This window comes from Gramella sp. KN1008, assembly GCF_004332155.1.
Taxonomy (GTDB): Bacteria; Bacteroidota; Bacteroidia; order Flavobacteriales; family Flavobacteriaceae; genus Christiangramia.
This window is the reverse complement of record NZ_SJDV01000014.1, coordinates 1-40776: the sequence shown is the minus strand read 5'-3', so window position 1 is coordinate 40776 and position 40776 is coordinate 1. Positions and strand designations below refer to the sequence as shown.

38 protein-coding genes are annotated in these 40776 nt (G+C 38.4%); 14 read left to right on the top strand and 24 right to left on the bottom strand.

Features of this window, described 5'->3' with window-relative positions; genetic code table 11:
- The 5 genes from EZJ28_RS16130 to rplT all read left to right on the top strand — a co-directional run.
- The coding region (locus EZJ28_RS16130; protein ID WP_207388478.1) for a hypothetical protein at positions 1 to 296 on the top strand (296 nt) is incomplete at its 5' end.
- A 156-nt stretch (positions 297 to 452) separates the two neighbouring features.
- On the top strand, positions 453 to 2405 hold the full coding sequence (gene thrS / locus EZJ28_RS15580; protein WP_131399574.1) for a threonine--tRNA ligase: 1953 nt from the start codon (positions 453 to 455) through the stop codon (positions 2403 to 2405).
- 21 nt (positions 2406 to 2426) lie between these two features.
- Complete coding sequence (gene infC, locus EZJ28_RS15575; RefSeq protein WP_347562612.1) at positions 2427 to 2975, top strand: translation initiation factor IF-3; 549 nt, start codon at positions 2427 to 2429, stop codon at positions 2973 to 2975.
- Positions 2976 to 3048: 73 nt separating this feature from the next.
- Positions 3049 to 3246, top strand: a complete 198-nt coding sequence (gene rpmI / locus EZJ28_RS15570; RefSeq protein WP_011708523.1) for a 50S ribosomal protein L35 — start codon at positions 3049 to 3051, stop codon at positions 3244 to 3246.
- Positions 3247 to 3376: 130 nt separating this feature from the next.
- A complete protein-coding gene (gene rplT / locus EZJ28_RS15565; protein ID WP_131399570.1) occupies positions 3377 to 3721 on the top strand; it encodes a 50S ribosomal protein L20 in 345 nt (114 codons plus the stop codon).
- 53 nt (positions 3722 to 3774) lie between these two features.
- Here rplT and EZJ28_RS15560 read toward each other — a convergent pair whose 3' ends face one another.
- The 6 genes from EZJ28_RS15560 to tgt form a co-directional block, all read right to left on the bottom strand.
- The gene (locus tag EZJ28_RS15560) at positions 3775 to 4197 is read right to left on the bottom strand and encodes a secondary thiamine-phosphate synthase enzyme YjbQ (protein WP_131399568.1); all 423 of its coding nucleotides are present in this window, start codon (positions 4195 to 4197) and stop codon (positions 3775 to 3777) included.
- Between the two features lie 20 nt (positions 4198 to 4217).
- A complete protein-coding gene (locus EZJ28_RS15555; RefSeq protein WP_242670144.1) occupies positions 4218 to 5402 on the bottom strand; it encodes an asparagine synthetase B in 1185 nt (394 codons plus the stop codon).
- A gap of 139 nt (positions 5403 to 5541) precedes the next feature.
- A complete protein-coding gene (gene dnaB, locus EZJ28_RS15550; protein WP_131399566.1) occupies positions 5542 to 7098 on the bottom strand; it encodes a replicative DNA helicase in 1557 nt (518 codons plus the stop codon).
- 169 nt (positions 7099 to 7267) lie between these two features.
- On the bottom strand, positions 7268 to 8221 hold the full coding sequence (locus EZJ28_RS15545; RefSeq protein ID WP_131399564.1) for an acetyl-CoA carboxylase carboxyltransferase subunit alpha: 954 nt from the start codon (positions 8219 to 8221) through the stop codon (positions 7268 to 7270).
- Positions 8222 to 8306: 85 nt separating this feature from the next.
- Positions 8307 to 9383, bottom strand: a complete 1077-nt coding sequence (locus EZJ28_RS15540; protein WP_131399562.1) for an LptF/LptG family permease — start codon at positions 9381 to 9383, stop codon at positions 8307 to 8309.
- A 9-nt stretch (positions 9384 to 9392) separates the two neighbouring features.
- Complete coding sequence (tgt, locus tag EZJ28_RS15535; RefSeq protein WP_131399560.1) at positions 9393 to 10523, bottom strand: tRNA guanosine(34) transglycosylase Tgt; 1131 nt, start codon at positions 10521 to 10523, stop codon at positions 9393 to 9395.
- A gap of 169 nt (positions 10524 to 10692) precedes the next feature.
- On the opposite strand from tgt, the gene EZJ28_RS15530 reads away from it, so the two are divergent.
- The 3 genes from EZJ28_RS15530 (at position 10693) to EZJ28_RS15520 (ending at position 13256) form a co-directional block, all read left to right on the top strand.
- Complete coding sequence (locus EZJ28_RS15530; RefSeq protein WP_131399558.1) at positions 10693 to 11538, top strand: transketolase; 846 nt, start codon at positions 10693 to 10695, stop codon at positions 11536 to 11538.
- Between the two features lie 37 nt (positions 11539 to 11575).
- Positions 11576 to 12529 carry a transketolase family protein gene (locus tag EZJ28_RS15525; RefSeq protein WP_131399556.1) on the top strand — a complete coding sequence of 318 codons (954 nt, stop codon included), beginning with the start codon at positions 11576 to 11578 and terminating at the stop codon, positions 12527 to 12529.
- Positions 12530 to 12653: 124 nt separating this feature from the next.
- Complete coding sequence (locus tag EZJ28_RS15520; RefSeq protein ID WP_131399554.1) at positions 12654 to 13256, top strand: outer membrane beta-barrel protein; 603 nt, start codon at positions 12654 to 12656, stop codon at positions 13254 to 13256.
- A gap of 57 nt (positions 13257 to 13313) precedes the next feature.
- Here EZJ28_RS15520 and recQ read toward each other — a convergent pair whose 3' ends face one another.
- Positions 13314 to 15509 (bottom strand): DNA helicase RecQ, encoded by a 2196-nt coding sequence (gene recQ, locus EZJ28_RS15515; protein ID WP_131399552.1) that lies wholly within the window; start codon positions 15507 to 15509, stop codon positions 13314 to 13316.
- 85 nt (positions 15510 to 15594) lie between these two features.
- Here recQ and EZJ28_RS15510 point away from each other — a divergent pair, with 85 nt between their 5' ends.
- The 5 genes from EZJ28_RS15510 to EZJ28_RS15490 are packed head-to-tail and all read left to right on the top strand — an operon-like array spanning position 15595 to position 20414.
- Positions 15595 to 16560, top strand: coding sequence for an SIS domain-containing protein (locus tag EZJ28_RS15510; RefSeq protein WP_131399550.1), 966 nt, complete (start codon positions 15595 to 15597; stop codon positions 16558 to 16560).
- Positions 16560 to 17393 (top strand): twin-arginine translocase subunit TatC, encoded by an 834-nt coding sequence (tatC, locus tag EZJ28_RS15505; protein WP_131399548.1) that lies wholly within the window; start codon positions 16560 to 16562, stop codon positions 17391 to 17393. Before EZJ28_RS15510 ends, tatC begins: the two co-directional genes overlap by 1 nt.
- A 3-nt stretch (positions 17394 to 17396) precedes the next feature.
- Positions 17397 to 17747 (top strand): carboxymuconolactone decarboxylase family protein, encoded by a 351-nt coding sequence (locus tag EZJ28_RS15500; RefSeq protein ID WP_131399546.1) that lies wholly within the window; start codon positions 17397 to 17399, stop codon positions 17745 to 17747.
- Positions 17748 to 17790: 43 nt separating this feature from the next.
- On the top strand, positions 17791 to 18531 hold the full coding sequence (gene lptB / locus EZJ28_RS15495; protein WP_131399544.1) for an LPS export ABC transporter ATP-binding protein: 741 nt from the start codon (positions 17791 to 17793) through the stop codon (positions 18529 to 18531).
- Between the two features lie 35 nt (positions 18532 to 18566).
- Positions 18567 to 20414 (top strand): hypothetical protein, encoded by a 1848-nt coding sequence (locus tag EZJ28_RS15490; RefSeq protein WP_131399542.1) that lies wholly within the window; start codon positions 18567 to 18569, stop codon positions 20412 to 20414.
- On the opposite strand, the gene EZJ28_RS15485 is transcribed toward EZJ28_RS15490, so the two are convergent.
- Positions 20411 to 21157, bottom strand: a complete 747-nt coding sequence (locus EZJ28_RS15485; RefSeq protein ID WP_131399540.1) for a phosphatidylcholine/phosphatidylserine synthase — start codon at positions 21155 to 21157, stop codon at positions 20411 to 20413. The two genes, EZJ28_RS15490 and EZJ28_RS15485, sit on opposite strands and share 4 nt — an antisense overlap.
- Positions 21158 to 21334: 177 nt before the next feature.
- On the opposite strand from EZJ28_RS15485, the gene lnt reads away from it, so the two are divergent.
- Positions 21335 to 22930 (top strand): apolipoprotein N-acyltransferase, encoded by a 1596-nt coding sequence (gene lnt / locus EZJ28_RS15480; RefSeq protein WP_131399539.1) that lies wholly within the window; start codon positions 21335 to 21337, stop codon positions 22928 to 22930.
- Between the two features lie 301 nt (positions 22931 to 23231).
- Here the strand turns inward: lnt and EZJ28_RS15475 are convergent, their stop codons facing one another.
- The 16 genes from EZJ28_RS15475 to EZJ28_RS15400 all read right to left on the bottom strand — a co-directional run bounded on the left by EZJ28_RS15475 (position 23232) and on the right by EZJ28_RS15400 (position 40711).
- Positions 23232 to 24626: a sugar transferase gene (locus EZJ28_RS15475; RefSeq protein ID WP_131399537.1), complete on the bottom strand. Its 1395-nt coding sequence runs from the start codon at positions 24624 to 24626 to the stop codon at positions 23232 to 23234.
- A gap of 41 nt (positions 24627 to 24667) precedes the next feature.
- Positions 24668 to 25678: a glycosyltransferase family 4 protein gene (locus EZJ28_RS15470; RefSeq protein WP_131399535.1), complete on the bottom strand. Its 1011-nt coding sequence runs from the start codon at positions 25676 to 25678 to the stop codon at positions 24668 to 24670.
- Entirely contained in the window at positions 25675 to 26691 is a 1017-nt protein-coding gene (locus EZJ28_RS15465; RefSeq protein ID WP_131399533.1) for a glycosyltransferase family 4 protein, read from the bottom strand. Before EZJ28_RS15465 ends, EZJ28_RS15470 begins: the two co-directional genes overlap by 4 nt.
- A complete protein-coding gene (locus EZJ28_RS15460) occupies positions 26648 to 28015 on the bottom strand; it encodes an O-antigen ligase (RefSeq protein WP_131399531.1) in 1368 nt (455 codons plus the stop codon). Before EZJ28_RS15460 ends, EZJ28_RS15465 begins: the two co-directional genes overlap by 44 nt.
- A 3-nt stretch (positions 28016 to 28018) precedes the next feature.
- Positions 28019 to 29074: a glycosyltransferase gene (locus EZJ28_RS15455; RefSeq protein ID WP_131399529.1), complete on the bottom strand. Its 1056-nt coding sequence runs from the start codon at positions 29072 to 29074 to the stop codon at positions 28019 to 28021.
- Positions 29071 to 30186, bottom strand: a complete 1116-nt coding sequence (locus tag EZJ28_RS15450) for a glycosyltransferase family 4 protein (protein WP_131399527.1) — start codon at positions 30184 to 30186, stop codon at positions 29071 to 29073. Before EZJ28_RS15450 ends, EZJ28_RS15455 begins: the two co-directional genes overlap by 4 nt.
- Positions 30183 to 30992, bottom strand: coding sequence for a bifunctional 2-polyprenyl-6-hydroxyphenol methylase/3-demethylubiquinol 3-O-methyltransferase UbiG (locus tag EZJ28_RS15445; protein ID WP_131399525.1), 810 nt, complete (start codon positions 30990 to 30992; stop codon positions 30183 to 30185). Before EZJ28_RS15445 ends, EZJ28_RS15450 begins: the two co-directional genes overlap by 4 nt.
- Positions 30985 to 31866 carry a hypothetical protein gene (locus EZJ28_RS15440; RefSeq protein ID WP_131399523.1) on the bottom strand — a complete coding sequence of 294 codons (882 nt, stop codon included), beginning with the start codon at positions 31864 to 31866 and terminating at the stop codon, positions 30985 to 30987. Before EZJ28_RS15440 ends, EZJ28_RS15445 begins: the two co-directional genes overlap by 8 nt.
- 109 nt (positions 31867 to 31975) lie before the next feature.
- Positions 31976 to 32989, bottom strand: coding sequence for a glycosyltransferase family 2 protein (locus tag EZJ28_RS15435; RefSeq protein WP_131399521.1), 1014 nt, complete (start codon positions 32987 to 32989; stop codon positions 31976 to 31978).
- Positions 32986 to 34530: a glycosyltransferase family 2 protein gene (locus tag EZJ28_RS15430; RefSeq protein ID WP_131399519.1), complete on the bottom strand. Its 1545-nt coding sequence runs from the start codon at positions 34528 to 34530 to the stop codon at positions 32986 to 32988. The genes EZJ28_RS15435 and EZJ28_RS15430 overlap by 4 nt, the downstream gene beginning before the upstream one ends.
- A gap of 60 nt (positions 34531 to 34590) precedes the next feature.
- Positions 34591 to 35733 (bottom strand): glycosyltransferase family 4 protein, encoded by a 1143-nt coding sequence (locus tag EZJ28_RS15425; protein ID WP_131399517.1) that lies wholly within the window; start codon positions 35731 to 35733, stop codon positions 34591 to 34593.
- 19 nt (positions 35734 to 35752) lie between these two features.
- A complete protein-coding gene (locus tag EZJ28_RS15420) occupies positions 35753 to 37162 on the bottom strand; it encodes a UDP-glycosyltransferase (protein WP_131399515.1) in 1410 nt (469 codons plus the stop codon).
- A 6-nt stretch (positions 37163 to 37168) separates the two neighbouring features.
- Positions 37169 to 38308, bottom strand: a complete 1140-nt coding sequence (gene neuC / locus EZJ28_RS15415; RefSeq protein ID WP_131399513.1) for a UDP-N-acetylglucosamine 2-epimerase — start codon at positions 38306 to 38308, stop codon at positions 37169 to 37171.
- Positions 38309 to 39373: an N-acetylneuraminate synthase family protein gene (locus tag EZJ28_RS15410; protein ID WP_131399511.1), complete on the bottom strand. Its 1065-nt coding sequence runs from the start codon at positions 39371 to 39373 to the stop codon at positions 38309 to 38311.
- A gap of 27 nt (positions 39374 to 39400) precedes the next feature.
- Entirely contained in the window at positions 39401 to 40078 is a 678-nt protein-coding gene (locus EZJ28_RS15405) for an acylneuraminate cytidylyltransferase family protein (protein ID WP_347562611.1), read from the bottom strand.
- Positions 40079 to 40090: 12 nt separating this feature from the next.
- The gene (locus EZJ28_RS15400) at positions 40091 to 40711 is read right to left on the bottom strand and encodes a methyltransferase domain-containing protein (protein WP_131399509.1); all 621 of its coding nucleotides are present in this window, start codon (positions 40709 to 40711) and stop codon (positions 40091 to 40093) included.
- Positions 40712 to 40776 lie beyond the last annotated feature (65 nt).

The following is a 40776-nucleotide window of genomic DNA, read 5'->3' as shown; positions in this document are numbered from 1 at the left end:
CAACAACAAAACCCTTACCTGCTCCACAACCCCTTCCAAATGAACATCACTTCGTTTCCAAAGCGGGTGCAAATATAAAACGACTATCCTTTCCAATCCAAATAATTTTAAAGAAAAAATTTAAAATTATTCCTAAGCCATTTTCAGCCTTAAGCCCTATTCCCATTACTGTCAGTGAACATCCGCTCCCTGCGAAAGCGGCTGCAAATATACACTCATTCTTTCCTTACCAACAAACTTTTTCTAAAGTATTTTTGGAATATTTCTCACCCTTCAACCTAAACTTCTATATCTGAGTAATTTCGGTATCAAAAAAAATAAGAACCCCTCAATATCATCACAGAAAAACCATCTTTTTCCACCCAACGAATAATATCACTGCCTATATCTATATATGTATTGCGCAACCAATTTCAACATCTTATCTTTGTGCCCTTAAAAATCAATATAAAATGATCAAGATTAGCCTACCCGATGGTAGTATTAAGGAGTTTAAAAAAGGAACTACTCCAATGGAGGTGGCAAAGAGCATAAGTGAAGGCCTTGCCCGGAATGTGATTTCAGCTAAGTTTAATGACACTACGGTTGAAACGACAACACCATTAAATACCGACGGAGATCTTGTTCTATTTACATGGAGAGATGACGAGGGAAAAAAGGCTTTCTGGCATTCTACCTCACATGTTATGGCCCAGGCTATCCAGGATCTTTATCCGGGAGCCAAACTCACCATAGGTCCGGCTATTGAAAGAGGGTTCTATTATGATATAGATTTCGGCGATCAAAAGATCTCTGAGTCTGATTTTAAAAAGATCGAAGACAGAATGCTGGAAATAGCGCGAGGCAAACATGATTTCCAGATGAGAGAGGTTTCAAAACAGGAGGCTCTTGATTTTTATAAGAACGAAGAAAATCCATTCAAAGTTGAACTCATCGAGAATCTTGAAGACGGCGATATAACCTTCTGCGACCACGATACCTTTACCGATCTCTGTCGTGGAGGACATATTCCGAACACCGGGATCATCAAAGCAGTTAAATTGATGAACGTTGCCGGAGCATACTGGCGTGGAGATGAAAATAATCCACAGCTTACAAGAGTGTATGGTATTTCATTTCCTAAACAGAAAGAACTTAAAGAATATCTCGAGTTACTTGAAGAGGCCAAGAAGAGAGACCATAGAAAATTAGGTAAAGAACTAGAACTTTTCACTTTCTCACAAAAAGTTGGTCAGGGACTCCCATTGTGGCTTCCAAAAGGCGCAGCTTTAAGGGAACGTCTTGAAAATTTCCTAAAGAAGGCCCAGAAGAAAGCCGGATACGAAATGGTTGTGAGTCCACATATAGGTAGTAAAGAATTATATGTTACTTCCGGGCATTATGCCAAATACGGTGAAGACAGTTTTCAGCCTATCAGTACACCCAATGAGGGTGAGGAATTCATGTTGAAACCCATGAACTGTCCACACCACTGTGAAATGTACAATTCATCATCATGGAGTTATCGTGACCTCCCGAAGAGATTTGCAGAATTCGGTACAGTTTACAGATACGAACAAAGCGGGGAACTTCATGGCCTGACAAGAGTTCGTGGGTTCACCCAGGATGATGCACATATATTCTGTACACCAGAACAACTGGACCAGGAATTCAAAAATGTGATCGACCTTACCTTATATGTATTCCGTTCACTCGGATTTGAAGATTTTGTAACCCAGGTTTCTTTAAGGGATCCTGAGAACAAGGATAAATATATAGGTTCTGACGAGGTATGGGAAAAAGCAGAACAGGCGATTATCAATGCTGCCGAAGAAAAAGGCCTGAACTATGTGATTGAAACAGGAGAAGCGGCTTTCTATGGACCTAAACTGGATTTCATGGTAAAAGATGCGCTGGGGAGAAGCTGGCAGCTTGGAACCATTCAGGTGGATTATAATCTACCGGAAAGATTTGACCTTACCTATAAAGGAAGTGACAATGAGTCACATCGCCCGGTAATGATCCATCGTGCACCATTTGGAAGCATGGAAAGGTTTGTAGCCATCCTTTTGGAGCATACAGGTGGCAACTTTCCGCTGTGGCTAATGCCTGAACAGGCTATTATTCTCTCACTCAGTGAGAAATATGAAAAATACTCCCAAAAAGTTTTAAGTTTACTTGAAAATCACGAAATTCGCGCCCTTGTAGACAATAGAAACGAAACTATTGGTAAGAAAATAAGGGAAGCAGAAGTGAATAAATACCCTTATATGCTGATAGTTGGAGAACAGGAAGCTGAGGATGGTACGGTTTCTGTACGAAGACATGGCGAAGGAGATTTAGGCACAATGAAGATTGAAGAATTCGCAAATTTGATAAATACAGAAATCAATAGTACCTTAAAGCCTTTCAAAACTGAAGTTTAATTAAAATTTTGAGCCATAGCAATACGAAGAAGAAAACCCAACAAATTCGGTAGACAAAAAGAAGAACAACACCGAATTAACGAGAAAATCAAAGCAGACGAAGTACGTTTGGTTGGTGACAACGTTGAAATGGATGTATATCCTACAAAGAAAGCACTTTCCATTGCACAGGAAATGGGGCTTGACCTGGTAGAGATTTCTCCAAATGCCAAACCACCGGTGGTGAAGGCCATGGATTACAAAAAGTTTCTTTATGAACAGAAGAAACGTGAGAAAGCCATGAAAGCTAAAGCCAGTAAGGTAGTTGTAAAGGAGATTCGTTTTGGCCCTAATACAGACGATCACGACTACGAGTTCAAAAAGCGAAATGCTGAGAAATTCTTGAAAGATGGAGCAAAGCTTAAAGCTTTTGTATTCTTTAAAGGTAGATCTATAGTATTCAAGGACAAAGGAGAAATCCTTCTTTTAAGACTGGCACAGGATCTTGAAGAATACGGAAAGGTAGAGCAAATGCCGAAATTGGAAGGAAAACGTATGACTATGTTCATGGCTCCTAAGAAAACGAAATAAGAACCTCTCAAGAAAAATTTGAGGTTTTAGATATTTAAGAGAATAAGAGAGTTAATTATAAAAAAGGACAGCAATGCCTAAGATGAAAACGAAATCCAGCGCCAAGAAGCGTTTTAAGCTAACCGGAACTGGTAAAATCAAAAGAAAGCACGCGTTTAAGAGTCACATCTTAACAAAGAAGTCTAAGAAACGTAAGCTAGCCTTAACTCACAGTACTTTGGTACATGATGCAGATAAGGACAATGTAAAACTTCAATTACGTTTAAAGTAAACTGAAGTTTTCGGTTTAATTAATTTTTTAACCATGGAGTCGGGCAACACTTCGATTGTGCTCATTGAGACAGTTGGAAGTTCAAGTTAAAAGTGTCGTTTAGACCGCCTGCTACAAAAAAATGTAAAATATGCCAAGATCAGTAAATTCAGTAGCCAAAAGGGCACGTAGAAAAAAAGTTTTAAAGCAAGCAAAAGGTTATTTCGGACGTCGTAAGAATGTTTGGACCGTTGCTAAAAATGCGGTTGAAAAAGCTATGCTTTACGCATACAGAGACCGTAAAGCCAAGAAACGCAATTTCCGTTCACTTTGGATTATGCGTATAAACGCTGCTGCCAGAGAAAATGGAATGTCTTATTCACAATTTATGGGGAAACTCAAAGCCAGCGATATAGGGCTTAACCGTAAGGTTCTTGCAGACCTGGCGATGAACAACCCAGAAGCTTTTAAAGCGATTGTTGAAAAAGTAAAATAAAACGATTACACTCTCTTATATAAGAATCCCGCCAGTTTGGCGGGATTTTTTTATTAATGCCCATAGGCCGTTAGAACCAGATTTCGCGCTCCTCCGTGATTGCGATGTTCACATAAATAGACGCCCTGCCAGGTTCCAAGGTTCAACCTGCCACCCGTAAGCGGAATCTGGACTGAAGTACCGGTAAGGGAAGATTTGATATGGGCAGGCATATCGTCCGGCCCTTCGGCGGTATGCTTATAATAAGACTGGCCTTCAGGTACCATTTTATTAAAATGACTTTCAAAGTCTTCCAGCACCGTAGGATCTGCATTTTCATTTATTGCCAGACCCGCTGAAGTATGCTTTATAAAAACCTGTAAAAAACCCGTTTCAATACTCCTTATTTCGGAAAACTGATTAAGAATCTCATCAGTAATAAGATGAAAACCACGTTCTCTGGCCTTTAATTTTATTTCCTTCTGAAATATCTTCATATCAAGACAAAATCAATTTATTAAGTCTTCTGTTCTTTCTTTTTAGCAGCCGGAAACAGAACATTATTAAGAATAAGCCTGTAACCTGGTGAGTTAGGATGTAACTCCAGTTCTGTCTTTGGGTCCCCTACCCGGTGCTGATAATCTTCCGGATCATGCCCTCCATAAAATGTAAAAAAGCCTTTGCCTTTAATTCCGTGTATATACCGGGCCTCTCCATTCAATTTGCTTTCGCCCATAATAAGCACTCCTGGCTTGACCGTGGAAGGATCATAACTGGTAGTCTGCCCCATAAATCCTTTGACCAGACGGGTATGATTCTGGGTAAGCATTGTTGGCACCACATCCCATTTTGCTGAATAATCCATTAAAGTGAAATAATCACTTTCTTTCGGAATTTGCCTTTTCGCGGTCATATCTATACTGGAAAACTCATAGACCATAGGACTTCTTTCCAGTTCAAAATCGGTAAAAGCAAAAGTCTTATTGAAGTCAATTTTCGATTGATAGCCCGGTTCACTTGGATCACCATCGAACATGGCTTCGGCAATATCAACCCCTTCAGCCGCGAGTGCAATATCAAAACTATCAGTTGCACTGCACATTGCGAACATGAATCCACCGCCCACCACATAATCCCTGATCTTCAGAGCGACTGCAAGCTTTTCTTCCGAAACCTTGGAATACCCCAATTCCGCTGCCAAATCTTCAGCTTGCTTTTTCTCTTCAATATACCAGGGAGCAGTGCGAAAGGTTCGGTAAAATTTGCCATACTGGCCTGTAAAATCCTCATGATGCAAATGCAGCCAATCATAGAGCACCAATGCATCATTCAGTACTTCCCTGTCGTAAATAGTTTTATAGGGTATCTCAGCATATGTAAGAGCCATTGTAACCGCATCATCCCAGGGTTTGTTTCCCTGAGGACTATAAACTGCAATTTTAGGTGCTTTTTCCAGGGCCACAGATTCCATATTTTTAGAAGGACTACTGATCTCTTCCAAAATACTCTGAGCCAAATTATCACTTATAAGCTCAAAATCCACCCCCCTAATCTGGCACTCTTTTCTAAGCCTTTCAGAGTCAGAAATAAGGAAAGAACCACCCCGGTAATTAAGGAGCCAGTTCACATTCAACTGGTTCTCTAAAGAATAGTAAACTATTCCATATGCCTTTAGATGATTGCTTTGCGATTCGGCATCCATAGGGATAAGAATTTTAGAAGCAAAGGAGGAAATGCTTAAAAGCAGAAAAAAAGAAAGCAGCAAAGTCTTCTTAAATACCTTGCTGCCTATAATATTATTAGATATAGTTTTCTCCCTAGCCGAATTCAGCTTGTTTTCATTAGAACGGAACGTCATTATCATCATCATCAAAATCACTGTTCATTGAACTTCCAAAAGCCTCATCGGCACTTGGATTTGGTAAATTGTAATTCCCAAAGTCATTATCCCCTTCAGAACTATTCATACTGGAAGGAATTTCTGATGGGAAACTAAAGTCTTCTAAATTATCAAATTTACCGAGTTCTCCAATGAATTTAAGCCTGATATTTTCAAGACCACCATTACGGTGCTTGGCCACAATGAATTCTGCCTGTCCCTGTGTAGGTGTTCTTTCTTCATCGTCCCACTCCTCGATTTTGTAATATTCAGGACGATAAATGAATGATACAATATCGGCATCCTGCTCGATCGCTCCAGATTCCCTAAGGTCTGATAGTAACGGACGCTTACTTCCTCCCCTGGTCTCCACCGCACGGGAAAGCTGTGAAAGCGCGATTACCGGCACATTCAATTCCTTGGCAAGAGCCTTTAAGTTACGTGAGATCGTAGATATCTCCTGCTCCCTGTTACCACCTTTCTGACTTCCTCCTGCCGTCATCAACTGCAGATAATCGATCACGATCATTCTGATGCCATGTTGAGAAGCAAGTCGGCGTGCTTTCGCTCTAAGGTCAAAAATTGAAAGCGATGGCGTATCATCTATAAAAAGAGGTGCTTTCTCAAGATCTTTAACCTTGACATTTAACTGCTCCCATTCGTGTTGTTCTAATTTTCCTGTCCTCAATTTTTCAGAAGAAAGACCTGTTTCGGAAGATATCAAACGGGTTATAAGCTGAACCGAAGACATCTCCAGCGAGAAGAAAGCGACGGGAATCCCCTGATCTACAGCAATATTTCTAGCCATAGACAGTGTTAAAGCTGTTTTACCCATACCAGGACGAGCTGCAACGATAATAAGGTCTGATGGCTGCCATCCTGAAGTTAGCTCATCCAGTTTTTCGAAACCGGAAGGCACTCCACTTAAACCTTCTTTATTGGAAATCTCCTGAATTTTCTTTTTGGCCTGCATTACCAGACTCTGGGCTGTTTCTGTTGAACGCTTGATATTCCCCTGAGTTACCTCATATAATTTTGCTTCGGCACTATCCAGAAGATCAAAAACATCGGTTCCCTCGTCGTAAGCTTCTTCAATGATCTCATTTGAAATCTTGATAAGGCTACGCTGGATATATTTCTGCAGGATAATACGCGCATGAAATTCGATATGCGCGGAACTGGAAACCTTCTGGGTAAGCTGGATGAGATAATAGTCCCCACCTACCTTATCAAACTGGCCATCTTTTTTTAACTGATTGGAAACGGTTAATAAGTCAATAGCCTCTGAATTATCGAATAATTTTTTAACAGCCTCATAAATAAGTTTATGGGCGTTCTTGTAAAAGGCTTCAGGATGGAGGATGTCGATGATCTCGTCCACACCTTTTTTATCTATCATCATAGCCCCAAGCACAACCTCTTCTAAATCAACGGCTTGCGGAGGGACTTTTCCTTTTTCTAAACTTACAACATTAGGTCTTTTATATGTAATATTCTGGGGGGAGGTGATTTTTTCCATAAAAACGAAAGTAAAAAATTTGTTAAGACATTCTTAAAGAAACATCTCTAACTTACTTAACAGGTAATCAACAATTTACCTGTTAATAAGTTTCATTTGCTGTTAATAAGGTAAAAAAAATCCGGATATATTTTTCCGGATTTTCCATGATGTTATATAAACAAAGAACTTATCCTTTGAACACGCCCATGTCCAAATACTTATCCATTCTTTTTTCTACCAGATCTTCTGGTGATAAGTTTTTAAGTTCAGAATAAGCTTTGGAAATTGAAGATTTTACCTTATTATAAGTTTCCTCTTTATCGCTATGTGCTCCACCTAAAGGTTCCTTTATAATCTCATCAATCAGCTTTTGCTTTTTCATATCGGTAGCGGTAAGTTTAAGAGCTTCAGCCGCCTGTTCCTTATATTCCCAGCTTCTCCATAGGATCGAAGAGCAGGATTCAGGAGAAATTACCGAATACCAGGTATTTTCCAGCATCATTACTTTATCTCCAACTCCTATTCCAAGGGCTCCTCCACTTGCACCTTCACCTATTATCACTACAATAATAGGCACCTTAAGCCTCGTCATTTCCAGAATATTTCTGGCTATGGCCTCTCCCTGTCCTCTTTCTTCAGCCTCAAGGCCGGGATAGGCTCCGGGAGTATCAATGAAACTTACTACGGGGACTCCAAATTTCTCAGCAGATTTCATTAACCTAAGGGCTTTTCTATAACCTTCAGGATTGGCCATTCCGAAATTCCGGTACTGCCTCGTCTTGGTGTTATAACCTTTCTGCTGACCGATGAACATATAACTCTGGTCATCTATCTTTCCAAGTCCTCCGATCATCGCCTTATCGTCACGTACATTCCTGTCTCCATGTAGTTCAAGGAAAGTGTCTCCGCAAATGGCATTGATATAATCTAAAGTATATGGTCTGTTAGGATGCCTGGAAAGCTGAACTCGTTGCCAGGGAGTAAGGTTCTTATAGATCTCCTTCTTCTTTTCAATAAGTTTCTTCTCAATCTGCCTGCAGGTAGCAGTAACATCAACTTCGCTTTCTTCACCTATATTACATGCCTTGGCATACTGTTCTTCAAGCTCTTTGATGGGTTGTTCAAAATCTAAATATTCCATACAGGTTATGGTATTTAACTTTTATAGCTTACAAATATAACAACTTTGAAAGGATAGAATTTCCTGAAAGGCTTTAATTTTTCAATTAACGTTTAGCACGATATAAAAGGATTACGGCAAGTACCCCAAATACCACGTTAGGAAACCAAACGGCAATCAAGGGGGAAAAGCTGGATTGCTCTGCCATTGTTCCAAATACCTTATCAAAGAAAATAAAAATAAAGGCCAGAGTAATACCTACCGCCAGGTTTACACCCATCCCTCCTCTTCTTTTAAAGGAAGCCACCGCCACCGCGATAATGGTAAGGATAAAGGCAGAAATCGGGATACTCCAACGTTTATAGGCAACTACAAGATATCGATTTATATTTCCCGAGCCTCGTCTTTTTTCCTTATCTATAAAGTCGTTAAGTTCAGTGTAATTAAGTGTTTCGGCTATGTAAGACTCGGGCGTAAGATCGTCAAATTCAAATGGAAGCACAGTATCCAGGGTTCTCATGAACATAATACTGTCTTCTTCCTTCCCTATGATCCTTTTATCCACCCTTGTTAACTGATAAGTACTGTCTTCTTCATTATATCTTAGATTGGAAGCGCTTATCTTGAATTTAAGCTCGTTCCCTTCAAAATGCTCAAGGGTAAAGTTACGCGCCGACTTTGACTTGGGCTGAAAGTGACTGGCATAAATATATTCATTATCATTCACCTGCCTGTAAACATCATTAGTCTCCTGGGTTTGCTGTCCCCGCTTGAGATACTGATATTTAAACTCATTAAATCCCTTACTAGCCTGAGGAGCCAGATACATCGCCAGGATAAGAGCTCCAATACACACGATAGTTGCGCCTACAAGATATGGCCTTAAAAAACGGTAGAAGGATACCCCACTACTCAAAAAGGCAACAATCTCTGTGTTCATCGCAAGTTTAGAGGTGAACCAGATCACCGAAAGGAACAGAAAAATCGGAAATAAAAGATTGGCAAAATAAACTGTGAAGTCTATATAATAATACACCACTTCCATGAACGGCACCTCATTTTCCAGGATCTTGTCAATCTTTTCGGCCAGGTTCACGGTTATCCCAATAGGGATAAAAAGGACCAGCATCATTATGAAAGTCCCTAAATAACGCTTAAGTATGTACCAATCAAGAATCTTCAATTCTTCCTATTAAAGTCGTTTGTCCATTTGTTTTACCATTTTATTCTTCCAAGGGGTAAAATCTCCGGCTAAGATATGCTTTCTGGCCTCTCTTACCAACCACAGATAAAAGCTAAGATTATGGATACTGGCAATTTGCCTGCCAAGCATTTCATTTACTGAAAATAAATGCCTCACATAAGCTTTGGAATATTGAGAATCCACAAAACTTATTCCTTCCTCATCTATCGGAGAAAAATCGGCTTCCCATTTCTTATTCTTAATATTGATAGTTCCGTGAGACGTGAACAACATTCCATTCCTTCCGTTACGGGTAGGCATCACACAATCGAACATATCTATACCTAAGGCAATATTTTCAAGAATATTAATAGGAGTTCCAACTCCCATAAGGTATCGTGGTTTATCTTCAGGTAGAATCTCGGTTACCACCTCTGTCATAGCATACATTTCTTCTGCAGGTTCTCCTACCGAGAGTCCGCCTATGGCATTTCCTTCAGCTCCGGCATTTGCTATATATTCGGCAGACTGCCTCCTAAGATCCTTATAAGTGCTACCCTGCACTATTGGAAACAGGGTTTGCTTGTAATCGTAAATTTCAGGAGTCTTTTCAAGATGGTTTATACACCTGTCCAGCCAGCGATGCGTCATATGCATGGAACGCCTGGCATAATTATAATCGCAAGGATATGGAGTACATTCATCAAATGCCATGATAATATCTGCTCCAATAGCCCGCTGAATTTCCATCACATTTTCAGGGGTAAAGGTGTGATAGGATCCATCTATATGAGATTTGAACTTCACTCCTTCTTCCTTGATCTTCCTCCTTTCCGAAAGAGAGTACACCTGGTAACCTCCACTATCGGTAAGTATATTACGATCCCAGTTCATGAATTTATGAAGCCCACCAGCTTTTTTCAGAATATCTGTCTGGGGTCTTAAATAAAGATGGTAAGTATTCCCTAAAATAATATCGGGATTTATATCTTCCTTTAATTCCTTTTGATGCACCCCTTTCACCGAGCCAACGGTACCTACCGGCATAAAAATAGGTGTTTCAATTTCTCCGTGATCTGTGGTTATTTTTCCTGCCCTCGCTTTACTACCGGCATCGGTAGTTAAAAGTTCAAATTTCATAGTTCAATTTAATGGGTGCAAAGATACTCAACTAAAACTCAAATGGAAGTCCTAAAGCATGAAGCTCTGTTAGTATTTTCCATAAAAAGTTAATAACTGGCTTAATGATACTTTGTCAAAGCCCTTAAAAGAGTTATTTTTGGCCTTTTAAAAAACAACACAATTTAAAATGCCAGACATCAACGAATTACAAGATTTTGCTACCCAGGTTCGCAGGGATATTTTAAGGCAGGTCCACAAAGTAAATTCCGGGCACCCCGGAGGTTCTTTAGGCTGTACTGAATTTTTCACAGCTCTTTACAAGGTGGTTATGGAACATAACACCGATTTTAATATGGACGGAAAAGATGAAGACCTGTTCTTCCTGTCCAACGGACATATTTCACCTGTTTATTATAGTGTACTTGCTCGTACAGGCTATTTTCCTGTAGATGAACTTAATACCTTCAGGCTGATTGACTCCCGTCTCCAGGGACATCCTACTACCCATGAGGGACTGCCAGGTGTAAGGATCGCTTCAGGTTCTCTGGGACAGGGAATGAGTGTTGCCATTGGTGCAGCTCTATCCAAGAAGCTTAATAAAGATTCTCATATGGTTTACTCCCTTCACGGCGATGGTGAACTTCAGGAAGGTCAGAACTGGGAAGCAATCATGTATGCAGGGGCTAACAGCGTAGACAATCTTATCTCCACCATAGACCACAACGGACAGCAAATTGACGGAAGTACAGAGAATGTGCTACCTATGGGCAATCTTAAGACCAAGTTCGAAGCCTTTGGCTGGGATATAATGGAAATTGAAGATGGAAATAATATTCAGCAGGTAATTGATGGTCTGCAGGAAGCAAAATCAAGAACCGGAAAAGGAAAACCGGTTTGTGTTTTAATGAATACAGTAATGGGACACGGAGTTGACTTTATGATGCACACCCACGCATGGCATGGTAAAGCTCCAAATGATGAGCAGTTGGAAAATGCTCTTTCTCAAAACCCGGAAACACTTGGAGATTACTAATCTCTGCATTCATTAAAAATCAAAATTCAAAAAGACCATGAAAGAATATATAAATACAGGAAGTAAAGATACCAGATCAGGTTTTGGAGCCGGACTTACCGAGTTGGGCAAAACCAATGAAAATGTGGTGGCCCTTTGTGCCGACCTAACCGGATCTCTTAAAATGGACGAATTCAAAGCTAATCATCCTGAGCGATTTTTCCAGGTTGGTATCGCTGAAGCAAATATGATGGGCATGGCCGCGGGAATGACCATTGGCGGAAAAATTCCATTTACAGGTACTTTTGCAAACTTTTCTACCGGAAGGGTCTATGACCAGATCCGTCAAAGTATCGCCTATTCTGGCAAAAATGTGAAAATCTGCGCTAGCCACGCCGGCGTAACTTTAGGTGAAGATGGAGCCACGCACCAGATCCTTGAAGATTTAGGGCTTATGAAAATGCTCCCGGGAATGACAGTTATCAATACCTGTGACTTCAATCAAACAAAAGCGGCTACTCTTGCTATTGCAGAACATGATGGACCTGTATATCTTAGATTTGGAAGACCAAAAGTTGCCAATTTCACCCCTGAAGATCAGAAATTCGAGATTGGAAAAGCCGTTAAGCTTTATGAAGGAACTGATGTAACAATAATTGCCACAGGTCATTTGGTTTGGGAAGCCATTCAGGCTGCCGTAGAGCTAAACGATAAAGGCATTAGTGCTGAAGTTATTAATATCCATACCATTAAACCTCTGGATGAGGAAGCTATCATAAAATCTGTAAAGAAAACAGGCTGTGTTGTCACTGCCGAAGAGCATAACTTTCTTGGCGGACTGGGAGAAAGCGTTGCCAGAACTTTGGCTCAGAATTTCCCTGCACCTCAGGAATTTGTGGCTACGCAGGATACCTTTGGCGAGAGTGGAACACCTGCTCAATTAATGGATAAATACGGCTTGAATGCCGCGGCAATTGTTAAAGCCACAGAGAAAGTCATAAAGAGGAAATAAGCATTTAAACCTCAACTAATTGAAGCCTTTCAGAACGATTTCTGAAAGGCTTTTTTTTGTTAAACAAGAATAATCTTTAGAGTATCGGCGTTATATTAGTCTAACAAAAACAAATCTATAGGATATGAAAAAGTTAATGTTGCTAGCCTTTCTTTTCTCAGGAGCTAGCGTTTTAGCGCAAAGTGCCGAATTTGGTATAAAAGGAGGTTTAAATTATGGTGCTACTGGGGAATACGAATCATTTAATGATGTTTCCGGAGATTTCACTTCTTCCTTCGAGGATGGAGAAAACAAAACAGGATTTCATGCGGGGCTTTTCGCCCAATTTGAGATCGTGGGAATATTTCTTCAGCCGGAACTAATGTATACAGAATTAAATACCGAATATTCAGATTTTGATTATAAGCTGAGCAAAATTGATGCTCCTGTCCTGTTAGGCCTTAACGTGCTGGGACCTTTAAACATTAAGGCAGGTCCATCTTTTCAGTATATTCTGAAGAATGAGATTGAAGAGGCCGGCTTTGAAATTGAGGATGTTGAGAGAGATATCACAGTAGGTTATCAGCTTGGTGCAGGTATAGATCTTGGAAGATTAGGATTTGACCTTAGACATGAAGGTTCATTTCAGGATAACTTTGCTCAAGGAGGAGAAGTTGCCACAGACTCCGGGTTTAAAATTGATTCCAGACCTTCACAATGGATACTTAGTTTATCGTACAGTCTGTAATCAATATATTTCATAAAAAAGCCCGGGAAAATCCCGGGCTTTTTTTTTCTCTATTTTCTAGTTAGCAACCTGGCTAATGAATTTAATTCTATATAAACGAAGTTCTTCATCATCATACTCCCCATCAAACTCTTCCATTGCCTCATCAATCTTATCTGATTCTGCCTCAAGAAAATATTCATGGATCTCTTCCTGCTGATCCTCATCCAGAATATCATCAAGGTAATAATCAATGTTAAGCTTGGTACCGCTGTAAACGATAGCTTCCATCTCCTTGATAAATTCACTCATTTCCATTCCTTTGGCAGAGGCAATATCGGGAAGTGGCAGTTTCCTGTCCACATTCTGAATGATGTACAGCTTTAAAGCACTATTAGCCCCTGTTGATTTAACCACGAAATCATCGGGTCTCGAGATGTCATTATCTTCTACATATCTTTCAATAAGCTCTACGAATTCCTTTCCGTATTTCTTCGCCTTACCCTCTCCAACCCCATGAATATTGCCAAGTTCTTCTATGGTAACGGGATATTTGAGTGCCATATCCTCCAGGGAAGGATCCTGAAAGATCACGAACGGCGGAAGGTCTTTCTTTTTAGCTACTTTCTTACGCAATTCTTTGAGCATTTTCACCAGGGTATCATCTACCGATCCCGCACTTTTCCCGGTGCTAACCGCTTCTTCTGTAGCCGCATTATAGATATGGTCTTCGGTCATCATAAAAGAGACCGGATTTTTTATAAAATCACGACCTTTTTCGGTCATTTTCAGTACTCCGTAAGTTTCAATATCCTTCCGAAGATATCCCGCTACCAGCGCCTGCCTGGACAGGGCCATCCAGTAGTTACTATCCTGATGACTTCCCTTCCCAAAAAGCGGATGCTGATCGGTTTTATGAGACAGGATTAAGGCATTGGATTTTCCAATAAGCGTTTTAACTATCTCCTTGGATTTATACAACTCATCAGTCTCATCAACAGTTCGAAGTAGCAATTCCAGGTCATCTTTGGCCTCATGCTGCTTTTTTGGATTCCTTACATTATCATCCATGTTAGCACCTTCGCCCGTTTTCGTATCGAATTCTTCACCAAAATAGTGAAGTATGAATTTCCTACGGGATACCGAGGTTTCGGCATAGGCGACCACTTCCTGAAGAAGTGCATGACCAATTTCCTGTTCGGCCACAGGCTTACCACTCATGAACTTTTCGAGTTTTTCTATATCCTTATACGAATAGAAGGCCAAACAGTGCCCTTCACCACCATCTCTTCCGGCACGACCGGTTTCCTGGTAATAGCTTTCAATACTTTTAGGAATATCGTGATGAATCACGAACCGGACATCTGGTTTGTCTATACCCATTCCAAAAGCAATGGTCGCCACCACAACATCAATATCCTCCATCAGAAACATATCCTGATGTTTGGCCCTGGTCTTTCCGTCAAGGCCAGCATGGTAGGGAACTGCTTTTATCCCGTTCACCTGAAGGGTTTGAGCAAGCTCTTCTACCTTTTTGCGGCTAAGGCAATAGATGATCCCCGATTTACCTTCATTTTTCTTTACAAAACGAATGATATCGGCTTCTACGTTCTTGGTCTTAGGCCTCACTTCGTAATATAAGTTTGGACGGTTAAAGCTTGCCTTAAAGGTCCTGGCATCCGGAATACCCAGATTCTTAAGAATATCTTCCTGAACCTTGGGGGTCGCCGTCGCAGTAAGGGCGATGATAGGTATATTATCACCAATCCTTTTGATAATATGTCTTAAGTTTCTGTATTCAGGCCTAAAATCATGTCCCCATTCGCTTATACAGTGAGCTTCGTCCACTGCCATAAAAGCGATCTTCTGTTCCCTCAAAAAATCTACATAATCTTCTTTGGTAAGAGATTCGGGGGCGACATATAGTAGCTTGGTGATCCCATTACGGATATCACTCTTCACCTGATTAACTTCGGTCTTATTAAGAGAGGAATTAAGAACATGGGCCACGCCATATTCTGAAGAGATGCCACGTATGGCATCTACCTGATTTTTCATTAGTGCAATAAGGGGCGACACCACAATCGCGGTACCGTCTGAAATAAGTGCGGGGAGCTGGTAACATAGTGATTTACCTCCGCCAGTTGGCATTACAACGAAAGTGTCATTTCCTTTTACAATGCTAGTAATAACTTCTTCCTGAAGCCCCTTAAACTGACTAAATCCAAAGTACCTCTTCAGTTCTTTGTGTAAATCAATTTCGGTCAAACCCATTCAATTGTGTTACAATTTTACATACATTTGCAAATACTAAATATACGTATTTCTTTAGTACCTGCAATTCATAATTTAATCTAATTTGAAACTTAGAGATCAAATCATTTCCACTGCAAAAGAAACAATTTCCAACGAAGCAGAAGCGATTGCGAACCTCGAAAATTTCATCGATGAACAATTCACCAAAGCGGTAGAAATCATATATCGTTCCAAAGGTCGCGTTGTTGTCACCGGAATTGGAAAAAGTGCAATTATCGCGAATAAAATTGTAGCCACTCTTAACTCAACAGGGACACCGTCAATCTTTATGCATGCGGCCGATGCAATACATGGTGATCTGGGGATCGTACAGAAAGATGATGTGGTGATTTGTATCTCAAAAAGTGGGAATAGCCCTGAAATTAAGGTCCTGGTTCCTTTCATCAAGAATTTTAACAATACACTAATAGCGCTAACCGCCAATAGAGAATCTTTTCTGGGGAAAGAAGCCGATTATGTGTTGAACTGCTATGTAGAAAAGGAGGCCTGCCCTAACAATCTGGCTCCTACTACCAGCACTACCGCTCAAATGGTTATGGGTGATGCCCTAGCGATATGTCTGTTAAACCTTAAGGGGTTTAGCAGCAGGGATTTTGCGAAATATCATCCGGGAGGATCATTAGGAAAGAAACTGTACTTAAGAGTTAGTGATATCACTTCTCAAAACATGGTGCCCATGGTCAGCCCTGATACAAATGTGGCAGAGGCCATTATAGAGATTTCGGAAAAAATGCTTGGAGTGACTGCGGTTTTGGAAAATAATAAAATCGTTGGTATCATTACCGATGGAGATATTAGAAGAATGCTTAAAGACCATAAGGAGATTCAGGGTCTTAAAGCAAGGGATATAATGAGTACGAATCCCAAGACCATAGATCATGATGAACTTGCTGTGGAGGCTCTGGAAGTTCTGGAAAGAAATAAGATCTCTCAGTTACTTGCGGTGAAAAACGGAAAATATTCTGGTGTGGTCCACCTCCATAACTTAATTAGAGAAGGAATATTATAATGGAAAAGATAGCCCCTCAGGAAGATCCGGCCAATGAAATGTCATTTTTGGACCACCTTGAAGAGCTTAGGTGGCATTTGATACGAGCCACTCTGGCTGTACTGATCGCCGGTGGAATAGCCTTTATCCTGAAAAGTTTCATCTTTGATGTATTGCTATTTGGTCCCGCCAACGGAGATTTCCTCTCCTATAAGGTATTATGTCGCTTATCAGGGATTTTTGGAATAGATGGTGGGTTTTGCGACCAGGAAATGCCTTTCCGGATCCAGAGTAGGACTATGGGAGGACAGTTCTCTGCTCACGTATGGACCTCCATTACCGCCGGGTTTATAATCGCATTCCCCTATGTTATATATGAATTCTGGAAGTTTGTAGCTCCCGCTATGCATAGTAATGAAAGAAAGTATGCAAAGGGATTCATTTTCTTAAGCTCAGTATTGTTCTTTCTGGGTGTACTGTTTGGATACTATGTGGTCACTCCATTATCCATAAATTTTCTGGGTAAGTATCAGGTAAGCGAAACGGTATTTAACGATTTTGACCTTAGTAGTTATATAAGTCTCGTAAGAGCTTCTGTTCTGGCCAGCGGACTTATTTTTGAACTACCCATCGTTATTTATTTTCTTACTAAGGTAGGACTGGTGACTCCCGACTTTCTAAAGAAATACAGAAAATATGCATTGGTGATCGTTCTGATACTATCGGCAATAATCACTCCGCCTGATATCGTAAGTCAGATTATAGTGGCTATTCCGGTATTGATCCTATATGAAGTGAGCATTATCATTTCAAAGATCATGTATAAAAAAGAAGAAGAAAAATTAAAAAAATAAGCTATGATAGATAAGGTAGATGAGTTCAATTCGTACCGAGCGAAGATGAACGATAAGATACTTTCTGAGAACAATAAAGTTCTAAAACGTATCTTTAATCTTGATACAAACGCATTTACAGAAGGAGCTCTTGATAAGAAGACCAAGGAACTTCTGGGACTTGTAGCTTCTGTTGTTTTAAGATGTGATGACTGTGTAAAATATCATCTGGAATCCAGTCATAAAGAAGGGATAAAACGAGAAGAGATCATGGAAACCCTTAGTATTGGTACTCTTATAGGTGGAACAATTGTCATCCCTCATTTGAGGAGAGCCTTTGAGTACTGGGAGGCTTTAGAGGATTCTAAGAACTGATTCCGGTATAGTTTCTGATCTATCAGAACTCAAAAAACAGGATATGAAATTACGCGCAGAGAAACTTGTAAAAACATATAAAGGCAGGGATGTTGTTAAAGGAATTTCCCTTGAAGTGAATCAGGGTGAGATCGTGGGGCTATTAGGTCCAAATGGTGCAGGAAAGACCACATCTTTTTATATGATCGTCGGCCTCATAAAGCCAAATAGCGGTAATATCATCCTGGACAAGGTAAATATTACCAAATATCCTATGTATAAAAGAGCTCAACACGGGATTGGGTATCTGGCCCAGGAGGCCTCCGTCTTCAGAAAACTTAGTATTGAAGACAACATTATGAGCGTGCTGGAACTTACCGATCTTTCCAAAAAGGAACGACATATGAAAATGGAGTCCCTGATAGATGAATTTGGGTTAAATCATATCCGTAAGAACAGAGGAGACCTTTTAAGCGGGGGAGAACGACGTAGAACTGAAATCGCCCGAGCCCTGGCCACCGATCCTAATTTCATATTACTGGATGAACCTTTCGCAGGAGTTGACCCAGTAGCCGTAGAGGATATTCAGCGAATAGTTGCCCAGCTCAAGAATAAGAATATCGGTATCCTTATTACGGATCACAATGTCCAGGAAACCCTTGCAATCACAGACAGAACTTATTTAATGTTCGAAGGAAGTATTCTTAAGCATGGAATTCCTGAGGAACTGGCAGAGGATGAAATGGTAAGAAAAGTTTACCTAGGACAGAACTTTGAATTAAGGAAGAAAAAACTTTTTAATTAATAATAAGGTTCACAGGCCCGAAATCAGGATTTGATATGAGATTCATCTTTTCAAATAAAATACTGGATCCTGAGTTGGCTAAAGATTTTGAAGGTCTTCATTCCCTTAAGCAGAATTCATTCAACGTTCTTATCAATGATAAGAATACAATCACAGAAACCGAAAATGATTTTTCCATTACAAATGGTTACCTCAAGGATTTCAGCCTGGAAGACGAAAGAGACCAAAAGATTTCTGGTGCCAGAAGTGTTCTTACCAACTGGCCGGTTGATGATAATATAACAGGGAGCTTTTCCAGCCTTATTCTGAATAAGAGAAATGCTGAGATAGTAATTGCCACAGATCCTGCAAATATTTATCCAATATATTATTTAAAGAAAGGAGAAGAATTTTTCATTTCTAACAGTATCATATTAATTGGTAGATTTTCAGAAGCCGAATTTGACAAGGCTGGTATTTTCCAGAGAGCAGTTGGCCCTGGTTTTATGAATATAGGCTCAAGAACTGTTCTAAAAAACTGTAAAAGCTTACTTCCCGGAGAGTGGATTAGATTTGATTCTAAAGGCGAATTAATTCTTAAGAAATTTGACAATTCTCTTTACCAGAATATTGATTCCGACGAGTTGAAAGAAAATCAAATTAAAACATACTGGTCTCATTATAAAAAAGAAGTGGGGCTTTGTACTGCTGACAGTAAAGATGTGAGTATTGCTCTTAGTGGGGGAATTGATAGTAGAATTGTATTAGGCGCAATCCCTGAGGATAAAGCGATAGCTGCTTATACATTTGGGGAAGACTCAAACTATGAAAGCAAGATTGCAAAAAAATTGGCAAGAGTAAGTAACGCATCCCATTCTGCATTCTTTGATCCCGAGCAATACTTTCCAAAAAAAGAAACTCTTACTAATTATACTAAAGAGACAGAGGCCGTGAAATTGAATTCATGGCTTGAGATTTTAAAGAATGTTCAACCTTCCTCTAAGCATCCCATTCTTTTAGGAGAGCTTTGTGAGGGCCTACCTGCCAGGAATATAACCAAGTTGAACACTACAGAATTCAGGAAGCAAAATTTTATTAAATATTATGTCAGAAAGGAAAGAATACCTCTAACCCCATCTAATTCTTTAAATTTTGAAAACTGGAAGAAGACCAAAATAAATTTTATCCTCTCCTGGCATATAGATTTCTGGTTTGAAAAGCTGGATCTACAGAAGAGTAAAAAGGAGATTATAAAATCTACTTTGATTAATGCAGAGGAAATTTTTGACAGAATAGAAGCACATAATCTTCCTTATACCGAACTATATGATGAATTATTCTCATGGTATACTTTTACCAGAATGGAATTGTCCCGTCAGGTGAATATTTGCAACGAGAAATTCTATGCCTATAGCCCGGGTATGTCATTACAAATGCTAAAAAAGACCAGTAATATTCATCCAAATCTCAGACTTTATTATCGCTTTGCTAATAAACTTTTAAAAGAAACTCCAGAGCTGCGAAAATTTAAAAACATTCCCACCAGTCAGATCCCAATCGTTCCTCAATCATGGTCGAATATTTTTAAAATTCCGGTGTGGGGTTTAAGATCTAAAATAGATGACTGGCTCATTAAGAGAATGATGAAATCCAAAGATATAAATAAAAGATATCGCCTTTTAAAATCGATTAATTGGGCTAAGGTATACCATCAAAGAGATATGTTAGATAACCTGAAGGCTTACTATGAAGATAACCATTTATCAAAGTCATATTATGAAATCTTCTTTAATCTGGCAAAAAAAAGAAAAACGTTAAAAAGCTGGCCTTTTGCAAATATGGATATAATTAGTGGGGCCACTTTAAATACCGAAATAGGCCTTATTAAAAAATATAGAACTTAGACCTTTGCTTTGTTGCTGAATAGAGACAAGCCCACATACAGCAGAATAATAACCGGGATTGCAATAAACTTCAGAAAGATTATCAGGATTATACAACTTAGGATAAAAAAGTACCTCAACTTATTCTCTCTGAAGGACCAATCACTGAATTTTAAGGCGAAAAGTGGCAGCTCTGCATTAAGAAGATAACAACTAACCAGCGTAAGGATCAGCAGAAACCATTCATTAAGTAAGAGTCCGGAGATAAATGGTCCGGGCTGATATGTCAAAATTAATGGTAAACTTAGTATTAACAAGGCATTTGCAGGAGTTGGCAACCCGATAAATGAATCTGTCTGCCTATCGTCAACATTGAATTTAGCTAATCTATAAGCTGAAGCAAGAACGATCAGAAGCCCTATTAGAGCAAAGGGTTTTAACTGAACATCAAAAACCGATGAATTCCAGTCAGCTCCCAGTCCTCCGTCTGAGGGAAGCGCTTTCGTTAGTAACTGGTACATTACAATTCCAGGGACCACTCCACTCGTCACTACATCAGCAAGGGAATCAAGTTGAAGCCCTACCTCACTTTTAACATCAAGCACTCTCGCTGCCAGTCCGTCAAAAAAATCAAAAAAGATACCTGCAGCCACAAATATCGCAGCAAGAACAAGATTGCCCTTCACTGCAAAGATCACAGCCAGACTTCCACTGAAGAGATTCAAAAGAGTAATTAGATTAGGAATATGCCTTTTAATTCCCATAGATAGATTTTAGTTAGAAGTTACTAAACTACTATTTTGAAATGAAAAAGCTCTAAATATTTCTTTAATGTATTCTAATGAGCATAATTGATAATTGATAATTGATAATTGATAATTGATAATTGATAATTGATAATTGATAAGGAAGTTTGCTATTTTTGAGGAGACCCAAAATTTATGAGGAATTTTTTCTACGCTTTACTTAGTGGAGTATTATTAGCTATTTCCTGGCCTACCTATGGTTTCCCTATTTTTATTTTTGCCGCATTTGTACCCTTGTTATTAGCTGAATTTAAAGTAAGGAACTTTTCAAAAAGCCGGGTTAAATTAAAAGTTTTTGGACTGGCCTACTTAAGTTTCTTTGTATGGAATCTTATCACTACGTATTGGATCTATTTTTCCACCCCGTTCGGGGGTGCTTTTGCCATTCTTGTGAATTCCCTTTTGATGGCCCTGGTATTCCTTCTATATCATATTGTGGCTAAAAGAACCGGTTTTAGTGCTGCAGCCGCATTTCTCGCCAGTATCTGGATGGTATTTGAGAAGATACACCTCAACTGGGACTTTTCCTGGCCCTGGCTTAACCTGGGTAACGTTTTTTCCGAATATATAAGCTGGGTGCAGTGGTATGAGTATACCGGAACATTTGGTGGAACACTATGGATATGGCTGTTAAACATAGCTGTTTTCAAAGCAATACTACAATACCGGGAGTATAGAGAAAAGAGCATAATTTACAGATCGGCACTGAAGCTCCTTTTTCTGATAGGTGTACCTCTCACCATCTCGTGGTATATATACTATAATCATGAGGAGCCTGAAAACGATATAAATGTGGTTATTCTTCAACCTAATATCAATCCCTATACGGAAAAATACAACACCACAGATGAACGAATAGGAAAGCTTTTATTAAATCTCAGTCGGGAATCCGTCAATGATTCTACAAACCTGGTTCTGGCCCCCGAAACTGTTTTTGCAGATGGCACCCGAATCAATAATATAGATAATTCTGAAGCTGTGTTTTTCGGAAATCAGATAAGCAGGATGACTTCAGATTTGAATTTTCTTGGAGGTGTCACTCTTTTTGAAAGATTCAGTGATCCGGAAAAGGTCAGAGAACAGACCAATCAGATAGGGCCCAATGACTGGTATGATGATTACAATTCGGCTTTTCTGGTAAATTCTTCTAACGACTCCACGCAACTCTACCATAAATCGAAATTAGTGGTAGGAGTAGAAAATTTCCCCTATCAGAATATACTAAAGCCAATCCTGGGCAATATAATGATAGACCTTGGAGGTACCGTAGCCATGAAGACAACCCAGGAAAACCGGGAAGTCCTATGGTTAAATGACAGTACCGGCGCGGCGCCTATAATTTGTTATGAATCTGTTTACGGAGAATATGTTACCGAATACGTTCAGAATGGTGCAAATTTCCTTAGTATCATTACCAATGACGCCTGGTGGGGAGATACGCAGGGGCACAAACAGCATTTAAGCTATGCGAAACTAAGAGCGGTTGAAACACGGCGTTATGTTGCCAGAAGTGCCAATACCGGAATTTCTGCAATTATTAATTCCCGAGGGAATATTGTAAAAAGTCTGGGTTATGAAAAAAGGGGAACTATCAGCGGAAAAATTGGACTTGGTGATAATAAGACCTTTTACGTTAAATATGGAGATTATATTGCCCGGATTGCACAATTCCTGGCCATATTCATATTCCTCTTTGCTATTATAAAATTCCGAAGAAAACGCCCGTCATGATCAAATGACAAGTGATAACGGACAAATCAAAAATGCATATTTATTCAAAATTTTAAATGTTGAATGATCCTTGCTTATTGTCCCAAGGCTTGACGGCCTGAGCCTGTCGAAGGCCAATTTCCGAAATCATATCATAGCGCACTTCGTCAAGCTCAGCGCAGCAGGAATATAAAAACCTCAAACTGCCGACTAAGGCCCCAAATGCTGCTACCATAAAACATAGAGCTTAGAGCTTAGAGCTTAAAACTTATTGCTTATAGCTATCCACTGCTAACTTTTGACTGAGCACTGCAAACAGATATCACTGTCCTCTGAAGAAGATCACCGTACTCAATGTTTTTAAAAGGATACTTAGATCGAGGAATATTCCACGATGCTTTATATAATAAAGATCATATTGAAGTTTCTCCAGGCTGTCATCATGGCAATCCCCATAATTGGCCATAACCTGTGCCCATCCAGTTAATCCCGGCTTTACGATATGCCTGGTCTCATAAAAGGGGATAAGTTCAGATAATTCCTTGACGAATACCGGCCTTTCAGGTCTGGGACCTATCAAACTCATATCTCCTTTAAGAACATTGTAGAATTGCGGAATTTCATCAATTCTTGATCTTCTTAAAAAGCGACCAAATTTGGTTACCCGGTAATCATTCTTTTGAGCATACTGGGGCCCAGATTTTTCGGCATCATGTACCATGGTTCTCATCTTCAGAATATTGAAGATCCTTCCATTTTTCCCTACCCTCTCCTGTGTATAAAAGAGTTTACCCCTGTTCCCTAAAAGGTTACCAAGAATTACAAAAGGCAGAATAAAGGCACAGAAAATGAGCCCGATAAAAGAAACCAGAATATCTAATATTCTGAAAACAGACAGATAGAACTTATTCTGGTTACTTCTGCTAAAAGGAAAATATTTATAAAAATCCTTATCTACATTCTGAACCGGAATCCTTCTGGTGATCTCTTCATAGACCTGCGTGTAATCCCGTATGGGAAAACCTTTTTTAAGAAGCTCACTTAATTCGTTATATAATGGCAACATAAGCCCCTTCTGATAGGCACTGGCCACAACCACTTCATTTATATGATATTTTTCGATAGCTCCCTGCAATTCATTCACTTCAAAACGTATCAGGTTTTCTTTTTGAAATTTAGTTTTGAGTTTATCATCTGTATTCACGTATCCCACCACCACATAATTTGGATCGGTCTTTTGAAGGGATTCGGCTATAAGCTTGATATCAAAGGAATCACCTACTACTAACACTCGTTTATAGAATCTGGGAGATGAGATAAGACTTATATACAAAAAACGCCAAAGAAGTAGTGCTCCGGCAATTGAAAGAAAGAAAAAGAGTATCTGCAAACGATTTGCTGGAAGACTTGGAGTAAAGAACGGAGTTAGGATATAAAAAAGAACCGTAAGGCTCGAGGTAAGAAGCACATTCTTAATTACACTGTCAAACCTATCGGCCTTCTGAAGGTCATAAAGCTCAAAAATACTGGCAAAAAGGTTCAAGTATATCAGGAAAACCAGGGTCCAGTTCCAGTAATCGGCATTTATTTTAAAATAATCGAATTCAAATACAACTCCCACCACAGCCAGCGTAAGCAGTACAGCTACCATATCAAACAAACGTAAAAGGACCTTACGTTCTGAGATCTCGAAATGGAAAATTGGTTTTTTAGACATGGTTAAATTGCATTCAGGACTGGGGGCTAAATATATAATTTTTAGCTTAGCAATTCTAACCACAACGGCTTTACATGAGACCAGTCATACTCCTCCACTTTTTTTCGCCCATTACAACTTAAAGTTTCAGCTGAATCAGGATTTTTAAGCAAATTGTGGATTGCATGGAACATTTCTTCAGGCTTTTGCGACTTAACCAGAATTCCGTTTACCTCATCATCTATCATATATGGAATCCCACCTACATTTGTTGAAACTACAGGTAATCCCAAAGCCATGGCCTCAATTAAGCTAACAGGAGTATTATCTATTGAAGTAGTATTAATGAAGATATCAAAATCCTTTGATAAATCTATCCATTCCTCTTTGCTAAGTTTTCCTTTAAACTGGATTGGTAAATTCTTCTCTCTGGCGATGGATTCCGATCTTTGAAGACTACCATCTTTTTCAGGTCCAATCATGCAAAGTTGGGCATCAGAATGATCTTCCTGTAAACTTTCTATTACTTCCAGGGCCATTCCTGGATTATATACTTCATCAAAGGACCTGACCCACAGCAATCTGGGACTTAAGTTAGTTCTCAGTTTAAAAGGATACATTTTAAGATCTATCCAGTTAGGTATAAGTTTTAGATTAAGGAAACCAATTGGTTCCAATTTTTCCAGTAGATATTGAGAGGGCACAACATTTGCTTTTGCTGCTTTAAAAATTTCAAGTATCCATTGGGAAACCTTTGAAAAACGCATTTTAAGATTTCCACCGTGTAAAATAAATACATAAGGCACATTGAGTATACGGCAAACCGCTCCACACGAAACAGCATACCAGAAATTTGAAGTACTGTATGTATCTATTAAAACAAGATCAGCTTTCCCTGAGTTTAAAATCACACTCCAGATCATGTGAAACAAACGAAAGAATTTATTTTTTGCTGAGGAAGCCGTCTTCATCCGGAAACCTTCCTTAGCCAGATACTGAGGGAGGATATCTATACTTGTGGGAGCAGCCCCGTGTCTTGAAAGTTTATTGCCAATATAGAGGACTTTTTTCATGAAGCGAGTAACTTGTTCCACTGCTCCTTAACAAGGTTCCAGTCATAAAGCTCCACCTTTTTCCTTGCATTTTCGCATATTCTTTTTGCCTCAACCGGATTTTCCATCAGCTCAATAATTTTTGAGGCCATAGCTCGCTCATCATCTTCAGGCACGAGAATTCCGTCATGCCCATCTCTGATCAGTACCGGCATTCCGCCTACATTAGTACTCACAACGGCCAGACCAAGACTCATTGCTTCAATAACACTTATGGGAGTATTATCAACTGACGTGGTATTGATGAAGAAATCATAATTAGAAGCAAGCTGCGCCCAGTGTTTCTTTTTGAGCTTGCCCGTAAACCTCACATCCAGATCAAACTTTTTTGCAAGCTTTTTACAGGTAGCCATGCTGCCGTCCTTTTCCGGTCCCACCATACATAAACTGGCAGCAGGATATTTTTTTTTGATTATTTGCAAGACCTTTAAAGCCATCAGGGGATTATACCTTTTCTGAAATCTTCTTACCCATAAAAGTTTTGGTCGAAAGTCTGCCCGTTCCTTAAAAGGATAATTTTCAGTATTAATGGAATTGGGTATTATTTGCAGATTGTCAAAACCATAAGACCTGAAACTGTCATATAGAAATTTGGAAGGAGCTATATTTATTTTTGCATTTCCGAAAAGGCTCTCGCTTAGTTTCCTTGAACCTTCCAAACGCTCAGGCAGATTACCGCCATGGAGAATTGGTATATATTCCATATTAAGCATCTGGCAGGCTTTACCAACAAGATATGCATAATAGAAATTCATCGCTCCATAGGTATCTATAAGCACAATATCGGTGGAATCCTTATAACGAATAATCATGGAAAGCATCTCTCCAAGGCGAAGTGCTTTATTATTACGGGTGGAAGCAGTTCTTACTTTATACCCCTCTTTTTTCAGCATCTTGCTGAAAAAAGAGATATAGGTAGCGGTAAAACTATTAACCTGCAAGTCGTTTCCTATGTACAGTATTCTTTTTCTCATCTACAATATACAATAACGCCAGTCCGTACACGAACGCCGGCAAAGCAATACGCATAGCCGAATGATTAATGGTCAGGAACCAAAATGCAACAAAGGCCAGAAAATAATAATTATTTTGAAATTTAAACCAGAATATCAATGGGACAAATATAAGAATACATAACGCGAATATTCCTAAAACCCCATGTTCTGCAAGTAACCTACTAATTTCGTTATGGCTTGCTATCTTTATACCTAAATTCTCTTCCCGGTATTCAATACCTTTTCCAACTCCGATCCCGGTAATGGGATGCTTGTAAAAAGCTGTTAGTTCAGTAGTAATCAATTCAGTCCTTCCCGTGGTAATATCCTCTTTTAATTGGCCAGCTGCATCACGATTAGTATAACGATTACCTATTAATCCACGCGTTTCCAAAGATGAAAATATCCATATGGCGATAGAAATTCCAATTAAAACTAATATTCTAAGATTTGTTCCTTCGATTCTTTTTGTACTACTCTGCTTATAGTAGAAAAAAATTAAAAATGCGATTATGCAGGCGATTCCTGTAATAATCCCACCTCTGGAAAAGGTGATTATTCCTCTATATCCCATAAGTATTAAAAGAGCAATATCTATTAAATTAATTAATTTATCCTTAATAGTAAATAGCCTTGTTGCTAAAAGGAAACATCCCATGCCAAATACCGTAGCGATTTGATTTGGGCCAAAACCTCCTGTTGCTGCATAGTTACCGGATAAACTAATTCTCACCTCTTCCATACTGGGTGTATAGAAATATAAATAAGTCATCTGTGCTACTAAAGGCATTAATAGCATCAATAAAACTCTCTGAAAATCTTCTCTTTTTATTTTTTTATAATAACAGTATAATGCAGAAATACCCAAACAAACAGGTCCCGCCAGGTTAAAAGCTATCAACTTCCGAACTTCGGCATCATAACTAAAATTAAAGGAAGCTATTAAAACACCTGGAAAAAGAATAAGAAGGTATAGCCAATAGGGTACTGTTTTAGAGCTAGCACCTTTAAAGAACATCCCTATTAATAGAAATATAATTACGGCATATTTACCAGTTTCCCAGAAAAAAAGAGCACCAGTTTGCCTAAAGAAGACCTCTCCCCCTGCAATATAAGCAGCAGCCATTAAGGCTTCATTACCTTTATTCTTTCTATCTAAAATAACAAATAGAAAGGATGCCATTATTACAAGGAGAATTATTTTCGATAACTCAGGAAACAGAAAAATCAAAAACCCATACCCCAGATGAATAAGAAGCATCCTGATATAAAATTGATTGTTTATGTAACTTTCCTTGCTCAAGATTCAGATTTTTGAGATGAACTTTTGAAATTCTGATAGAATAGCTTCCTCAGAATAATCGTTTTTTATCCTTCTATTGAAATTTATAGAATCTTGTTTAGATTTCTCCCTATTTTCCAGGTAATATTTCATTGCCAAAGCCAATTCTTCTGGATTATTTGCTTCCACTAAAATTCCATCATCTTCAATAATATTGCTGCATTCACCTACTTTAGTGCAAATCACAGGTAAACCGGCCATACCATATTCCAGTAGTGCCAAAGGCAATCCTTCAGAATTTGATGATAACACTCCCATATTGGCATTTGCTAGAAAATTCATAACAGTACTCACTTCTCCGTGATAAAAAATTCCTGGATTATTTTCAACCAGGCTTTTTACTTCAAAAAAGTAAGCATCGTTTGAATGTCGTCCAAACAAGTGCAAAGAAACATCAAATTTATGCTGGATCACCTTAAAGGCTTTGATTAAAGTAAAGTGATCTTTTTGGGGACGTAGATTAGCTACACAAACAATTTTAAATTGACAACCTCCAGGTAATTCTTTTCTTTCTAAACTTATTGGCTGGTTTACGAAATTAGGTAAATAAATTAAAGGCTTTTTAAATTTTAATGTATGCTTAGCCCAGTTTCTCAAATTATTATTTACACTGATAATACCATCAAAATATCTTGATGCTTTTTTTAATAATACGCTTTTCCTCTTATCTAAATTTTCGCTATCCCCATAATGATCATGCCACACAACCTTAACTTTACTCCCAGTAATCTTGCATAAAACTGCCCAAAACAAGGAGCTTCCATGAGCCTGAATAATATCTATTTTATGGAAAGAAATAATCTTTTTCAATTTATAGAATGCTAAAAGATCTGCCGCATTCGATTTTTTTAAAAATTTATAACCCGGACTATACCTGATCTGTTCTGCGAGAAAACCTTCCTCTCTACTTACTGCTATATAGCTTTCAAATCCGCACTTTTTACCAGCTAAAAAATAATTCAGAGCCATTCTTTCAGCTCCACCTGGATTAAGCGTATCTATAAGCTGCAGTATCCTCATAGCATTTTTTTTATTTCAGAACTGAATTTCTCGGTAGTATAGATCTGAGACCATTGCTGTGCCATTCGGGATTTTTCTACCAATTCTCCAGAGGAAGTGAGTAATTTAGATATTTTTTTTGCAACCCGGCTTCCTTCAGGATTGTTAATTATTATGCCTCTTTCTCCCTCACCCATCATCCATCTAACACAAGAAACCGAAGTACCAATCGGCACACAACCAAAAAACATAGCTTCTGCAATGGCCTTAGGCCATCCTTCGCTTTTAGAAAGCAACACAGAAAAGTGAGCTTTACGGTAAGCTTGTTTCAAATCTCCCAGATTCGCACGGCCCTTGAAAACTATAATTTGATCAAGCTCTAATTCCTGAACCATTTGCATGAGTCTATTCTCCATAACCCCATCCCCGTAAATATCCAATTTACAATTCAGGCCAAGTTCCCTTAAGGATTTCATCATACCAATTGTTTCCTTCAAGCCTTTGCCTTCAACCATATTTCCGGAATAGATAAACTGGAAGGGAGGTTTAAATTCTTTTAAAACAGTTTCTCGTTCTTCTTCTGAAAAACTTGCCGTAAAAAAGGGAACTATATTTCTTGTTTGGTTTTTCCACTCTCCATAGACTAAAACCTTGATATTCCTGCTCAAAAAAGTATTACTCAATATCCATTTTTGCAGATTATAAGTCCAGGGTTGCCTGGCGCCTGGATCCCAATTCCCTGCATACTTAACGGTTTTAGATTTTTTCGGAAAAAAGATCTGAGCTATAACAGCTAACATACCAATATTGCCAGGACATCTAATATGCAAATGATCTGCCTGACGCATCGCAGCAATAATTTTGTAAAAATTGACTGGAATTTTAACTAGCGCCTTGAGGAATTCTAATAAGTTTAGAAGATTAAAAGAAGAAATTTCTATAAAATTTAAATTATGATGAATATAATCTTCTCCTAAATCTCTGGTTTTGGAGGTCTTGGATAGAGGGGCTACTATGTGTACCTCATCAACATATCTTAACCACAAATTAATCTCCCTTACATAAGGACTGTAGGCATAATATCTTCTTTCATGCTTATGGTGAATTACATGAGTGAAAATTGCAAACTTCATTTGACAGGTTTTTTGACCATATGTAAACTTAAATGCATACAGGTAAACATATGTTTATCAGAATGGGCAGACATTTCCCAGTCTTCACGATGCCATAATTTTGCTTTATTAATTTTCTTTTCTTCAGAAACCGGCAACAGATTTGCAAAAACACTCCATTTAGCTTTACCAAGGACTGCTCTTCGTCCTCTAATTTCAAATGCTTCTTCAAATTTATAATAGGTCTTTTTTGAAAAAGGCCATTCCCAGTCCTTATCACTTTGAAATGGTCTATATATACTTCTGATCAATTTTATAGGAAGACTGGTTTGCAATGGGTCGTGGCTTACGATCTCACCTCCGTTGCATAACTTCTCGTTTAACTTGGAAATAAGTTCATCAACATCTTTAAAATGATGAAGAACCCCATAAGCGTAAATCAGGTCAAAATCTTTTTCTTTGAAGTCTTCTGATAGGAAATCGATCACCTCAGCCCTGGCACCGGGAATCTTTAAAATTCGCTGGCTTAAATTATTTATGCCTTTGGGGCTTAGATCTATCCCTAAATACTCTTTAGAATTCTGAGCGAGATAAAAACTTAGAGAATTTCCTTCGAAACAGCCTAAATCAAGAACTTTTTTATTGGAGAGGTCCCCAAACCAAGCTTTGTGTAATTCATATATATCATGCTCCACTCCAATCCTCTTTTTTATCCTATTTAAAGCTCCATTTCTAAAATAAGACCATATTCGGGTTGCAACGTTCTTTTTTTTAGTATTATAGAATTCCCTCTGTCGTTGGTTGATATTTTTATAATCTCTATTCAATAAATATTCGTCTTAGGTCATAAAAATTATACTTTAGGGAAGCTTTCCAATTAGCGATTCTTTCTTTTTCAGGAGATTTTATATCTCCGTCGAATACAATTTTGAACCTGCCTTTATATGGCAGAACAGACAGGTGGTGCATACCCCTATTAAACCATTTGAGAGTGTCTATTTTATCTAAATATGATTCCGCATACTTCTCAAATTTAATTTCTTTATTAGTATATTTTAATTTGTATAAAGAAATGCCAGAGCCATACCCTCTATTATTTCTTTGTAAAGGTAAAAACCATTCATCTCCTACCTGAAAAAAATTACCTCCCGCCCTTGTTTCATCACCATAGCGCTCCTTAAAATTATCACTTTTAACCCATGGGCCGGTTAAACTTTTTGAAGAATAAATGGTTTGTTTTAAATTTTCATCACTCACACTGATCAACTTAATAGAATCAGAAATAAGTATAGCTGGATCTTTAAAAGTAACATCTTTAATTAAGGTATCAGAAACACTCCATTTACGTGGAAAACTATCTGCTTTATATAACAACACATTTCCCGATTGTTTTGATTCAGGGAGCATGTAATAATCCCCATCCCACTTGAAAACCTGAGGAAAAGATAAATGAAAATCCTCATCCAGAATATCTCCTTCAAATTGAAAATCCTCCCCATTTCTTGATGTTAATAGACCTATATTCGCATTACCTTCGGCCTGATGTTCAAAAAATATGTAATGAGTGCTATCTTCAATAAAAATGAATGGATCTGCTAAAAACTGCGTTGATCCAGCGGTTTGCCTATTAAACCATTCTTTATCCAGAATAATGCTGTTTTTCACGGGTTCTTCTTCAAATACATTGGTAAGTGTATTCATTCCAATGGACCAACCGTCCCCTTTTATAGTGAAAAAATTATATCTCCAGTTCGCTATCATGATGATGATGAATAGCAATAGAATAATATATAGAAGTGCTCTAAAAGCCTTATTCACTCGTTAGATTTTTAAAGATTAAAGTAAACCAACCGGCAATTCTGCCAAAACTTTCGGTGAGTGCCTCTTTGCGTTTCGAAGTTGAAATCACATTTCCAAATCGCACCAAAGTTAACAAATATGCCGTAGCATGCCATTTGAATCGGGCTTTCAGACTGGGATGCGGATATTTGACTCTCCATACATACCAACCATTTATTATCACCATCTTACCAAACTTATATTTATTTGGACGTCCAGCCTGTTCATGGTGATGGACCACCCGAGCTGCACAATTAACATATAGCTGACCAATTTTCGACGCTCTTAAACAAAAGTCCATATCCTCGTAAAGTCCATATCCTTCAAAATAGGATGAAAATTTAATTTTTTGAAAAAGATTGCTTCGATAAGAGGATACTCCACCCATAAAGAACTCCACCTCATAAGTTTTATCTAATGGTGGTAAAAATCCTGTCGAAAAGCCATGAGAAAATTCGGGCATAAATCCAGGGGGCTTATCAGATAATAATCCTAATCTTTTTCTAAAAACATTCCGCTGTCCAAGCTTACGCACATAATTGTCTATGATAAATTCATCAAATTTCGGTTTATAGTTCCCTTCTACTTTTCGCCAGTAAGTATCGTCATCTATCCAACCTCCAACTGCGATAGCCTCCGGCTTTTTTTTATAGGTAGAAAGCAATTGTGCGAAATAATCCTTCTCCAGTACTAGGTCATCATCTGCAAAACAAATAACGTCCACATTGCCACTATGATCTATCCCGTAATTTCTCTGTTTGGTAAGCCCCCTATCTTCAACCCCTACTTTAAAATATTTCAGATTCACATACGGATTCTCATCTATGATATCTTTAGTTTCTTCGGTAAAAGATCCATCAATAATAAGAATCTCATCGGGATACTGTGTTTGTTTTTTTACCGAGTCTAGCAAACGCTTTAAACTGGAAGCTCTTTCGTAAGTACAGACAATTAGGCCGAAGCTGATTTTTTCCTCAGTTATCATCGCTTAGTTTCAGTTTTATCCAATTTTTCACACAAACTTTCACTGAGTTTCCAACGCTTTTGCATTGATCGAAAATAACGAAAAGGATTTATGATCTTCTGATTCTTATAATATTTTATAAATAGGGATATCTTGAATCCCTTCATCATCTGTTTGGAATAATGTTGTTTAATAAGAAACATCATTGTCGGGGAAGGCTTTGGTTCTAGCTCCTGTTCCTTCCAGTTATTCACTCCTGGTGTTCTGAACCCCCCTGTGTTCGCTTTTAGATGCGTAAATTGTAAATCTGGGTGATAAATAATATCACACCCCAAGTTTCTTAGTTGCATTCCATAATCGATATCTTCCCCGAAACCATACTCCAGGAACTTTGAGAACTTACATTGCAAAGCGTATTCACTTTTCACCAGAGCGTTCGCCGAACCAAAAGCACCCCATTGTTTAATTTTAGAAAATACGGTTTTCTCTCCGGGCTGTAGAGAATTAAGATTAAGACAACTTACACCTAGTCTCTTCAGTTCTTCAAAACTATTTTCCAATAGCCTGGGCTCAATCCTAATATCATCATCGGCAAATAGCACCCAGTTCGATCTTACTTCCTCTAGAGCAAGATTCCTGGCATGACAGGCCCCCATTGTGTGAACAAAATGATGTATGATCTCAAATGGCCACTCTTCTTCCAAAAAATTAAGTTGAGAGTTTGAGTCTGGATCAGGGTCCTGTTCTACGATTATAACGCGATGAGGTAGCTTGGTTTGTTGCCTCAAATCTTTTAAAAGATTCTTAACATGCCCCGGCCTGAATAGGGTTGGAATGATCACATCTATTGAAGTTGATAAAGTATTATTATTACTAACACGTATCGAATTAATTGGAAGATCTACTTCAAGCCTGAAAAAGAATTTGGAAAATTGGCTTTGTATAAAAGAAATTACGGGAAGTTTTTTTTCATACTTCCAGGATGCAAACAATAGGACCCACAGCCATTCTTTCTTATAATGTTGTGCTACGAATTTAAATAGCTCATTGATATTGCCATGAGAATGTAACGAAAGCTGCTGTTTACTTTTGGTTAGATTTGGGTTGGAATAGCAAAAAAGTCCATTCTGCTGACCAATTTTGGCAATTGAATTTAAAAGGAACTGGAAATTATATTCATCACTGTAATAATCTTTAAAGAAAAGTAAAGTGCTTCCCTTAATACCTCCAATATCAGCACTCATTCGCCAGGTACCATATGGCACCTTCGGGTTCACATTTATAAAAGGCATCTGATCTACGTATCCAATAGAATCGGGAAGAAAATTAGATTCTATAGCATATGAAGCCATTATGAGATCGTGATGGAAAATGGTTTTAAAAGCATCAAAATGTATCGTGGGATAGAATTTTTCTTCGCACCATATTATTAATTCTTCCGGAAATTTTTCGGCAAGTTCCCAGAATACCTGAATAATTGACCTACCTGTTAACGATACTTCTTTCTCATCTTTGACCGCTCTTAGAAATTCAGAGGTATTTCGGTGAATCAGGAAAATCATTTGGAAACTAGTTTTTTAAATTTGCCATTTTTATTACCTCCATTCACTGCTTGATGTTGTTTAAGACCGATGAAGCATTTCCTTATAAAATTCTATATTCTTTTTCGCCACGACTTCTGCCGAGAATTTTCTACTAACCTGTTCTCTGGCCTGTTTTCCCATGGAATTCCTCAATTCTTCATCATCCAGGAGTCGGATTATCTTTTGGGCGTATGCTTTATGAAATCTGGGGTCTTCAATAAAACCGGTTTCTTCTTTTATCATTACCTCCCCGGCCCAACCAATATTGGAAGTAACAAGAGCCTTTTCCATGGACATAGCTTCAATCCAGGTCATAGGTAGTGCCTCAGCAAAACTCGGCAAAACCACTACAGTCGCCTCAGCTATATGCTTCTTTACTTCTTCATACTCAACAGCTCCTAGATATTTGAATTTGTCTACTGCCTTTTCAGACAAATTCTCCCTGAATAGGTCAATCGTGGATCTGTTCTCAAAAATATCGATTACATCCTTACCGATAATCATTAATTCGGAATCAGGTCTTTCTTTTATAACCTCATTAAATATCTTACTAAGCTCAAGAACACCTTTTTTGCGAATTACCGTTCCAAAATAAAGGATCCTGTTTTCTACTGGCTTCTTTACTGCCGGTAAAAATTTGTCAATTTCTATGCTATTTGGAAGAATGCTGAAAGGGATCTCCAGGTTAAAGACCTCGTTCGTTTTATTTGCGGTAAATCGACTCACCGATATATGACGATCGGCATTTTTTAAGGCTATCTTTTCAAATAACCTGTTCTTCAATTTCTGTCTCCTGTTCTCCAGCTCACAGAAATAGGCATCAGAACCATTCAATCTTATCACTACCGGACAATTTATCCTCATAAAGGCAGTGATACCCGTCCAGTCTGTCGCTTCTAAAATGTCTATTTTTTCTTTTGCAATTAAGCTGTTCAGGAATTTCTGGATATATTTTCTATGGAAGAACCATCCCGCAAAGGCATAATTCTGATGTTTCAGAAAATAAAACTGAATGCCATTTTCCTTCAGTTCCCTTGATAAGGATTGTCCATAGATCACAATGCTCACTCTGATATTATTCTTCACCAGAGTTTCGGCCAGGTTCTTTATACTGGTTCCCAATCCGCCAGAAGGACCTGACAGTTCGTGGGGATATTCTGGTGTTAGGAAAGCAATGTGCATTTCAAATTGGGATTGTTTTTTAACTTATTAGATCTTGCCGGGAGGACAAATTAGAAATAAATTCCCAGAATCTTTCAGAAGCCTTTTCCGCCGGCTGCAGATTTATCTTTTCAAACCATTTCAGCGCATTTTCCACAGGAAATTCGATCTCTTTATCAAGAACTTTCTTTATCACGCCCGATATTTCATCCTTATTATCTATCCAGATTACAGCATCCCTGCCAGGCATGCTCCTGAAATGTACATAATCGTATATGATCGCTACATCTTTTACAGCTCTTTTGCCTTCCGGATCGTAATTAATAAAAGCACACGGCTTTTTATAACTGGCATAATCGAACACCATAGAGGAGCCAAGATTGATGACCATGAAAGTATTTGAAATAATGCTGGTTTGTAATTTAAGATCCTCTTCTTCAGGTAAGATTTCATTCCAGGCTTCCCCTGCTTTATACCATTCAGGCTTTATTTCAGTAATAATATGTTTATAGTTTTCAAGGATATCATCATATCGGCCGGAATGATCTACAGGAGATCTTCTGAAAATAATTCCAATATCATAGCCTTTTGAATTAAGGCTTTCTACTGCCTGAGCTGTGTCTTCCAGATAAACCTCATCATGGGGGGAAGTGGTAATATCGTCTCCAGAAAAACAGAGATATTTTCGGGAAGACTCCAATCTAAACCTATTAATGAATTCTTCCCTTTCCAGCCTTTTCTGCCTGTCAAAATGCACCTCAAACTGCGGAGTGCCGGTGATGATAACCTTTTCCGCTAAAATATGGGGGTAATACTTTAGAAGTTCCTGTTTCATATGATCGCTCCAAACGAAATAGAAATCGGCATCTACCACTTTAGTTGCCTTAGGTAAATTATCCCATGAAAAAATAAAACAACCTGTGGGGACCCCAAGATCCCTGGCTGCAAGCACCGGTGCTATCGCAGTTAAGGGTCGCTGGTTGGTGCAAAATAGAAATTCTGGTTGCTCCCGCTGTAGTAGGTCAAAGCATTGAGTATAATATTTCGATTTTCTTTCAGCTTCTTCCATCCTTTTCTGCAGATGTTTTACACCTTTTTCGCCTGAATGCATATTTACCATCATCCTGACAAAAGAATTCTTTAGTCGGGTTTTCAAACCGTTACCAGAAGAAGGAAATTTATAGGTCTGGTAGACGGGATCATTGAATTTCGAAGTAAAATGATTCAGCTCACTTTCTATTTTCGCTCTTTTATAAAGATCGGTCACCGCCCTTGGTTCAGGTTTGAGTTTGATCTGTTTCAGTCCTTGTTCAGAAAGATCTTTCGAGGTCTGATTCCAGAAAATGATATCATATCCCAGCTGCTTTCCTATTTCAGGAAATGATCCGTAAGCAAAATTCTTCAATCCAACCCCGTCTGGTATTAAAACAAATATCTTATTATTTTTCAAGGGTAGTTAATTTAGATCTCTGAACTGTTTTTGATGCTCTATATCCCATATATCCCCTTTTTGGAGCAGGTTTAAAAACTTTTTGGCGCTGTCACCATTCCCAAAATCAAATCCCCCATCAGTAAAGGTTACTTCTTCAGTTCTGTCTATCGACTTTAGAATATTTTCCACGGAATAATCACAGTTTATAATCTGGGTATTTGCAGACCTGTTCTTCTGGCGTGTACCTATATTCACTGATGGAATCTTATAATAATGTGCTTCACGTATACCAGCACTACTATTCCCAATGATAAACTTTGCATTTTTAAGCAGACTTAGGAAATATTCAAACCTTAAGGACGGAATGATTCGGAATTTCGAATTATTTTCAAGTCGTTCATACTTTTGCAGGATTATCCCAGTGCCACGATCATTATTAGGATATATAACCACATAATTGTGATTATCCTCCAGGAGGGCATTTACGAAATTCGAAGCATGCTTTTCCATGAGGTCCGCTTCCGTGGTTACCGGATGAAACATGGCAATGGCATATTCCTCAAAATTGATTTCATAATATTCTTTGACCGTTTCTAAAGCTGGCAGATTCTCTGAAAACATGATATCGATATCTGGTGAGCCTATTTTAAAAACAGAGCTTTCCAGTTCCCCCATTTGAATGAGTCTTCTTTTTGCCTGGTCATTGGCAACAAAATGTACATGGCTAAGTTTAGTTACACTATGCCGAATGAGTTCGTCAATGGTTCCGGAAAGTTCACCACCTTCTATATGTGCCACCAGAATATTATTGAGAGATCCCACTATGGCTCCGGCTAATGTTTCTATCCTGTCGCCGTGAACCACTATCAGATCGGGATTTTCTTCTTTTACATGGGAAGAAAGTCCTTCTATGGTTTTTGCCAGGCTTAGATCCATGGTCATCTCGCTGGTATGGTTTTCAAAGGTCCTTATATTTTTAAACCCTGCTTTTTCAAGCTCCAGTACCGTGTAACCATACTTTCTTTGCAGATGCATTCCGGTAGCGAATATTATATATTCAAAACCCGGTTCTTCCTTTACTACCTGCATTAAGCTCTTTAGCTTCCCAAAATCAGCCCGGGTCCCGGTGATAAATAGTATTTTCTTTGATACTTTTCCTTTCATTTAAAACCCTTGTGTATTTACATCTTCCCAGCAAATTAACTCATCGGCTTCTATATCTTTTATTGCAATTTTTCCAATAATCTGATCAAAGAATTCAGCTGAAATTTCTCCTGTACCTGGTCTTTTCACCCAAATATTTTCAGGGGTAAATACTTCGCCAGCTTTGATTGGGGAAATGGTACATACGCTGGCAAATGCAAAATCACTTGTGATCTTTTCCTCTTTAGCCGGAATTTTTCTTCCTCCCCGCATCAACGAAATTTCTGTAGAGGATTTTATCAGATCTCTGCAATCATTTTCATCCATACTACAAAGAATATCCGGTCCATTGCGATCCTTATGGTCAGTAAAATGTCGTTCTAAAATTGACGCACCCAAAGCTACGGCACCCAAACATGCATTATTATTTAAAGTATGATCAGACAATCCAAACACTTTTTCAGGAAATGACTGATGTAATTCAATCATTGCCCCATACCTTACTAATTGAGGTGGGGTTGGATAAAGATTAGTAGTATGCATCAATGCCACGGGAACTTTATGATCATCAAAAATAGAAACCGCCTTCTTTATACTTTTAATATCATTCATCCCGGTACTCAAAATAACAGGTTTTCCAAATTTTGCAATATGCTCTAAAAGAGGATAGTTATTGCATTCTCCACTTCCTATTTTAAAGGCAGGAACATTAAAAGAATTCAATCTGTCCGCAGCTGCCCTGGAGAATGGTGTTGAAATAAAGATCATATGATTTTCTTCCACATACTTCTTCAGCTCCAACTCATCTGCCTCATTAAGAGAGCATCTTTTCATAATCTCATATATAGAAACATCTGCATTTCCGGGAATTACATTTTTTGCTGCTTTGGTCATTTCATCCTCAACGATATGAGTCTGATGCTTCACTATCTCAGCCCCGGCCCGCCTAGCTGAATCTACCATTTCTTTTGCCACTTCAAGAGAACCCTCATGATTTATTCCTATTTCGGCTATCACAAGCGGCTGATAATCCATCCCGATCTTCCTTCCAGATATTTCTATATACGGGTCTCCGACTTTTCTCATTTGCTCATTCCTTTTAATACTCTTAAATCACTTTTCTAGCTCCTCATTTCGATAGAGGAATTGTGCATATTTCAGGTCCTCCCATGTATCTATATCAACTTTAGCATAAGGATGATTAATTTCATATGCCAGATTATTTTCTCCCAAAAGAACATCTTTCATGATAATGTTCGAACGCATTATATATAACAGGCCATTTTCGTAATATAAAGGCTCCAAATCCTGACTCCTTTGTCCCATATTATAATTATATGGAACGAATCTGTTCTTTACAATTTTGCCTAGTTTATGATAATTTCTGCTAACCGTTATTAAACTATCATAATCTCCATTCTTAAATTCTTTTAACGAATCCCTCAATAGACTTGCTGGCCTTAAAGGGTTAGTTGGTTGTAATAGGATAATCACATCAAACTCATTATTCAAACTCAATAAAGCATGTTTGAGCGCTGACACAGTAGTACACTTATCACCTGAAAGATTTGCCGGTCGCTCAATAACCTTTACTCCTGCCGTTACGGCTACCTTAGCTATTTCCTTAGAATCTGTAGTTACCACAATATCCTTGATAAAATCGCAGTTTGCTTTGGCATAGTTAATACTATGCTCTAACAAAGTAATATCCCCAAGCAATTGCAGATTCTTATTAGGGATTCTTTTAGAGCCTCCTCTGGCTGGAATTATCACTACAGTTTTTATGGCCAATTTTCTATCTATTTATATTTTTTTCAATCGATAAATTGATTGCTTTCTCCACTCACGATACTCAACAATCTCAAATCCATTTCTTTTAAAAATATCTCTTAGGTCCGAGTTTGTATAATCACTTAGCCAGCCCTGTTTTAATCTATTCGCCCCAGAAATATCACTACACGCATAGGTGAGATTAATATATTTTAGAGAACCTGCAAGTTCCTTAAAAAGCCTATCCAGATCATAAACATATTCAAGCACCCCGCTAAAAATGGCGGTATCATAAGGTTTGAGATCAATTATTTCCTCTTCATTTAGATCACAGTATATCACATTTGAATCCCTTACATAAATATCTGAAGGGGTATAATCACAATTTGCAGGAAGATAATCTTTCAAATGCATATTCCCGGCTCCAAACTCAATAACTTTAGCTTCAGGTCTTACCATTTTAGCAAGGATTTTTGATCTTTCTTTCCAGTCTTCATTTAATTCACTGTTTTTCTTCCATCGCTTAATATCAGATCTTTTCTGCTCTTTAAGCTTCTTAGTTGTTTCCATCCTTCTATTTGATAGAATAGACTCGTAAGCCTTCTCCAATCTAAATACAAGTATCTTAAATATTTTTCTTACAATTTTGAGCATTCTTACATTTCAATTTTAAATCTTATTGATCTAAGATCCTTCGATATCTCATAATAATAATTTGA

Excerpts from the sequence above, each read along its gene's own strand:
- lptB (WP_131399544.1), top strand. The coding sequence starts at position 17,791 with ATGAAATTACGCGCAGAGAAACTTGTAAAAACATATAAAGGCAGGGAT.
- EZJ28_RS15490 (WP_131399542.1), top strand. The coding sequence starts at position 18,567 with ATGAGATTCATCTTTTCAAATAAAATACTGGATCCTGAGTTGGCTAAA.
- tatC (WP_131399548.1), top strand. The coding sequence starts at position 16,560 with ATGGAAAAGATAGCCCCTCAGGAAGATCCGGCCAATGAAATGTCATTT.
- EZJ28_RS15425 (WP_131399517.1), bottom strand. The coding sequence starts at position 35,733 with ATGCACATTGCTTTCCTAACACCAGAATATCCCCACGAACTGTCAGGT.
- EZJ28_RS15555 (WP_242670144.1), bottom strand. The coding sequence starts at position 5,402 with ATGGATGCCGAATCGCAAAGCAATCATCTAAAGGCATATGGAATAGTT.
- EZJ28_RS15440 (WP_131399523.1), bottom strand. The coding sequence starts at position 31,866 with ATGAATACACTTACCAATGTATTTGAAGAAGAACCCGTGAAAAACAGC.
- EZJ28_RS15560 (WP_131399568.1), bottom strand. The coding sequence starts at position 4,197 with ATGAAGATATTTCAGAAGGAAATAAAATTAAAGGCCAGAGAACGTGGT.
- EZJ28_RS15525 (WP_131399556.1), top strand. The coding sequence starts at position 11,576 with ATGAAAGAATATATAAATACAGGAAGTAAAGATACCAGATCAGGTTTT.
- dnaB (WP_131399566.1), bottom strand. The coding sequence starts at position 7,098 with ATGGAAAAAATCACCTCCCCCCAGAATATTACATATAAAAGACCTAAT.
- lnt (WP_131399539.1), top strand. The coding sequence starts at position 21,335 with ATGAGGAATTTTTTCTACGCTTTACTTAGTGGAGTATTATTAGCTATT.
- EZJ28_RS15465 (WP_131399533.1), bottom strand. The coding sequence starts at position 26,691 with ATGAGAAAAAGAATACTGTACATAGGAAACGACTTGCAGGTTAATAGT.
- EZJ28_RS15545 (WP_131399564.1), bottom strand. The coding sequence starts at position 8,221 with ATGGAATATTTAGATTTTGAACAACCCATCAAAGAGCTTGAAGAACAG.
- EZJ28_RS15410 (WP_131399511.1), bottom strand. The coding sequence starts at position 39,373 with ATGAGAAAAGTCGGAGACCCGTATATAGAAATATCTGGAAGGAAGATC.
- EZJ28_RS15450 (WP_131399527.1), bottom strand. The coding sequence starts at position 30,186 with ATGAAGTTTGCAATTTTCACTCATGTAATTCACCATAAGCATGAAAGA.
- neuC (WP_131399513.1), bottom strand. The coding sequence starts at position 38,308 with ATGAAAGGAAAAGTATCAAAGAAAATACTATTTATCACCGGGACCCGG.
- EZJ28_RS15470 (WP_131399535.1), bottom strand. The coding sequence starts at position 25,678 with ATGAAAAAAGTCCTCTATATTGGCAATAAACTTTCAAGACACGGGGCT.
- EZJ28_RS15475 (WP_131399537.1), bottom strand. The coding sequence starts at position 24,626 with ATGTCTAAAAAACCAATTTTCCATTTCGAGATCTCAGAACGTAAGGTC.
- EZJ28_RS15530 (WP_131399558.1), top strand. The coding sequence starts at position 10,693 with ATGCCAGACATCAACGAATTACAAGATTTTGCTACCCAGGTTCGCAGG.
- rpmI (WP_011708523.1), top strand. The coding sequence starts at position 3,049 with ATGCCTAAGATGAAAACGAAATCCAGCGCCAAGAAGCGTTTTAAGCTA.
- EZJ28_RS15400 (WP_131399509.1), bottom strand. The coding sequence starts at position 40,711 with ATGCTCAAAATTGTAAGAAAAATATTTAAGATACTTGTATTTAGATTG.
- rplT (WP_131399570.1), top strand. The coding sequence starts at position 3,377 with ATGCCAAGATCAGTAAATTCAGTAGCCAAAAGGGCACGTAGAAAAAAA.
- EZJ28_RS15500 (WP_131399546.1), top strand. The coding sequence starts at position 17,397 with ATGATAGATAAGGTAGATGAGTTCAATTCGTACCGAGCGAAGATGAAC.
- thrS (WP_131399574.1), top strand. The coding sequence starts at position 453 with ATGATCAAGATTAGCCTACCCGATGGTAGTATTAAGGAGTTTAAAAAA.
- EZJ28_RS15435 (WP_131399521.1), bottom strand. The coding sequence starts at position 32,989 with ATGATAACTGAGGAAAAAATCAGCTTCGGCCTAATTGTCTGTACTTAC.
- EZJ28_RS15430 (WP_131399519.1), bottom strand. The coding sequence starts at position 34,530 with ATGATTTTCCTGATTCACCGAAATACCTCTGAATTTCTAAGAGCGGTC.
- recQ (WP_131399552.1), bottom strand. The coding sequence starts at position 15,509 with ATGGGTTTGACCGAAATTGATTTACACAAAGAACTGAAGAGGTACTTT.
- tgt (WP_131399560.1), bottom strand. The coding sequence starts at position 10,523 with ATGAAATTTGAACTTTTAACTACCGATGCCGGTAGTAAAGCGAGGGCA.
- EZJ28_RS15455 (WP_131399529.1), bottom strand. The coding sequence starts at position 29,074 with ATGAGGATACTGCAGCTTATAGATACGCTTAATCCAGGTGGAGCTGAA.
- EZJ28_RS15520 (WP_131399554.1), top strand. The coding sequence starts at position 12,654 with ATGAAAAAGTTAATGTTGCTAGCCTTTCTTTTCTCAGGAGCTAGCGTT.
- EZJ28_RS15485 (WP_131399540.1), bottom strand. The coding sequence starts at position 21,157 with ATGGGAATTAAAAGGCATATTCCTAATCTAATTACTCTTTTGAATCTC.